This window comes from Pseudomonas luteola NBRC 103146 (genome assembly GCF_002091675.1).
GTDB classification, from domain to species: domain Bacteria; phylum Pseudomonadota; class Gammaproteobacteria; order Pseudomonadales; family Pseudomonadaceae; genus Chryseomonas; species Chryseomonas luteola.
This window is the reverse complement of the sequence record NZ_BDAE01000019.1, coordinates 55,615-96,186: the sequence shown is the minus strand read 5'-3', so window position 1 is coordinate 96,186 and position 40,572 is coordinate 55,615. Positions and strand designations below refer to the sequence as shown.

The window sequence follows — 40,572 nt, the reverse complement described above, 5'->3', positions numbered from 1 at the left end:
TTTTGGCCGGACTGAAAAATCTTCTTTTGTCTTAGCTGAGTGGCGATGAATGGTAAGCGAAGCACAAGCAGCAGGCCTCCTATCGAGGCGTATATCAGCCACTCGCGGATATCCGAGCGAGTTATCCAGAACATGTGCAGCAAGGCCATAACCAATGCTATATAAATGAGGCGATGCAGCCGCTTCCACTGCTTGCCTAATTTACGCATGCTGTAACGGTTCGAGGTCAGAGCTAGAGGAAGCAGCCCCAGCACGGCAATGAACCCTACAATCACATAGGGACGCTTCTGCAATTCAATACCCAAGCGGGAAAAATCCCAGCCTAATACAAAGGCCAGGTAAGAGCAGAAATGAAGCGCTGCATAGGTGAATGTCCACAAGCCTAACTGGCGGCGAACCAATGCCCATCCTTTCCAGCTCGTCATTTTCTGCAAGGGCGTCAAGCTGAGCGTTATCAGTAAGAGTACTAGCGCCCCCAGGCCAAGCCTATCAATGATTACTTTACCAGGGTCAGGACCCAAGGCAGAACTCCATGCCTCGTACAGCCAAACACCAAGCACCGAAAACGCACTGATAAAAACGACCAATCGCCATACTTGCAACATCATTAATACTGCGTCCTTAGGTCCATTCCGGCGTATAGGCCAGCAACCTCCTCTGCATAACCGTTAAACATCTGTGTTTCTTTAATATTAGGACTAAATAGACCGCTAGGAAGCCGTCGCTCTTTAGCCTGACTCCAACGGGGATGATCGACCTGCGGATTGACGTTGGCGTAAAAGCCATACTCATTTGGCGCCATGCTTTGCCAGGTTGTCTGCGGTTGATCACTCACCAAGCTGATGCGAACAATCGACTTGATACTTTTGAATCCATACTTCCACGGCACAACTAATCTAATGGGTGCGCCGTTCTGATTAGGCAGTACTCGCCCATACATGCCTACCGCCAATATAGCCAATGGATGCATGGCCTCATCCATACGCAGACCTTCTCGATAAGGCCAATCCAGTAGAGAGAAACTGGAACGCTGCCCTGGCATATGCTGGGGATCATTCAATGTTTCAAAACGAACGTACTTGGCATTAGCTGTTGGCTGGAACTGTTTAATGACATCTGCCAGTGGAATACCCAGCCACGGGATAACCATGGACCAGGCTTCGACACAACGCAGGCGGTATATCCTTTCTTCCAACTGCTGAGGCCGGATAATGTCCTCCAGCGAGTAGGTACCTGGCTTACCAACCTCTCCGTCTACCTTGACTGTCCAAGGCTCGATCACCATCTGCCCTGCATTGGCATAGGGATCCCCTTTATCAGGGCCGAACTCATAAAAGTTATTGTATTGCGTGGCGTCTTTGAAAGGCGTTATAGACTCACCTTTTACATCTACCGCTTTCCAATGAATAGCAGACTGTTTCTCGGCAAACCAATCAGGCGCTTTGCCTGGCTCCACATCTGAATAAACAGATCCGTCAGCAAGCGCCCAGCCGGGCAGCACCGTAGCAGTGACAGCAGCACTGGCTGCACCCATGAATTGACGGCGAGACAAATAGATATTTTCTGGAGTGATTTCAGATGGCTTGCAGGCAGAACGCGGAGGGACGTTGATCAGCATGGCAATCTCCACAGCGACTACTGTCGATACGTAGTCTCACTGTGGAGATAATCAGGGAATTAATCAATGCATGCGGTCGCGATGATGGCGGAAGCGCATTAATGCCTTGACGGGACCTGACACAGCATAAGCAAGGAAACCCAGCAGCAGGACACGTGGCGGATCAGTAAAGATAATGGCGAAGATCAGGACAGCGATGAGGATGCCCACGAACGGAACACGCCCTTTCATATCCAGGGTCTTGAAGCTCCAGTACTTGAAATTACTAACCATGAGCATTCCTGCAGCAGCAACCATGAACGCGACTAGGAATGAGAGTTTGGAACCCTGAATACCAAAGTCGCTAAAGCACCATACTGTTCCAGCAACTAGCGCAGCGGCGGACGGACTGGCCAATCCAATGAAGTAACGCTTATCGACGGAGCCGATCTGAGTGTTGAAACGCGCCAGTCGAAGTGCTGCACCTGCCACATAGATAAAGGCCACAGCCCAACCTACATTGCCTAGACTGATCAGAGCCCATTCAAATGCAAGAATGGCCGGCGCCACACCAAAGGCCACCATGTCGGACAGCGAATCGTACTGTTCCCCAAAAGCACTCTGGGTATTGGTCAAGCGTGCAACACGACCATCCAGTCCATCAAGGATCATGGCGATAAAAATGGCTGCCGCTGCTGCTGCAAACCCTACAGCAGCCTCTTCCGACTGCCCTTGGATAAACGCAGTCTGTGCCGCAATGGACTTGATGATTGAATAAAGTCCTGCAAAAAGCGCGGCTGTCGTGAAGAGGTTCGGAAGTAAATATACGCCTCGACGGCGAATCTTTCGTCCCTGGGCATCGTGTGTTTCTTCGAAATGCTCATCGACGGGAATAATGCTTTCAGTGCTTGAGGAAGCTGTTTCGTTAGCTTCGTCGGGACGCTCGCTCATGAAAATTCCTTGCATAGGACTTGAAGTCTTGGATGATCCCCTCCTCTCAGGGTTCATCCTTAACACGTTACAGCTTTTATATCAGAAGACGAGCTGAAACGAAAAAACGCGGCCGTGGCCGCGTTTTTCCGAAACTGAGATCAACAGGACCTTTAATGGCCCTAATGATTAGTTTTTGCTCTTATCGACGATCTTGTTAGCAGCAATCCAAGGCATCATGGCGCGCAGTTTTTCACCGATCTGCTCGATACCGTGCGCCGCATTATTGCGACGATATGCCGTCATGGATGGGTAGTTGCTTGCGCCTTCGCTGATAAACATCTTGGCATATTCGCCATCCTGAATACGCTTGAGCGCATTGCGCATAGCTTGGCGAGATTCGGCGTTGATAATTTCAGGACCTGTCACGTACTCGCCATACTCCGCATTGTTGGAGATGGAGTAGTTCATGTTGGCGATACCGCCTTCATACATAAGATCCACGATCAGCTTCAGCTCGTGCAGGCACTCGAAGTAGGCCATCTCAGGAGCGTAGCCCGCTTCAACCAGTGTTTCGAAACCTGCTTTAACCAACTCAACGGTACCACCGCACAGGACAGCCTGCTCACCGAACAGGTCGGTCTCGGTCTCGTCCTTGAATGTGGTTTCGATGATACCGGTACGGCCACCACCCACGCCGCAAGCGTAGGACAGCGCTACGTTCTTGGCATTGCCGGAGGCATCCTGGTAAACGGCGATCAGGTCAGGAATACCGCCGCCCTTGACGAATTCGGAGCGAACAGTATGACCCGGAGCCTTGGGTGCAATCATGATGACGTCCAGATCCGCTCGCGGCACAACCTGGTTGTAATGGATTGCAAAGCCGTGAGCGAACGCCAGGGTAGCGCCCTGCTTCAGGTTAGGCTCGATTTCATTCTTGTACAGCTGAGCCTGAAATTCGTCAGGCGTCAGAATCATGATGACATCGGAAGAGCTAACGGCTTCTGGAACGCTTTTGACAGCCAGTCCAGCCGCTTCGGCCTTCTTGGCAGAGGCAGAGCCCGGGCGCAGCGCGACGACAACGTCTACGCCTGAGTCTTTCAGGTTGTTTGCATGAGCGTGGCCCTGAGAGCCATAGCCGATAATGGCGACTTTCTTGCCCTGAATGATGGAAAGATCACAATCTTTATCGTAATAAACGCGCATGAAATTCTCCTTAGAATTAGCCGCGTGGCTTTATCAAATTTAAATGCTCAGAGCCTTGTCGCCACGGGAAATCCCTGTGACACCACTGCGTACGACTTCCAGAATAGACGTCGTACCGATCGCCTGGATAAAGCTGTCGAGTTTTTCACTCGTACCAGCCAGCTGAATCGTATAGACGCTACTCGTTACATCCACTATCTGTCCACGGAAGATATCCGTGGTGCGTTTGACTTCATCGCGTTGAGCTCCGGTCGCCTTGACTTTGATCAGCAGAAGCTCACGCTCAATGTGGGAGCCCTCGGACAGATTCACCAGCTTTACAACCTCGATCAGCTTATTGAGGTTCTTGGTAATCTGCTCGATGGTTTCATCGTGCCCCACGGTTGTCAGCGTCAGACGCGAGAGCGTTGGGTCTTCTGTCGGAGCAACGGTCAGGCTTTCGATGTTGTAGTTGCGCTGCGAGAACAGGCCGACCACACGGGACAATGCGCCTGGCTCGTTTTCTAGCAGAAGGGAAATGATGTGCCGCATGATTAAGTCCGCTCCGTCTTGCTCAGCCACATTTCGCGCATCGACCCATCTTTAATCTGCATCGGATAGACGTGCTCGCTGGTATCGACCTGAATATCCAGGAAGACCAGACGGTCCTTCATGGCAAAGGCCTCTTCCATCATGGGCTTGAGATCAGCCAGACGCGTGATGCGCATACCGGCATGCCCGTATGCCTCAGCCACCTTGACGAAGTCAGGGAGCGATTCCATATAGGAATGCGAGTAACGGCTGTTGTACTGCATGTCTTGCCACTGGCGAACCATGCCCAGGGCCTGGTTGTTCAGCGTAATGATCTTGACGGGAAGGTCATACTGCAGACAGGTGGACAGCTCCTGAATATTCATCTGGATACTGCCCTCGCCTGTTACACAAGCGACGTCGACGTCGGGGAAGTTCAGCTTGACGCCCATCGCGGCTGGCAGGCCGAACCCCATGGTGCCCAGGCCACCGGAGTTGATCCAGCGGTTTGGCTTGTCATACAGATAGTACTGTGCAGCGAACATCTGATGCTGACCTACGTCAGAAGTGATGAACGCATCTCCATGGGTTACTTCGTAAAGCGTCTCGATCACCGTCTGCGGCTTGATGATGCTTCCATCCCCCTTGTCATAGGGGAACAGGCCGCCCTGCGAGCTGCGCCATTCCTCAATCTGCTTCCACCAATTGGCCTGAGCTTCTGCCGCAGGTTTCTCGCCAATTTCCTTGAGGATGGCAACCATTTCCGTCAGAACGCTATCGACAGGCCCAACAATCGGAACATCCGCCTTGATCATTTTAGAAATGGAGGCAGGATCGATATCGACGTGAATGATCTTGGCATTGGGGCAGAAACGTTTGGCGCCATTGATGACGCGATCATCAAAGCGGGCACCTACTGCCAGGATGACATCGCTATGGTGCATTGCCAGGTTGGCTGTGTAACTGCCGTGCATACCTAGCATACCCAGGAACTGACGATCACTGCCTGGAAAACCGCCCAGCCCCATCAACGTGTTGGTAACTGGCAGGTTGAGCATCTTGGCAAGCTCGGTCAGCTGGGCTGCACCGTTCCCCATGATGACGCCGCCGCCCGAATACAGGATAGGCCGCTTGGCCGCCAACAGCATTTCAGCGGCCTTGCGAATCTGTCCTGAATGGCCACGAACAGCCGGATTATAGGAACGCAGCTTGACCTTTTTGGGGTATACGTATTCGAACTTCTCCGTGGGGCTGGTCATATCCTTCGGGATATCAACCACAACCGGCCCGGGACGACCCGACTCCGCCAGATAGAAGGCCTTTTTCATGACCTCTGGAATTTCGGAGGGGTGCTTGATCATGAAGCTGTGTTTAACGATAGGCCGGGAAATCCCCACCATGTCGACTTCCTGGAACGCATCGGAGCCGATCATGTTGCTGCCAACCTGCCCAGACAGGATCACCATCGGAATGGAATCCATATACGCCGTAGCGATACCTGTAATGGCGTTAGTGGCACCGGGGCCTGACGTTACCAGAACGACGCCAGCCTTTCCGGTCGCACGCGCATAGCCGTCTGCCATATGCGTGGCTGACTGCTCATGGCGAACAAGAATATGGGTTACTTCTTTTTCTTTAAAGAGGGCATCGTAGATGTGCAGCAGGGCACCACCAGGATACCCATAAATGTATTTAACGCCTTCGTCACGCAAAAAACGGACGACCATTTCAGCGCCGGATAAGAGCTCCACGTTTCACCTCTCAACGCAATACGAGCGCCCACGAGTGGGCTTTCGGGGTTCGATCGACTGCAAGGCAGAGCATGGGCGACGGTGATCGCCGACGGAACAGCTGCCAAGAAAGCCGTGTTGGAAGAGCTCTAGAGTTACCGAGTTCCTCCACCCAGCGCGAGGTAACGCGTTACGGGTATGACTGCGGCGGCGCGGGTAGGCACCTCATGGTCTGCCGAGAAGCTAGCTTTGGGCCGGCTTTCTACAGCGAACTTTGGATTCTTCGCGTTCAGCCGGTGCAAGTCAAGCCGTCTATGCACTTAATTTATGCACAGATCGAAGTCTCATTTTTTAAAGGCAAGTTTCGCTATAGTAGAGCGCTCTAACCCTTACGCTAAAGGATTCAACATGTGGCGTACGTTTTTAGCCATTAGCAGTGCCTTTGTCTTGATGGGCTCCGTTCACGCCGCTCAGGTCTACAAGTGGGTCGATGCCCAAGGCGTCACCCACTTCAGCGCGCAACCGCCTGCTGACCGCAGTGCAGATGAAATGAAGGTAAAACCGGCACCCAGTCTTTCAGGCCAGGCCAACACACCGGGAGCCAGGAATGGTACGGGCGACGCCGTGAACAATGCAGAACAGCGCTCTATCGAGCAGAAGGTTCAGCAAGACGTCAGAGAACAAGAAAAGAAGCGTGAGGAGTACTGCAAGGCTGCGCGAACCAACCTGGCACAGCTGCGCAGTAATCCTCGGGTCATGGTCGAAGAAGGTCGGGGTCAAATGAGACGGCTTACCGAGGAAGAACGCCAGCAGCGTATCAGCGAAGCCGAATTCTCGATCAATCAGAACTGCAATTAAGCCTTAGCGATGTTCGATCAGACGATCGAACTCGCCCAGCGCCTCCAAGAGCGTTGCCACGTTGCGCATGTCGTTTTGATAGACCACTTCCGCCATAGGGCGGATGCCTGAGCGTCCAGGCAACCCGCTGTCCGACTCAATGATGACCTTCATCCGTGGTAGAAAAATCCACTGAAGCCATTGCGCAAAGCTCAACGTGTCTACACAGAACGGCTCTTGGCTGGCCAGGTCCTGATCGCTGGGCGGCACGCTTTCCCACCACCCCAGCACACGCAACTCTCGCTCGATCAGAAGCAATTGCTCCGCCAGATCAGACAGGCGAGCATCCATCAGGCACCCACCTTGGCACGCTGACGTGCTGTAGCCGCACCCGCGGCATCGCCTTGGCGTTCGCGCGATTGAGCGATCAATTCCCACAGACTGGCTTGCAGGGCAGGACGGCCATTGGCGTACGTCAGTCCACGTCGAGCCAGCTGCTCAGCCTGCGCGGCATCGCCTTGGGCCAGGCGGACTTCAGCCAGCCTATATAGCACTTGCGGCTCGCGAGGCGCGATGCGCATGGCACGCTCCAGGCTTGAGGACGCTCCGTTAAGGTCGCCGCCGCCCTGCTGTTGCTGTGCTGTTGTCAGCAAGGCCAATACGGGACCATCGAGCTGCTCATCGGCCGACAGCGCACTGCTACGGCCGGAAGGAATTCCCGTAGGCGCGCTGGGTGCCGGCTGGGGCGCTGAGTAGCTGTCATACCCCTGAGCAGCTGGCGCACCGGTAGAGGGTCCCACCGTTATAGGCCCCGTCGAAATAGGCGCTGTAGCCGGAGCTGCCGCAAAGGTCTGGATGGGCGCCGGATTATCACCGGGCACCATCACCGTTACACCGCCATCCTGCTGCTGTGGCGCCTGGGCAGCCATAGGCGGCGGTGAATTAGTCGGCATGCGACCGTCACTACGCGCCAGCTCCTGATTGGAAACAGGCGTGCTTGAGTCCACAACCGGAATAGCACCTTGCTGTGGCGTGGCACAACCTGCCAGAACTACCGTAGCGGCCAATGCCGCCCATACCGCTTTAGTCACGTTCTACCCTCTTAATTCAACCAACCGCGGACCCAGTCCATGACAGAGTCGGAAGGGTTCTGTCCACCACATGCCGGCCCAGGGGGCGGCTCACTTCCCTGAATATAGGGCATTTGGACCGCGCCGGGGCAACTTGGATCGGTCCCCTGCCCTGTGGCCGGATTAACCCATGCCTGAACAACATTATCGGGCAGCGGAAGGTCCAGCGAGGTTGGCTTGGCACGCTTCATGAACCCGGTCCATACCTGCAGGGCTCCTGTCGCGCCGGTCAACGGCGTCTTGCCATTGTCATCACGACCCAGCCAGACCACGGCAAGCAAGTCCTGACTGAAGCCCGAGAACCAACTGTCTCGTGAATCGTTGGTCGTACCGGTCTTGCCCGCCAGATTCAAGGATGAAGGCAGCTGGTTATAGACCGAGCGAGCAGTACCCTCGCGCACGACACGCTGCATCGCGTATTGGGTCAGATAAATAGCGCCCGGATCGAAACGCTGTTGAATCTGGAACGGATAACGCTTGAGCGGCTCACCGTCAGATGCCAGAACGCTACGAATACTACGCAGCGGTGTATTGAACCCGCCATTGGCCAGCGTCTGATACATGGTGGCGACTTCCATGGGAGTCAACGCACCAGCACCCAGAAGCGTTGAAGGATAAGGCGGCAACGAGCGACTCACCCCCAGACGCTCGATGGTCTTGAGCACCTCAGGCACGCCCAGATCCAGGCCCAGCCGGGCAGTAGACAGGTTGTAGGAGTGAGCTAGTCCCTGATACAAGAAAATCGTTCCGTGGGAATCACGTTCGTAATTCTGCGGACGCCAAACCTGACCATCACCGGTCTTAACGGAGAACGGCTCGTCCTTGATGAACGTGGTCAGGGTGTACTGACTCGGCCTTTCCAGTGCTGTCAGGTATACCGCAGGCTTGATGATGGAGCCGACCTGCCGAACTGCATCCAGTGCCCGGTTATAGCCGGCAAAGCGAGGATCACGCCCGCCCAGCAATGCCTGAACTTCACCGGTTTCAGGGTTGGTGACCACCATGGCCGCCTCAATGCCTTCCACACCCTTGCGGCCGTCGAGGCGCTTCAAGGCCTCGGCCATGGAGGTCTCGGCCTTGAGCTGAAGAATTGGATCGAAGCTGGTGAAAATACGCAGCCCTTCACCAGTCAAATCTTCTTCCCGGTAGTCTTGTTGGAGCTGACGCTTAACCAGATCGATGAAGGCGGGATAGGAGCTGTTTGTCAGCGAGCCTGCCTTGCTGATTCCCAAGGGCCGCTGCTTGGCCGCTTCCGCATCTTCCTTTGTGACTGCACCCTGTTCGGCCATCAGGTCGATGACCAGGTTACGACGAGCCAGGGCACGCTCCGGATAACGCCGCGGGTTGTAGTAGGAAGGTCCTTTTACCATTCCTACCAGCAGAGCGACCTGGTGCAGTTTGAGCTCGGACAACGGCTGGCTAAAGAAATACTGACTGGCCAAACCGAAACCATGAATGGCGCGGGTGCCATCCTGCCCCAGGAAAACTTCATTGAGGTAGGCCTGAAGGATTTCGTTCTTGTCGTAATGCAGCTCCAGCAATACCGCCATCAGGGCTTCGGTAAGCTTACGCGTCAGACTGCGCTCACTGGTGAGGTAGAAGTTCTTGACCAACTGCTGAGTCAGCGTACTGCCGCCCTGACGCAACTGCCCTGTGGTGACGTTGATCCAGGCTGCTCGCCCAATCGACTTCAGCGAAACACCATGGTGATCCCAGAACTCACGGTCTTCGACCGAGACCAGTCCATTGATAAGTGCAGGCGGAACCTGATCCAGCTTAACGAGGATTCGGTCTTCGTTGTGGGCAGGGTATATTCCGCCGATCAACAGAGGCTCAAGACGCGCCACGGCCAGATCCGAGCCGTCCTTGCTACTCAGCCCCGAGACAAAATCGCCAGAGAAGTTCACCTTGATCGAGCGAGGAGGTTCCTCACCCTCGTAAAACTGAAAGCCTCGGGTATCCAGCTCGACGCTGGAGCCTGCTACCGAGACGTCACCCGGCCCCTGAATGGCTTTTTCACGGCGATAGCCTAGTGCATCAAGCTCGGTCAGGAAGTCATCCTTGCTGAGCTTAAGCCCTGTAAACAGCTCAAGCGGCCGTGCATATACCTTGGCAGGAACCATCCAGCGCTTGCCGGAAAATTTCTCCTGCACGATAGCGTCGAGATAAATGGAAAATCCCGCAAGGACGACCAAGCCCACCAGGCCTAATTTAAGAGCCCAGCCGGACAGGGAGCGCCAGTTGAAGAATTGGCGGGACGGTTTTTTTGAGCGAGAGGATCGGGTGCGTTTCATGGCGGCGCATTATACGCACTTTGCTTCTAGCGGGCAGACGCCAGCCAGCGGTTTGCAGGGTCACTCACAGCAGCCATAATGGCGATCACTTTTTCATGGCTACGCTAAGGACCGCTTGTGAGTCAGACCCTGATCGCTGCGCTGCAGAACCCGGCCCTCTATCCGCACCCGGTTACCGCGTTCAATGTTATCGAGACGCATATTTCCTGGGTTGTTCTGACAGGGGAGTATGCCTACAAGATCAAGAAGCCGGTGAACTTCGGCTTTCTTGACTTTACTGACCTGAAAGCCAGAGAGCATTTCTGTAGCGAGGAACTACGCCTCAACCAACGCCTGACTAAAGGACTGTATCTGGATGTCGTTCCCATTACAGGCCGTCCGGAGGCACCCCAGATAAGTGGCGAAGGTCCGGTTATTGAATATGCCATCAAGATGCGCGAGTTTCCTCAGAGTCAGCTATTAAGCGAGATTGAAAAGCGCGGCGAACTCACCGAGCAGCATATTGATGCACTGGCCGAGCAGATTGCGCGCTTCCATTTGAGCGCACCGGTTGTCGATGCTTCAAACGAACTGGGGTCGCCCGATGCGGTGATGGCACCTGTGCGTCAGAACTTCGAGCAGATCCGCCCGATGCTTGAGCATGCACAAGACCTTGCCCAACTGGATCACCTGGAGGCCTGGGCAGAGGAACATTTTGCCCGGCTGCATCCCCTGTTCGAGCGGCGCAAGGCGGAGGGTTTCATTCGTGAATGCCATGGCGACATCTACCTTGCCAATGTGACCCAACTGGACGGACAGGTCGTACTCTTTGACTGCATCGAGTTCAACGAGCCTTTCCGTATGACGGATGTGATTGCCGATACCGCCTTCCTGGCGATGGACCTGGAAGACCGCAAGCACAAGACGCTAGCCCGCCGCTTCATCAATGCCTATTTCGAGATGACCGGCGATTATGACGGGCTGCATGTTCTGCCGTTCTATAAGGCTTACCGGGCCATGGTTCGGGCCAAGGTCAACCTCTTCCAGTACGGACAGACCTCCGATCCGGCTCAAAAGGCTGAAATCCTGGCACGCTACCGCAATTATGCGTCTCTGGCAGAAAGTTACTGCGCCATTCCGTACTGCCTGCTGGCCATTACCCATGGCGTATCCGCTGTAGGCAAAAGCAGCGCAGCGCTCAAACTGGTGGAGGCACTGGGCGCGATTCGTATTCGCTCGGATGTCGAGCGCAAGCGGTTGATTCAAGACGCTACGCCTGACGTGCTGTATAGCGCTGAGTCCGGGAAGGCAACCTATGATCGCCTGCATCACCTAGCGGCAGATATCCTTCAGGCCGGCTATCCGGTAGTACTGGATGCAACCTATCTGAAACAGGCCCAGCGCGAAGCAGCTGCTCAGGTGGCAGAAACGGCAGCCGTCCCCTTCCTGATTATCGACTGCCACGCCCCGGATACCGTGATTGCCCAGTGGCTTGCCGAGCGCCAGGCTGAAGGCCGTGACCCGTCTGATGCAACCCTGGCGGTCGTCCAGGCTCAGCAGCAAGGCCGTGAAGCGCTGACAGAGCAGGAATTGATCCGAACACGGCATGTTGACATGACCGATCCGACCAACCTGGATGCGCTCGTCAAGGCCATGCAAGACAAGCTACCGGTCAACTAACTGCAGGCTCCACACATCGTTTCCTCCTCCAGCGCCCGGAGAGACCGCTACACTGAAGAGGTACTCAGGCGAGTGCATTCAGTGAGCACTAGGCAAAACGGGCCTGGAGGGCACGATGAGTAATGACTTACTGTTGTTGAAGAATCTCGGCAAGACGTCAGTACTTTGGTTACATGCGGTAGGTATCCGTACGGTAGACGAGTTGCGCAATCGGGGCTCGGCGGGAGCTTACATGGCGGTATGTGCACGCGGTTTTCGTACATCGAAAGTTCTGCTTTATGCCCTGGAGGGCGCTCTGCTCAACATTCACTGGAATGAACTGACACCTCAACACAAGCAGGCCCTACTCGCTCAGGCCAGAGCCTTGGCTCAGGAACACGAGATAGCTCACAAGCTCCGCTGATGAGGATTTACGCCGTCCACCGGCTTGCTTATTGTGCGAGCTATTTCACACCTCTGATATAAAGGATTCAGGGCCATGTATCTCCTTGGCGAGCAGCCTACCTATGCCGACCAGCTGATCAGCCGTCTACAGGGTATTCCGGCGCAGTTGCTCGAAGGACTTTCCCCTTCAGGCGAGCCTATTTCTGTTTACTGCCTGTATGGCTTGAGCGAGCTCGAGCCAGCCAACCATCTTTTTTTGATACAGAAAGGCATGGTGCATGCCTTAGTGGAGGGGCGTCCCCTGTTTTATTTGCAGGAAGGCGACCTGGTTGGCATGAGACAAGGGCTGGACCTTCCCGAGTGCACCTATAAAAGCGACGAGCCCGTCACGCTCATTCCCTACCGGCGCTCGGATGTATTTCGCCATATCCACAGCAGCGAACAGCGCCAGGAGCTGCTGCTTCAATACCTTATTGGTCAAAACGCGCTGCTTTCCGATGCACTGGTGCGACTCAAGCCCCAGGAAGTACGCCCCAGCACAGGCTTCAAGCAATTTGCCATAGGCGAAGAGTTGATCCGTCAGGGGGATGAGGCTGACCACGTCTTCATTATTATCGAAGGCCACGCCGAGGCGCGGGTCAATGATCAGAAGGTAGGCGATGTGTGCAAAGACGAAATCTTTGGCGCCATGGCGGTTTTCACCCAGGAGAAACGCAGTGCGACTGTAGTAGCGACCGAGCCCTGCACAGTGATGATCATTCCCAAGGATCAGTTTTTAAGCCTGATGTACAGCACGCCCCGTATCGCTCACAACCTTATTGAGAATATGGCTCGCCGCATCGATCTGCTTAACAAGGAAGTCACGCAGTTGCGCCAGCAGCTCAAATCATAAGCCTGCTTCCTATTTGAGAATAAGAAATATTCTCGAATAGCTTGACACAGAAATGAGAATAGCTATTATTTGAATCAGCTGGTCGCGAGACTGGCTCTGATAACTGAGAGACTAGCAGGTCGGCCTTTCAGGTTATCTCCTCATCAGGCTAATCACGGTTTCGACCCGGCTCTGCCGGGTCTTTTTTTTGTCTGGAGAAAAGCGACTGCTCTAAGTGCGTAACTGGTTATCCAGCCTTCAGATGTACTCGTGAATCAGTCTGCCGGGCACAGGGCTCTCCATTCCCAAGCGGTAGGCACGCTTGATCGAGACAGCTGCTTCCTGGGCTTTGTCCTTATTGGCAGCATGAACCCAGCAGAGAGGTTTCTGCTCGTCTACGGCCTCGCCTACAAAAGCCAGCTCACTTAAACCAACCGACAGATCGATTTGATCGGCTGGGTGCTGACGACCGCCACCCAGGACTACAACAGCCAGGCCTACCGAACGTGTATCGATGGACACCACACGTCCCGGTCGTTCGCTGAAAACAGGCATGACGACAGGCGCTTGCTGTAGATACCGCTCCGGTGCTTTGGTCAGGTTAACCGGGCCGCCCAGCGCGGCCACCATACGAGCGAAACACTCTAGGGCGGAACCGTCTCTCCAGACCCCGAGCAATTGTTCATGGGCCTGGACTGTTGTATTGGCCTGCCCTGCCAAAACCAGGGCCTGTGCAGCCAAGGCCATTGTTACCTCCCAAAGTCGCTGACTACGGATCTCGCCTTTGAGAAGCGCGATAGCCTCAGCCACTTCCAGCGAGTTTCCCGCACTGCGTGCCAGCGGCTGGTTCATATCGGTAACCAATGCCCGCGTTTTGACACCTGCCCCGTTGGCTACCGCGACAATGCTCTGTGCTAGCGCTTGCGCCTGGCTAGTCTCTGCCATGAAGGCACCGTTACCCGTCTTGACGTCCATGACCAGAACATCCAGTCCTGCCGCCAGCTTCTTGGCCAGAATCGACCCGGTAATAAGATCAATGGACTCAACCGTACCGGTCACATCGCGAATGGCATAAAGCCGTTTATCCGCCGGTGCCAGGTCAGCGGTCTGCCCAATGATGGCACAGCCCACTTCAGCCACGACTCGCCTCAACTGCTCAGGTGATGGCTGGCAGTTATAACCGGGAATACTGTCCAGCTTGTCCAGCGTACCGCCGGTATGGCCCAAGCCGCGACCTGAGATCATCGGCACGTAACAGCCACAAGCTGCCAGCAATGGCGCAAGAACGAGGCTTACCACATCACCCACACCGCCGGTGGAGTGCTTGTCGACTACAGGACCGGGCAGGCTCCAGGAGAGCGTTTGTCCCGAATCGCGCATGGCAGTCGTAAGGGAAATGCGTTCATCGACTGTCATGCCTTTGAGAAAAACAGCCATGGCGAATGCCGCGATCTGGCCTTCGCTGAGGGTTCCGTCCGTTATTCCTGCAACGAAATGCTTGATATCCGAGCGCTCCAGTACCAAGCCGTCACGCTTGCGACGAATCACTTCCTGAGCCAACCACATCCTGGCAGTCCTCCGGGCTAATCCACCATCACGAGGTAGGCGCAGCATATAACTGCCGCGCCGCCTGGTTCATATCGAGATGAAAAATCCCACAATCGCTGCGCTCATGAAGTTAGAGAGCGTCCCGCCAATCATGGCGCGCAGTCCAAGCCGTGCCAGCTCAGAGCGGCGTTGCGGAGCAATGGAACTCAAGCCACCCAATTGAATGGCAATGGATGCCAAATTGGCGAAGCCGCACAAAGCAAAAGTCACAATGATTTGTGTATGGGTAGACAAGACCTGCACGCCTGCAGCAGCCGCCTTGGCAGGATCCATATAGTTGGCAAGATCCACATAGGCCACGAACTCATTCAGAACAATTTTCTGGCCAATGAAACCGCCTGCCTGAACCGCTTCATTCCACGGCACGCCGAGGAGAAATGCGACAGGCGCCAGCAGATAACCCAAAATTAGCTGCATCGTAATCTGCGGATAACCCAGCCAACTGCCAGCCCAGCCGAGCAATCCGTTAAGCATGGCAATGAGTGCAATGAACGACAGCAGCATTGCGCCTACGGCCACGGCAAGCTTCAAACCCGCCTGAGCGCCTTCTGCGGCGGCATCAATGACATTGGCTGGCCGGTTCTCGCCCTGCCCCAGATTACCCACAATGGTTTCGTCCCGGGTCGCCTCGGTTTCAGGCTCCATCAGCTTGGCCATAAGCAAGCCTCCCGGTGCAGCCATGAAGCTGGCAGCGATCAGATATTTGAGATCAACACCCAGCCCGGCATAGCCCAGCAATACCGATCCGGCAACGGCTGCAAACCCGCCAACCATCACTGCAAATAACTCTGACCGGGTCATATCGGCGATAAATGGCCGAACGACAAGCGGTACCTCAGACTGACCAATAAAGATGGCCGACGTTACTGCCATCGATTCAATCCGGCTGGTCCCCAGCATCAGCCTCAAGCCCCCTCCGATCAGCCGAATGATCCAGCCCATGATGCCTAGGTAGTAGAGTACGGAAATAAAGCTTCCAAAGAAGACAATGACCGGCAGTACTTTGATGGCAAATACAAAGCCGCCATTGCCGAACACCTCGAACATGCGTGCACTGCTCAAACCGCCAAAGAGAAACTCGATGCCCTTGTCCGCATAGAGCTGTAGCGACGAGACGCCACTGGAGATCGATGCCAACACGGTCTGGCCCCAGGGGATGTAGAGTGCAAAGGCCCCCAGCGCGACCTGAATGCCAAAGGCACAGAGAACCGTACGCGGCCGGATAGCGCGGCGATGGCTGGATAGCACGACGGCAATAGCGACGAGCACAGCCATCCCGACAAGACTGATCATGGTGTTGTCTCCGAACACAATAGGACCTCAAGCGCCGACTCGAACGCCGGCAAGCCTTCGGTGACGTTAGAAAGAATCAAAGGCGCCCGGAAGCAATTCCTTGAGTGTCCAGACCTTGGTGGCCGACGCGTCGCTACCCTGGCAGATGATCACTGCATCAGGCGCCATAAGTTCGAGCAGGACCTGACGACAGGCACCGCACGGGCTGATCAGAGGAACCTTGGGAGCATAAACGGCAATTGCCTTGAAGCTGCGTGGAGCAAATCCCTGACTGATGGCCGAAAACAATGCGCTACGCTCGGCACAGTTGGTGAGGCCGTAGGAAATATTTTCGACGTTTACGCCATGAATTACGCGCCCGTCCTCGGTCAACAGTGCAGCGCCCACTGGAAACTGAGAATACGGTGAGTAAGTTTGGTCAGCAGCCAGCTTGGCTTCTTCCAACAATTGTTCATGCTCAGTGGCGGCATGCTCGCTCATAAAAGGTCCTCGCAGATAAAAGGCCGGCACTTTAAACGTTCCAGCCTCGTTTTATGAATCAGAATTGATAACCCACGCCGAAGTAATAGCCCCAACCGTTCGAGCGAGCCCTGAAGGGGCCATCACCAAAATTCAGTTCGGTGCCATCCTTCCATTGTCCGCCATTATGGAAATAGCGCCCTACTGCCATCAGGCGCAGGTGCGTAAAGGAATACAAAACGACGTTGGTAGCGACGGTCGCGTTGGCGGTACGAGCAGGGCCTGCCTTGTCGTGCAGATCCGAGCCGAAGTCAACGTTGGTAAAGCCGACATATGTTAGGGACGCTCCGTTGTCGAACGTCCCCAAGGGTAGAATGTACTTTAGCTGCGCCCGGTAGCCATCCCAGGAGTTTTCATTGGCAGCGCCATAATTTTCCCACTGACGACGCACATACAGGTTAGCGGAGAGGTTGAGACGCGTCCCCGTCTCGATATCCGTTCCCAGGCCGCTATAAAGCGTGTTGCCCCGGTTCTCGCGGTTATGGCCGTGATCATAAATCCAGTCAAACGCAACATAGAACTCCTTGAAAGGGCCGAACCCCAGCTTGCGACCCAGCAGCTCATCGATGGATACCCGCGGCTCATGCTCCATGAACACGGGAGAGCCTTTATCCCATACGCCGCTGTCGTGACTGTTACCAATCCCCAATACCTTGGGAATATCGACATACCCATAGAGCTCGAAAGGCCCTTTACGCCCGAAATATTCATATTCGAGATAGATATCATCGACGGGACGTGGACCGAAGCTGATGTCCTTGCTACCGATCAGTGTCACGTTCTGGTTATACCAGGAGGACAGATAGGTTCCTTTCTCCGGCGGAGCGACTTCGTAGCTGAGGTCCTCGCCCTGGGCACTCTCCTCTCCTTGCGCAGGTGGCGTCGCTCCAAACACGGGCATGCCAATGCCTGCAGTCAGCGAGACACCTAACAAGACCTTTTGAGTCCGCTTGGTCATAGGTAAACAGGTAAAGAAACGAGAAATAACCGCGTACTCCAATGTTGCACTCCTTCAAAGGGTTACATCACCGCCAGATTAGGCACAGCAGAAGGCCATAGGCTTTACCCTGTGCGGAGTAACCGCATTACAAAAAGGTTACGTATTGATACGTTTGTAAAGTGGGAGGGAGCGTAAGCACGGGATATGCCAAACCTGACTCGCTGAACAGGATTCAGGCAAGAGCCGCTGCCGGCCCGCATTTTCTCCATGCACACCGGAATCAGTCGGCCTCACATTACTGAATCCATTAGTCGCTGCACCGTCATGACTCATTCGTGCCCAGTGAAGGGCACAACGGCGTGGTCGTGCTCATCCCACCGAGAGTTACATCACGACCTTAAGCCGACGAGTCACCTGTATGGCCTGTGGCGTAATATCAGCACCGTAAGCCAGAATCTCGACTCCGGCCTCCAGCGCCTCTCGCAATGCACGTCCGTAGGCAGGATCGATATCATCGGCAGGACGAACCGCCTCGATACCTGTGAGATTGACGCAATACAACAGCACCGCACGCGCGCCCTCACGCGCCAGCGCCGACAATTCACGTAGATGCTTGGCTCCCCGAACCGTAACGGCGTCTGGGAAAGCTGCCACACAGTCCATGTTGTAGCCGAGCGTTACGCTCTTCACCTCGACAAAAACCTCTCCTGAGGGATACGTCAAACGAAAATCCGCCCGGCTATTTTCAGCGCCATAAGCCACCTCACGACGCAACGCGCTAAAGCCGGCAAGTTCTGGAATTGCCCCAGCCAATAGCGCTTCCTCCACCAACCGGTTCGCTCTGCTGGTATTGATGCAGGCGAGCCGCCCGTGAGGCGTCTCTACAAGCTCCCATGTCCCAGGAAGCTTGCGCTTGGGATCATTGGAACGGCTGAACCAGACACGAGCACCCTCTGCCTGACAATTGAGCATTGATCCCGTATTCGGGCAATGAATCGTCAGGGTCTCGCCCGTCACCGTCTCGATATCAGCCAAAAAACGTTTATAACGCCGGATCAAAAGCCCCTCTTCCAGAGGTGGATCAAACTGCATGGACTACTTCCGCTTCGATGATCAGGGACGCCAGGTTTTGAGGCCGCGAGCAATGCGTGTGACGGCCTCCTCCAACCGCGGCAGGCTTTGGGTATAGGCAAAGCGGACATGCTGACCGGCACGGTAGCGTCCGAAGTCGAGCCCCGGAGTAAAGGCTACATGCTCGGTCTCGATGAAGTGCTGGCAAAAAGCATACGCATCACCGCCAAAGGCAGACATATCGGCGTAGAGGTAAAACGCGCCTTCCGGCTCGACCTCAACTTTAAAGCCCAGCGCCCGCAAGGCTGGCAGCAGGAAGTCGCGACGCTGCTGAAACGCTGTACGCCGGGCCTCGAAAATCTCGATCGCGTCTGGCTTGAAACAGGCCAAGGCCGCATGCTGAGCAATCGTGGGTGCGCTGATATAAAGATTTTGTGCCAGCTTCTCGAGCTCTGGAATAGCCTCCGACGGTGCGACAAGCCAGCCCAGGCGCCAGCCGGTCATTCCAAAGTATTTGGAAAAACTGTTCAGAACGAAGGCCTCGTCATCGACTTCCAACACGCTTGCCGCGTCCAACCCATAGGTCAGACCATGGTAGATCTCATCCACTACCAGATGACCGCCTCGCGTGGATAGACTCCTGGAGAGCGCCTCCAACTCATCCCTGTGCAGGACCGTTCCCGTGGGATTGGCAGGCGATGCTACTAGAGCACCTACGCTGTCTTGCGTCCAATGGGCGTCGACGAGCTCGGGCGTCAACTGGTAGCGCGTCTGCGGACCAGCCGGGACCAACTGGGCCGCCCCTTCGATCAGGCGCAGGAAATGGCGATTACAGGGATAACCGGGATCAGCCATCAGCCAGTGCTTGCCCGGGTCGACCAGAAGCGCACTGGTTAGCAGAAGTGCGCCTGAGCCTCCGGGCGTAATCATAATGCGTTCGGGATCAATATTGACGGCATAGCGCTTGGCATAGAATTCGGCAATGGCTTCGCGCAGCTCAGGCAGACCTCGCGCAGCGGTGTAACGGGTATTACCATTCGCCAGCGCCGCCTGACCAGCCTGGACGATGGGTTCTGCTGTCGTGAAATCCGGCTCGCCGATCTCCAGATGAATGACATCATGTCCAGCGGCCTGTAACTGATTGGCACGAGCCAGCAGGGCCATGACATGGAAGGGCTCAATGGCACGGCTACGCGCACTAAATGATTTGGTCATGGTCTATCCGAACTTGTTAAAGAGAGGGGATTCTAACCAAGGCTATAAAGACGGCACCAATACATATAATTCGAGCAAGACCCACAAGATATGCCTTGGGGCTTGATAACAAGGACTTCAGGTAGTAGCGCCGCACCAAGGCTTCTGGTAAGTTCGCCCGCTTGCATCCGCGGGGGCCTCTTGCCCAGTAGACGTATCCAGCCTGCGGACAGGATTAGCGAAAGTGAGAGGGTCATCCATGGCGACCGACGAAAAACAGCAAAACACCCCTTTGACCCGTGGCTTCGAACCTTATCAGGAGGAGTCTGGCGAGGAGTACATGAGTGAGCGCATGCGCGCCCATTTCACTAACATCCTGAATAAATGGAAGCAGGAACTGCGGGAAGAAGTAGACCGCACTGTAAGTCACATGAAGGAAGATGCCGGCAGCCATGCCGACCCGGCCGACCGTGCGACCCAGGAAGAAGAGTTCAGCTTCGAGCTACGTACCCGTGATCGTGAGCGCAAGCTGATCAAGAAGATCGACGAGACGCTTCAGCTGATCGAAGACAACGAATACGGCTGGTGCGACTCTTGCGGTATCGAAATCGGTATCCGCCGCCTTGAAGCCCGTCCGACTGCCAGTCTGTGCATCGACTGCAAGACACTGGCGGAAATCAAGGAAAAGCAGATCGGTTCCTGATCGATCAAGGGGCGCTCAGGCGCCCCGCTTGCTTTTTAACGATTGTCATTTCCCACCATGACGACCTCATCCTATATAGGCCGGTTTGCCCCGACACCTAGCGGTTACCTGCATTTCGGGTCACTGGTTGCAGCCGTTGCGTCTTATCTGGACGCCCGTGCCGCAGGAGGACGCTGGCTTGTACGCATGGAGGATCTCGATCCGCCTCGTGAGGTTCCAGGCGCCCAAACAGCCATTCTCGACACGCTGGAACGCTATGGCTTCGAATGGGATGGCGCCGTAGAGCGGCAAAGTGATCGTCATGATGCCTATGAGGCTACCGTAGCGCGCCTGCTGCATAGCGGCCTGGCCTATGCCTGTACCTGCTCGCGCAAACAGCTGGAAGGCTATGGGGGACTCTATCCAGGGCACTGCCGTAATGCTCGGCACCCCTACGAAAATGCAGCCATACGCATTCGTGTGCCTGAACTGACGTACACGTTTACCGACAGGGTCCAAGGTGAATTCCGCCAGCATCTTGGCCGGGAGGTGGGTGATTTTGTCATTCGCAGGCGTGATGGCTTGTTTGCGTATCAGCTCGCCGTGGTACTGGATGATGCCTGGCAGGGCATTACCGATATCGTCCGAGGTGCAGACCTTCTCGACTCCACGCCGCGTCAGCTCTATCTGCAGGAACTGCTAGGCTTTCCCCAGCCTCGCTACCTGCACGTCCCGCTGATCATTCAGCCTGACGGACACAAGCTGGGCAAATCGTACCGCTCCCCGCCTCTTCCGCACGATCAAGCCGGACCGCTACTGCTCAGAGCCCTGCGTGCGCTAGGCCAGCAGCCATCCTCCGAGCTCCATGGCGCCAATGCTCGAGAGATTCTGGCCTGGGGTATACAATCCTGGCAGCCTGCCCGGATACCACATACCCATACACTTGCCGAAGCTGAACTCCGGTAACAACGCAGATTGTCTCAAAACGGATAAGGCAGACCTGCGCTAACGGATGCAGGCTCCCCCATCCATCGGCTACCATCCAGCCAAGGCCTATTTGAGAATGCAGTATGTATATCTACCGGTTGGTCCTGCTCCTGGTTGTGGGCATCTACCTGTTTTCCCCTGCCATCATGGATTGGTGGATCGACCCGACTGGTGCCTGGTATCGCCCTTACCTGCTCTGGCTGATTCTGATCGTGGTTACTTTTATTCTTCAGAGCCAACGCGATGCCGATGAGCTTTAGTATTTCCCAACTGCTTGCCATCAGCGCAGGTTATCTGCTGATTTTCTTTGGCGTAGCCTGGATGACCGAGCGAGGCTGGGTCCCCCGCCGCCTGGTCAGACATCCGATCATCTATACCCTGTCCTTGGGCGTCTACACCAGCGCCTGGGCCTTTTACGGAACGGTTGGCCTGGCTTATGACTATGGGTACGGCTTTCTTTCCTATTATCTGGGTCTATGTGGCGCATTTCTGCTGGCACCTGTGCTGCTCTACCCCATTCTGCGGCTGACCCGTGTCTATCAGTTGTCCTCACTGGCAGATCTTTTCGCCTTTCGCTTTCGAAGTACCTGGGCAGGCGCACTCACGGCCCTGCTGATGGTGGTTGCCGTTCTGCCATTATTGGCCCTTCAGATCCAGGCGGTCGCTACCAGCACCGGCATTCTGATCAGCGCACCGGCACAGGACGGCCCGGCACTGGCCTTCTGCTTTCTGATTACGCTGTTCGCCATGCTGTTTGGCGCGCGACAGATTACCGCTCGCGAACGTCATGAAGGACTCGTGGTAGCGATTGCTTTCGAATCGCTGGTCAAGCTCATCGCGCTAGGTGCTGTTGGCCTGGTAACGCTCTATACCGTGTTCGATGGTCCCTCTGGGCTTGAAACCTGGCTGACCCAGAATCAGACAGCACTTTCCACACTGCATACACCCTTGCAGGAAGGCCCCTGGCGGATCCTGCTCCTTGTCTTTTTTGCGGCGGCCATCGTGATGCCACACATGTATCACATGGCGTTCACGGAAAATCTGAGCCCCCGTGCCCTTGTCAGCGCCAGCTGGGGCCTTCCGTTATTCCTGTTATTGATGAGCCTGGCTATTCCACCGATTCTCTGGGGCGGTCTTGCTCTTGGAGCGCCCACGAGCCCGGAATATTTCACATTGGGTGTGGGCATGGCGCTGGATAAACCGCTGCTGGCGCTGGTAGCGTTTGTAGGAGGCCTGTCCGCCGCCAGCGGCGTGATCATCGTGATGACCATGGCCTTGTCTGGCATGGTGCTCAACCACCTGGTGCTGCCCCTGTATCAGCCACCTACCGACGGCAATATCTATCGCTGGTTACGCTGGACGCGCCGCGGATTGATTGCAGCCATCATCATGGCCGCCTATGGGTTTTACCGCCTGATCGGTAATCATAGCGACCTGTCGAGTCTTGGCATTGTTGCCTTTGTGGCCACGGTGCAGTTTCTACCAGGCGCATTATCCGTTCTCTACTGGCAGACCGCCAATCACCGCGGCTTCATCGCAGGCCTTCTGACCGGCATGGGCCTGTGGACGCTGACCATGCTGCTGCCGGCGCTTGGCTTCATGAAAGGCTTCGAAGTCGGTCCTTTCTCCTACTACATCGATGCCACCAACTGGCACTTGGCAGCCCTGGCGTCACTGGCCGCTAACGTTCTGGTGTTTGCACTGGTCTCTCTGTTCACCGAAGCCAGCGATGAGGAAAAAAGCGCGGCGGAAGCCTGTGCGGTAGACAATGTCAGACGGCCCCAGCGACGGGAGCTGATTGCCGCCTCGCCCCAGGAGTTCGCTACTCAGCTGGCCAAGCCCCTGGGTGCCAAGACCGCCCAGAAGGAAGTAGAGCGCGCCCTCAGCGATCTGCTGCTTCCCTTCGATGAGCGCCGCCCGTACGCGCTACGTCGGCTCAGAGACCGTATCGAGGCCAACCTGTCAGGCCTGATGGGGCCACGGGTCGCCCAGGATATCGTCGAAACGTTCCTGCCTTACAAGGAAGGCAGCGAGGCCTATGTCACCGAAGACATCCATTTTATTGAAAGCCGTCTGGAAGATTATCAGTCCCGTCTTACAGGTCTTGCAGCCGAACTGGACGCATTGCGTCGTTACCACCGGCAAACCCTGCAGGAACTGCCCATGGGTGTTTGCGCGCTAGCCCAGGACTGCGAGATCCTAATGTGGAACCGGGCCATGGAGCGGCTGACAAACATCGACTCAGTGCAAGTTGTAGGCTCGCGCCTTTCGGCACTACCTGAGCCCTGGAAAGCCCTGTTCGAACGCTTTCTCCGCTCTCCCGACCAGCATCTATACAAACAGCGCCTGGCACTCGACAGCAACCAGCGCTGGCTCAATTTGCACAAGGCGGCCATCGACGAGCCTCTTGCCCCCGGTAACAGCGGCAACGTTCTGGTCGTGGAAGACATCAGTGAGACCCAACTGCTTGAGGATCGACTGATTCACTCCGAGCGCCTCGCCTCTATTGGCCGCCTCGCAGCAGGAGTCGCCCACGAGATTGGTAATCCGGTTACCGGTATTGCCTGCCTGGCACAGATCCTTCAGGAAGAACGCGAAGCGGATGCAGAAATTCAGGAGATTAGCGGACAGATCGTCGAGCAGACACGCCGCATCACCCGCATCGTTCAATCACTGATGAGCTTTGCCCATGCCGGTGGTCGGCAACATGACCCAGAGCCGGTCAGACTGTTAGATACTGCACAAGAAGCCATCTCGCTGTTGTCGCTTAACCGCCGCAGCGTCGATGTCGAGTTCCAGAACCTGTGCGATCCGGAGCACTGGGTCAAAGGCGACCCACAACGGCTTGCTCAGGTATTGATCAATCTATTGTCCAATGCTCGCGATGCCTCGCCACCCACCGGCACGATCAAGGTGCGTAGCGAAGCCCGTGGGCAGACGGTAACGCTTATCGTCGAGGACGAAGGCTCCGGCATCCCAAAAGCCATAATCAGCCGTCTTTTCGAGCCCTTCTTTACAACCAAAGACCCTGGTAAAGGGACGGGACTTGGCCTTGCTCTGGTCTATTCCATCGTGGAAGAGCATTATGGAGACATAATGATCGACAGCCCGATCGACCTTGTGCAAGGCCGCGGTACGCGTATACGTGTGAATTTGCCGCGTCATTTTGAACAACCTGATCGAGCCGTAACCGGAACGTAGAGCGGAAACGAGATGCGCCACTGCCTGGCGCCTCCGCTCTGCCACCGTCGAGAGAGCCCAATATGGCACATATTTTGATCGTCGAAGACGAAACCATCATTCGCTCGGCCCTGCGCCGATTGCTCGAGCGCAATCAGTTTCAGGTCAGCGAGGCTGGCTCTGTGCAGGAAGCGCAGGATCGTTACGACATTCCATCGTTCGACCTGATTATCAGTGACCTGCGCCTGCCCGGTGCCCCTGGTACTGAGCTGATCGACCTGGCTGCAGGCAAGCCGGTGCTGATCATGACCAGCTATGCCAGCCTGCGCTCTGCCGTAGACTCCATGAAGCAAGGCGCTGTCGACTACATCGCCAAGCCATTCGACCATGACGAGATGTTGCAGGCGGTTGCGCGCATTCTCATCGAGCGCGAACAGGCCCCGCAGCAGACACCGCCGGAGCGTCCAGCCACTCGCGGCGAAGCACTGCCAGTCCACGACAGCGACATTGGTATCATCGGCAGTTGTGCTCCCATGCAGGATCTGTATGGGAAGATTCGCAAGGTTGCCCCTACTGATTCCACCGTGCTCATTCAGGGGGAGTCCGGTACGGGCAAGGAGCTGGTGGCTCGTGCACTTCATAACCTGTCACGCCGGGTAAAAGCGCCTCTGATTTCCGTGAACTGCGCTGCCATTCCCGAAACGTTGATCGAGTCCGAACTGTTCGGCCATGAGAAAGGTGCCTTTACAGGTGCTAGCGCAAGCCGCACCGGTCTGGTCGAGGCAGCTGATGGCGGTACGCTCTTTTTGGACGAAATCGGCGAGCTGCCGCTGGAAGCTCAGGCACGCCTGCTGCGTGTCTTGCAGGAGGGCGAGATTCGCCGCGTCGGCTCGGTGCAGTCGCAAAAGGTCAATGTCCGCCTGATTGCAGCCACTCACCGTGATTTGAAGACGTTGGCCAAGACCGGGCAATTCCGGGAAGACCTCTATTATCGTCTGAATGTTATTTCCCTGCGCCTTCCGCCGTTGCGTGAGCGAAGCAATGACGTGCTGGAAATCGCCCGCGTATTTCTGGCACGCCAGTCCAACCGCATGGGTCGTGAGGCCATGCATTTCAGCCAGGAAGCTGAACTCGCCATTCGCCATTACAGCTGGCCGGGTAACGTTCGGGAGCTGGAGAATGCAATCGAACGAGCCGTCATTCTCAGCGAGAAGAACGAAATCGAGCCGGACCTGCTCGGCATCGATATTGAACTGGAAGATCTGGACCTTTCCGAACACTTCCTGGATCCACTCGAGACGCCTCTGGGCTCCTCCAATGTCAGCCATGAGCCTACGGAAGACCTTTCCCTGGAGGATTACTTCCAGCACTTCGTACTTGAACACCAGGACCACATGACCGAGACCGAATTAGCCCGCAAGCTTGGCATAAGTCGCAAGTGCTTATGGGAGCGACGTCAACGGCTTGGTATTCCGCGCCGAAAAACGGGCGCTACCAGCACCGACCTGTCCTGATAGACAGAAAACGCATCGTTACCGATGCGTTTTTTTTGCGGGTAACACAGGGCCATCATTTCAGAATGTGTTACCGCCGTAACATCAGGCGAGGTTAACGGTAACGAATTTCTCATGTTGCCCGCCTCAAAAAACACTACATATTTTCATAACTCTTTGTTTTAAAACGATTTTCAAAAGTTGGCACAGCATCTGCTTTATATCTGGCACAACAAAAATAAAAAATCAGTAAAACCCCTAATAAAAATAAGACGTAACGACTCCAGCACAATAAGAACAAGCAGGCGGAGGCGTAGCTAACTGATCATTTTGGAGAAGAGTCGATTGCGGAGCATTTGCCCCGTACCAGGCCGAGAACAATAAAACTGCCCTGAGGCAGCACCTGCACTGGATAGATCAATTGTGATCATGACGACATCAGCGTCCAAAGTAATCCGTTTGCTCTTGGCCCCGAATTTGGGAGCCCTCCTGGCGGCAGGTATCCGACCAGGACGGACCAGACAAGAAAAACAACAGGTTCGATATAACAATAAAAACAAAGCACGTACCAATTTGGGGGGGAGCTTCGGCTCCCCCAGTGCCTTAAGCTTCACGCCAGCCATCATTCAAGATCCCCTCCTATAATGCTAGAATCCGCCATAACCGCGGGTTTCCGCTCGCTCCGCCGACCTCAAGAACAGTGCTATCAATGCTGAAAAAGCTGATCCAGTCCCTGCGTTCGCCATTACGTCGCGCACCCAGTAAGCCTGAACTACCTATCGTGATTCCTCGTAGCCAGCACGCGCTGGAGCGTGAACAGATTAGTCGCCATGCCCTGAGCGTTGTGGATCGGCTGGAGAAGGCTGGCTACCAGGCCTATCTGGTCGGTGGTTGCGTAAGAGATCTGATGCTGGGCGTTGAGCCGAAGGATTTCGACGTCGCGACCAACGCAACGCCTGAGCAGGTACGCGCTGAATTTCGCAATGCACGCGTCATTGGACGTCGCTTCAAGCTGGTCCACGTACATTTTGGCCGAGAGATCATTGAAGTGGCGACTTTCCGCGCCAATCACCCCGAAGAAGAAGAGGATGAAGACTCCGTTCACTCCGCCCGCCACGAAAGTGGACGCATCCTTCGTGACAACATCTATGGCAATCAGGAGCAGGATGCACAGCGGCGTGACTTCACGATCAATGCCCTGTACTACGAAGCTACCCAGGAACGTATCTTCGATTATGCCAATGGCGCCTCGGATATTCGTAATCGCCTGATTCGCCTGATTGGAGATCCCGAGCAGCGCTACCAGGAAGATCCAGTGCGCATGCTGCGAGCCGTACGCTTCGCGGCTAAGCTGGGCTTCGAGATCGAAGAGCAGACAGCAGCACCTATTCGCCGCCTGGCACACCTGTTAAGGGATATCCCAGCCTCCCGTCTGTTCGATGAAGTGCTCAAGTTGTTCCTGAGCGGTAACGCAGAGCGCACCTATGAGCTGCTGGTCACCTATGATCTCTTTGCCCCTCTGTTCCCGGCAACAGCTGAAGCGCTCGAAAAGAACCCTGAATACACAGGCCGTCTCATCAAGCAGGCGTTGGCCAATACGGACGCACGTATTCGTGAAGGCAAGCCGGTAACACCCGCCTTCCTGTTTGCAGCGCTGCTCTGGCCTGCCCTTCCCGCCCGCGTGGATTACCATCAGGAAAAGGGGCTGCCACCGATTCCAGCCATGCAGGAAGCGGCTCACGACATTACGCTTGAACAGTGTCGCCGGATCGCCATTCCCAAGCGCTTTACTATTCCCATGCGCGAGATCTGGGACATGCAGGAACGCTTGCCTCGTCGTCAGGGCAAACGCGCCGATATGCTCTTGGAAAACCCCCGCTTCCGGGCAGGCTATGACTTCCTTCTGTTGCGTGAGAGCGCCGGCGAGCGTACCGGTAACCTGGGTCAATGGTGGACGCGTTATCAGGAAGTCAGCGACAGTCAACGTCGAGAGATGATTCGTGAATTGAGTCAGGAAGACGGCAAGGGCGCGGTCCGCAAGCGCCGCCGTGGCGGTGGGTCACGCAAGCGTCGCACACCTGGCACCGACAAACCTACCCCGTCAGCGGAGTAATCGATGGAGCGTGTTTACATCGGGCTCGGCAGTAATCTGGCGGAGCCCCGTACCCAGCTTGAATCAGCGCTGGCGGCGTTGAGTACACTTCCGCAAAGCCGACTTGTCTCCCGATCCTCCTTTTATGGAAGCGACCCATTGGGTCCGGCTGATCAGCCCCGCTATGTAAATGCTGTCGCAGCGCTTGATACCGCTCTGGAACCACTTGCGCTGCTGGATGAGCTGCAAGCCATCGAGCAACAGCAGGGTCGAGTCCGCAAGGATGAGCGCTGGGGCCCCAGAACACTAGACCTTGATATCCTGCTATTCGGCAGCCACACGATCAATGAGCCCCGCCTGACCGTACCGCACTATCATATGCATGCCCGGGCGTTCGTTCTCTACCCTCTGGCCGAAATTGCCTCGGATGAGTTGCGCCTGCCCGATGGCAGCCTGTTGCAGGCTCTGCTGGACCAGTGCCCGTTCGTGGGCCTGGAGCGACTGGAATAAGGGACTTGCAAGTCATAGTGTTACCGTAACGTTCCGGTAACACATCGTGATTGACTTCCCCTGAACTCGCCGAGACTATAGGCACCCACTTGCCTGGCCATCCCTTTGTTACTGCCTACAGACAGGCTGTGTCCTCTGCAGAATTGGCAGGCAAGCGATGAGATCTGTAGTTCGCTACAGCCATCAACCAGAATAAAAAGATACGACTGTATGTCCCCAGCCATTCAGGACACAGCCTGAAGAGGAAGTTTGATATGCCTGAGGTTACCCTCACCACTTTGCAGGCGCTGAAACAGCGTGGTGAAAAAATCACCATGCTGACCTGCTATGACGCGACCTTTGCCCATACGGCTAGCCAGGCGGGCGTCGAAATACTGCTGGTAGGCGACTCCCTGGGCATGGTCCTTCAGGGCCACGACAGCACCCTGCCTGTTACCACGGCCGATATGGCCTATCACACGGCCTGTGTAAAACGCGGCAATCGTGGCGCACTTATCGTGGCCGATATGTCCTTTATGGCTTACTCGACACTGGAGCAGACCTTCCAGAATGCTGGCGCACTGATGCAGGCCGGCGCGCACATGATCAAGCTGGAAGGCGCTGCCTGGCTGGCAGAGCCTATTCGCCAGCTGGCTGAACGGGGCGTTCCGGTCTGCGCGCACCTGGGCCTTACGCCTCAGTCAGTAAATGTGTTTGGTGGCTTCAAGGTACAAGGGCGTGATGAGGCTCGCGCCCAGCAGCTGCGTGAAGATGCCAAGGCGCTTGAGGCAGCCGGAGCTGCCATGATTGTGCTTGAGTGTGTCCCCAGCCCGCTGGCGGCCGACATCACACGCGCTGCCAACATACCGGTCATCGGTATCGGTGCTGGCGCGGACACGGATGGGCAGGTACTGGTCATGCACGACATGCTAGGCCTTGCTCTGACAGGCCGCTCACCCAAGTTCGTGAAGAATTTCATGGCCGGCCAGAGCAGTATCCAGGAAGCCTTCACAGCCTATGTTCAGGCTGTCAAGAGCGGCACCTTTCCCGCACCAGAACACGGATTTTCGGCATGATTACCGTACACACTATCAGCGAGCTGCGAAACGCAGTCGCCGAGGCCCGCCGCTCAGGCAAGCGCATCGGTTTTGTTCCTACCATGGGCAATCTGCATGCAGGCCATGTCGCCCTGGTTGATACAGCGCGGGCCCATAGCGATTTCGTGGTTGCCAGTATTTTCGTCAATCCGCTGCAGTTCGGTCCCACCGAAGACTTGGACAAATACCCGAGAACGCTTGCCGCTGACCAGGAGAAACTGGCAGCGGCCGGCTGCGCAGTTCTGTTTGCACCTGCCGTATCGGAGATGTATCCCGAAGGGATGGACCACCAGACGCGGGTCAGCGTCCCGGTCGTTTCAGAAGGCCTGTGTGGCGCCAGCCGCCCCGGTCATTTCGAAGGCGTCGCCACGGTTGTCAGCAAGCTGTTCAACATGGTCCAGCCTGATGTCGCTGTGTTTGGTGAAAAGGACTACCAGCAGCTCGCTGTTATCCGCAAGATGGTCAATGACCTGAACATGCCTATCGAGATCATAGGTCAGCCTACCGTTCGAGACACCGATGGGCTGGCACTATCATCACGTAACGGCTACCTCAATGGCGAACAGCGCGCCACGGCCCCTTGCCTGTACAGCCTGCTGAAACAAGTGGCCGAGCGTATCCAGGCAGGTCGCCGCGATTACCCTGCCCTGCTCGACGAGGCCAGACAGCAGCTTGAAGCGGATGGCCTGCGAGTGGATTATCTGGAGCTTCGTCAGCAAGGCACATTGCGCCCGGCGGCAGAAGCCGATCGGCAACTGGTAATACTATTGGCCGTCTATGTTGGAAACACGCGGTTGATTGATAATTTGTCACTCGAGCTTGATATCTAATCAGCAGGATGAGCACCGCTTCGCTAAAGCCCGGAACACCCCGGGCTTTTTCGTGTCTGACGGCCATCATTAGCTTGACTGACGCGCTCTATCTGGCGTGCTATAGCCGGGCGTGCCACAAGCTTTATCCCAAGATGTAGTGCACAACGTACGACAATACCTACAGAAGGAAGCGAATCCCAATGGAGTATTACAAACAGCCTATCAACGTTACCGAGTTGAAGTCTTGGCAGGCACTGACAGAACATCGTCAGGAGATGCAGTCCTTCACTATGCGTAATGCGTTCGCGGCGGACCCAGGACGCTTCAAGCAATTTTCATTGAGCGCCTGCGGGCTGTTTCTGGACTACTCCAAGAACCTGCTAACTCAGCAGACTCGCGACCTGCTGATCAACCTGGCACGTGAAGCAAACCTTGAAGGCGCGATCAAGGCGTTATTGTCAGGCAAGCCCGTCAATTCCTCGGAAAATCGTCCTGCACTCCATACAGCCCTGCGCCGCCCGCTAGGCGACAAGGTGATGGTGAACGGGCAGGATGTCATGCCGGAGGTACATCGCGTACTGGGCCGCATGACCGACCTGGTCAACCGTATCCATAACCGCCTCTGGCGAGGACACACAGGCAAGCCGATCACAGATGTCGTCAATATCGGAATCGGCGGCTCCTTCCTCGGGCCCCAGCAGGTTGCCGAGGCACTCACGCCTTACGCACAGTCGCAGGTCCGCTGCCATTACCTCGCAAACATCGATGGCAGCGAATTCCATGAACTGGTGACCGGCTTGGAAGCCGAAACGACCTTATTCATCGTTTCCTCCAAATCCTTCGGTACCCTGGAAACCCTGAAAAACGCCCAGGCTGCACGTGCGTGGTGCCTTGGCCAGGGCTGCGCCGAGCAGGATCTGCATAAGCATTTCATTGCGGTCTCCAGTAACGTGAAGACAGCCGTTGAGTTCGGGATCAGCGAAGAAAACATTTTCCCGATGTGGGATTGGGTCGGCGGCCGTTACTCGCTGTGGTCGGCAATCGGCCTGCCTGTTGCCATTGCCATCGGTGTATCCAATTTCAAGGAATTGCTGGCTGGCGCCTATGCTATGGACCAGCACTTCCTGAACACGCCCTTCGAAAGCAACCTGCCCGTGCTGCTGGGCCTGCTGGGTGTGTGGTATGGCAACTTCTGGGATGCTCAGAGTCACGCTGTACTGACCTACGATTACTATCTGCGCGACTTCACTAAGCATTTGCAGCAGCTGGATATGGAGTCCAATGGCAAGCGTGTTCGCCAGGACGGTACTCCTGTCGCCACGGCAACCGGCCCGGTCATCTGGGGTGGCGTAGGCACCAATGGGCAACACGCGTATCACCAGCTGATGCACCAGGGCACCCCGATGATTCCATGCGATTTCATCGTGCCGGCCTCCAGCCATCATCCCATTGCTGACCATCACCCCTGGTTATATGCCAATTGCCTCTCCCAGAGCCAGGCCCTTATGCGCGGCAAGACGCTTGAAGAAGCGGAAGCCGAACTGCGCGCTAAGGGCCTGCCTGATGAGCAAGTAGCATTCCTGGCTCCGCACAAGGTCATCCCGGGCAACCGCCCCAGCAATACGCTGGTATTCGAGCGCGTAACCCCGAGCAGCCTAGGCGCCCTGGTGGCGCTCTATGAGCACAAGGTATTCGTACAAAGCGTGATCTGGGGTATCAATGCCTTTGACCAGTGGGGCGTAGAGCTGGGTAAAGAGCTGGGTAACAGCGTCTATCAGCATTTGGTTGGTAATGGAGAAGAGGCTGCGGAAGATGCCTCGACTCAAGGTCTGATCGAGTACTTCCGCCAGCACCATCGCGGCTGACCAATCCGCTCCGCTCAAAACGCCGCTCTTGCGGCGTTTTTTTATTTTCACCTACGACTTTCGGCCAGAAATACACACACTCTATCGCCTGGCTGAACCCCATCGCCCAAATAGCGCCTAATGTGGATGGAAGCGGAGAACAACCACAACAGGAGCCCGCCATGTCGGAACACCATCGCTACCCCGTGCCCGAAGCAGTGCAAAAGCAAGCCCTTCTGGATAAAGAAGGCTATGAGCGTCTCTATCGCCAGTCCATTGAAGACCCTGAGCGCTTTTGGGGTGAGCAGGCCAAAGCCATGCTTGACTGGTTCAAACCGTGGGATGAAGTTCACCATAGCGATCTGGCCAAGGGTGAAGCCTCATGGTTCAAGGGTGGTCAACTGAATGTGTCCTACAACTGTGTCGACCGCCATCTGGACAAGCGTGCGGACCAGGTCGCCATTATCTGGGAAGGCGACAATCCCTCCGATTCCCAGAAAATCACCTACCGTGAGTTGCACCAGAATGTTTGCAGGCTGGCTAACGTTCTGAAGGCGCATGGCGTCAAGAAAGGCGACCGTGTGTGCCTGTATCTCCCCATGATTCCCGAAGCGGCCTATGCCATGCTGGCCTGCTCCCGGCTGGGTGCGGTCCACTCTGTGGTGTTTGGCGGTTTTTCTCCCGATGCCCTGCGCGACCGTATCCTGGATGCCGATTGCCGTACCGTCATTACCGCCGATGAAGGGACCCGCGGCGGCAAATGTGTCCCGCTCAAAAACAATGTGGATAAGGCCTTAGCCTCATGCCCGAATGTTTCCAATGTGATCGTAGTACAGCGCACCAAGGGCAATATTGCATGGACCGAAGGTCGGGACGTTTGGTACCACGACGCCGTGCAAAACGTCAGTGATGAATGTCCAGCCGAACCGGTGGATGCGGAAGATCCGCTCTTCATCCTCTACACCTCGGGCTCGACCGGTAAACCCAAAGGGGTATTACATACCACCGGGGGTTACCTGCTGGGCTCTGCAATGACCTTCAAGTATGTATTCGATTATCACGAAGGTGAGATCTTCTGGTGCACCGCGGACGTCGGCTGGGTAACCGGCCACAGTTACATCGTCTATGGTCCCTTGACCAATGGGGCAACAACGCTGATGTACGAAGGCATGCCCAGTTATCCGGATGCCTCACGCTTCTGGCAGGTCGTGGATAAGCATCAGGTTAACATCTTCTATACAGCCCCCACCGCCATTCGGGCACTAATGCGTGAGGGAGACGCCCATGTGCACAAAAGCTCCCGCGCCAGCCTCCGCTTGCTGGGTAGTGTAGGCGAGCCCATTAACCCTGAAGCGTGGGAATGGTACTACCGCGTCGTAGGTGAGAAGCGCTGCCCTATTGTCGACACATGGTGGCAGACCGAAACAGGCAGCATCCTGATCGCACCGCTCCCTGGCGCAACGGACCTCAAGCCCGGCTCGGCTACACGCCCCTTCTTTGGCGTTCAGCCTGTTCTTCTGGACGACAAGGGCAAGGAGATCGAAGGTCCTGCCGCAGGTGTTCTGGCTATCAAGGCCAGCTGGCCCAGCCAGATCCGAAGCATCTATGGCGATCATCAACGTATGATCGATACCTACTTCAAGGCCTACCCCGGCTACTATTTCACCGGTGACGGTGCCCGCCGTGATGAAGATGGATATTACTGGATTACCGGCCGCGTGGATGACGTAATCAACGTATCCGGCCACCGGATCGGCACGGCAGAAGTGGAAAGCGTGCTGGCTTTGCATGACGAAGTAGCCGAGGCCGCTGTAGTAGGCTGCCCCCATGATGTGAAAGGCCAGTGCGTCTATGCATTTGTCACCCCAATGGGCGGTGTGCAACCCACGGATGAGCTGAAAAAGCGCCTGCTGGCTCAGGTCAGTTCCGAGATTGGCAGCTTTGCAAAGCCGGACTTCCTCCAGTGGGCGCCGCGGCTACCCAAGACACGCTCTGGCAAGATCATGCGACGTATCCTGCGCAAGATTGCCTGTGATGAGCTGGACACTCTGGGCGATACCTCCACCCTGGCTGATCCTTCCGTCGTGCAGGAGCTGATTGAGCATCGGCAGAATCTTGCAGCCAAAAAGTGAGTAAAACCGCCGCCGCCGGGCATAGCGTTGGATGTCTGGCGGCTCGTTATCCATTAAGCTTTACGTGAGGAAGCATCATTTGGGGCTGTAATGGAAATCCTGCGACGCCGTATTGAAAGTCAGGTCATGAGCCTTACCGGGCTAAGCCTGGGCGGAGTCGATTACGAGAACCCACCTGGGGACCCTGGCCTGTTCGGACCTGACTCCGCCTGCTGGAAGGTACACAGTGACTTTACCTGCATGATGATCGGCGGGGTCGCCGCCCTGCTTCTGCAAATGCTGCATCCCTTGGCACTGGCAGGTGTCTGGGATCACTCCCGCTTTCGAGAAGATATGCTGGGCCGATTACGGCGTACGGGCCAATTCATTGCCGCCACTACCTTTGGCAACCAGGCCGACGCACAACGGTTGATCGAAAAAGTCCGGATGATTCATGGCCATATCAAAGGAGTTGCCCTGGATGGACGCCCTTACGCAGCCGATGATCCTGATCTTTTAACGTGGGTACATGTCGCGGAGGTGAGCAGCTTCCTGAAAGCCTACCTTCGCTATTTCAATCCCCACTTTTCCCTTGCGGAGCAGGACCGTTATTACCGAGAAGTTCCCCTGATTGCCAGGCAACTGGGCGCTCAGCAAGTCCCCGCATCACGGATAGAAATCGAACATTACCTCAATACGATGCGCCCAGAGCTGGTCTGCGATGAACGTACGCGTGAGATTACACAGATCCTGCTCTCAGCCCCAGCCCCCAGTGCGCTGGCCAAGCCATTCGGTTCACTGATCATGAGAGCAGGGATTGATCTGCTACCCGAATGGGCCGCTCAGCAACTGGATATCCTGCCCGGCCATGCGGAGCGGCATCTGGTAAGGGCCGGCGTCAACCGTACAGCTCCCCTGTTACGCTGGGCGGTTCGCAACGGCTCTTCACATCGGGCACGCCGCCGCATGGGTCAGCCCACCAAGCCCTGATCGGTCGCACGGCCGCCCACAATAATCTGTATTCTGTACGCCTTTATTGCTCTTCGCTTCAAGGCCTGCCCATGCAAACCCTTTTCTCCGCTCTGGACTCAGCATTGTCCCGCCGTGAGTCGCTCCTGGCACGACTCCATACCCAGGGTACGGACTGCTATCGACTGTTTCATGGATCACAGGAGGGAGCAGCAGGACTTACGCTCGACCGGTACGGCCCACAATTACTGATTCAGAGCTTTCACGCCCCTGTCGAAAATGACGTGATCCTTGCACTGCATCAGCAGGTTCAGCGTTTTTTGGGCCAGGAATTATTTCTCGTCTATAACGACCGGTCGCAAGGCAATTCCCGGATTGATCGCAGCAGCACCGCCCATACAACCGAACCAGATGCACTGGAGGCCACCACCGCTCACGAATGGGACTTGACCTATCGTGTGCGGGGCCGCCATGCCGGCCAAGACCCGTTACTCTTTCTTGACCTGCGTAACGCGCGAGGCTGGGTCAAGCAGAACAGCCAGGACAAGTCAGTCCTGAATCTCTTTGCCTATACCTGCGGTGTAGGACTCTGCGCTGCGGCTGGTGGAGCGCAGGAGGTCTGGAATCTGGACTTCGCTACGCGCAATCTGGCTGTAGGTCAGGAAAACGGTACTCTCAATCCTTCATTGCCGCCCATGCAGTTCGTTCAGTCGGACTATTTCCCCGCTATTCGCCAGCTAGCCGGCTTACCTATCACTCATCGTCGAGGCCAGCGCTTGCCCAGTTATCCTCGCCTGGACCCAAAGCAATTCGACCTTGTGTTTCTTGATCCACCGGCTTGGGCCAAAAGTGCCTTTGGAACGGTAGACCTTCAGCGTGACTATCAAAGCCTGCTCAAACCAGCGCTCCTAGCTACTGCCGAAAACGGCACCCTGGTGTGCTGTAACAACCTGGCCAAAGTCTCCATGGCAGAATGGCGCGAGTCTATTCTGCGCTGCGCCAGCAAACAGGGAAGACCGGTACGTGACTGTCAGGTTATCGCGCCAGACGAGGACTTCCCGTCCTTTGACGGCCAACCGCCCCTTAAGATCTTGATTTTACAGTTGTAACGATCACGCTTTGCGCATGCTGCCGTTGGCACCACAGCGGCACGTGCGATACTGGAGAGCACTCTTGATGGATAGACGCCATGCCCAAAGCATTGAAACGCGCCGCCATTGTGTTGTCGCTCCTCCTGCTGTATTGCCTGCTTGGTTTTCTGATTCTCCCGCGCGTTGCGTTGCACGTTGCAAACCAACAGTTGACGCGTTACACCACGCAGCCTGCTCAGATCGATAAGATCAGCCTTAATCCCTTCACATTTGAAGTAGAACTGAAAGGGTTTCGCATTGGCTCTCCCGAACACCCCGTCTTGGCAGCCAAGCGCCTCTATGCTGACCTTGAGCTGAACAGCTTATGGCGAAGGGAAGCACATCTGGCGCGTCTGGAGCTGGAAGAGCCCGTTGTCGACGTTACGCTCGAGAAAGACGGTACGCTAAATCTTACCGAGCTGTTTAAAACGCCTGAGAGTTCTGACCCTCAAGACAAGCCTACGGCAAATGCAACCGAGCCACCCTTTCCCTTGACCATCGATGCTCTTGTCCTTCAGAGGGCCCAAGTGCATTACCGAGATCAACAGCTCAAACAGCCCGTCGAAGTCAGTTTCAACCCCATTGATCTGACCCTGGAAAACATCGGCACCCGCACAGAAAATCCAGGCCGCTACAGCCTGAATGCCCAAGCAGGCCAGGATGGGGCACTCACAAGCGAAGGAACGCTCCACTTGGTCCCCTTCACCCTTAATGGCTCCCTGGAGCTCAAGGAGGCTGCGCTGGCCCCCTGGTGGACCTACGTCAGCGAAGCACTACCGCTTTCACTCGATAAGGGTCGGTTGAATGGGCATGCTCAGTACCACCTCGAAACAGGAAATACCTTTCAACTACAACTGTCCAAGACCAGCCTGAGCCTTGATGAGTTTTCCAGCAAAGCAGTCAATGCCACGCCACAGATACATCTAAACCACCTCGCTATTGCCGATGCCACACTGGACCTGACCAAACGCCAGATCCATCTGGGAAAGCTCGAGACCCGAAACTTGGAGGCCTGGGTATCTCGGGATCGGGACGGTCAGCTGGATTGGGCCAAGCTGTTCACCTTCCCAGAGCAACCCGAGGCATTGCCCGACACACCGAATTGGCAGATCAGCATTGGCAAGACTGACCTACAAGGCGGCCGCCTTCATCTAAAAGACCTGGCCGCTTCAGCACCTGTAGATCTGGACATAAAGGACATCAACCTGGCGTTGTCCAACCTTGATCTGGCAGGCCAAATGCCGACCACGGTCAACCTCAACGCTCAAGTTGGTCTACATGGGCAGCTTGAGGTTAGCGGTGAGCTGACATTGAATCCTGTGACCGCTCGCCTGCATATCGTGAATAATGATATCGACCTGCGTCTGGCCCAAGCCTATATTGCCCCCTATATCCGCCTTGAAGTGCGGAGCGGCATGCTGGCAAGCGACATCAATCTCTCCCTTCATGATACAGCGCCTCTTGCCTTGTCCGTGACCGGGCAGGCCCAGCTCACCCAGCTGCATACTCTAGATACCCAGCGCCAGCGTGACTTCCTGCGCTGGCAAACGCTTACGCTAAAAGGTATCAGCTACGAGCATGGCCAGCGTCTCGCCATTGATGACATTACCCTGCTGCGCCCCTATGCCCGTCTTATTATCAACGAAGACCTGACCACTAACTTTCGTCAGCTGCTGATTCCTCAACCCAAAGACGAAGCACCTGACGACACCACTCCGCTAACCCTGCACATCGGCGGTATTCATGTCGTTAACGGCTCGGCCAATTTTGCAGACTATAGCCTTACGCCCAGCTTCATAACGGCTATTCAGGAGCTGAACGGTCAGATCGGCACGCTGGATACAAAGGCCTCCGATCCGGCGGAAATAAGCCTGACCGGCAAGGTGGATCGCTTTGCACCCGTCAATATCAAAGGTCGTCTGAACCCACTGGATCCGCTCAACAAACTCAACGTGACAGCGGCATTCCGTCATGTTGAACTTACAACCCTCACGCCCTATTCCGGAAAATTCGCCGGCTATGCCATCCGCAAAGGGCGCCTGGACCTGGATCTCAACTACCGGATCGACAACAGCAAGCTGGATGCTCAAAACCATCTGGTATTGGATCAACTTGAGCTAGGTGAACGGATTGACAGCCCTGATGCCGTCGACCTGCCTGTCAGGCTTGCGGTTGCGCTACTCAAGGACTCCCACGGCAGAATTGACCTGACTCTCCCTGTCGCGGGTAACCTCAACGACCCTAACTTCAGCGTGGCGCCCATCATCTGGCAAACGATGCGCAACGTCATTGCAAGGGCCGTCCAATCGCCCTTCAAGATGCTGGCAGGCCTGGCAGGTCGAGCAGAAACGGATCTCAACGAGATACCCTTTGAAGCGGCCTCGGTCAACTTGACGGGTGAGGCGCGTCAGTCGCTCGATACGCTGGCCCAGGCGCTAAAAAGGCGTCCGCAGCTGCAACTGGATGTAGAAGGCCGTAGCGCGGTTGAGATCGACGGCCCTTCACTTTCTGCGCAGCGCTTGGAGCGCGAATTCCAGACACAGTACTACAATTTGCTGCAGCGGCGAGGCGGCAAGGTTCCCGCAGATGCCACCCAGCTTGCCGTACCGGAAGATATGCGACCTGCCTTGCTAGAAGGGATTTACCGTACCCGCCTTAAACAACAGCCGCCTGCCGAGTGGACACACCTGAGCGATACCGAGCGGCAGCAGCGTCTGAGTGCCGCCATTCTTGACTCATGGAAAACGAGTGATCTGCTTCTGCGACGACTGGCACAGGCGCGTGCTCAAAACATCAAGCAATACCTCGTAGAAAAGACCGGGCTTGAGGAAGGGCGTATTTATTTAATTGATGTCAATACAAGCCAGCAAGGCAATAATGGGCGTATCGCGGCACAACTTCATCTTGGCAGTAGCTAGGACAGCAGATGAGATACACCACAACCGCCATAGCCCTATTACTAGCGCTCTCCGCCTCGGTGGCGCTAGGTGACACGCTCCGCTGCGGCAGTAACTTGGTTAACCGGGGCGACCGTACGTTTGAGGTACAACGGAAATGCGGCGAACCTGCGCATCGAGATTTTATAGGCTACACGCAGGGTGACTATGGTCGTAGGGAATCGACACGGGAAGAATGGGTTTACGGTCCCTGGAATGGTGGAATCTACATTTTGACATTTGAAGCCAACCGACTTGTCAGCATCGAATTCACACGTGATTAGAGCCTGTTCATGCCCTTTAATGCTCTTCGAGTCTCTGTACTGCTCATCCTCTCTACCATAGTGTGGCCTGCTCATGCCGAGTCCTTACGATGCGGTAGTCAGCTGGTCAATACAGATGACCATATCAGCGAAATTTACCGTAAATGTGGAAGGCCCGGCAGCCGTGCTAACTTGGGTTACATTGAGATCGTAGACAGTTACAGAAGACGCAGCGACGTTAAAGTCGAAGAATGGGTGTATGGCCCATGGAACGGCATGTATCACTATTTGACGTTTCGCGGCGACCGGCTGTTCAAGATTGAAAGCAAGCGCGGCCAGTAATTAGGCCACGTTAAGGCGAAGCTTGAGCTCTAAAAGGTGATCATGGCACAGCTTGGCTTTTTGTAGCTGCTCCTGAACCAGCGGCTTGGCTTCCAGTTCGGGCATATCGTGTATGGCCTGTTCCAGCAGGTGGAGAAGCTGGTCCTCAGACTCCTCTAATACTTGAATATAGGTGGTATCCCCCGCTTCTGCCAGAGCAGCTCTGGTCTGTTCATAAAGCACTTTGAAAGAGCTTACAAAAAGACTGTCATTAGCAGGCTGCCTGCCATGCAAGGATGTCTGGCTACTTAACAGGATAACCAGACCCGCTTTCATCTGAGCCATCTCAGAGAACAACGCTTTGAGCTGGGGACTGCTCACTGCATTGATCGC

The 40,572-nt window shown here is 55.7% G+C and carries 36 protein-coding genes (1 of these 36 only partly in view); 20 read left to right on the top strand and 16 right to left on the bottom strand.

The features are described 5' to 3' along the window. The 6 genes from msrQ to PLU01S_RS18650 all read right to left on the bottom strand — a co-directional run. The coding region (gene msrQ / locus PLU01S_RS18675) for a protein-methionine-sulfoxide reductase heme-binding subunit MsrQ (RefSeq protein ID WP_084339934.1) at window positions 1-608 on the bottom strand (608 nt) is incomplete at its 3' end. Beyond that, window positions 608-1,618 (bottom strand): protein-methionine-sulfoxide reductase catalytic subunit MsrP, encoded by a 1,011-nt coding sequence (gene msrP, locus PLU01S_RS18670; RefSeq protein ID WP_074829415.1) that lies wholly within the window; start codon window positions 1,616-1,618, stop codon window positions 608-610. The genes msrP and msrQ, both read right to left, overlap by 1 nt. A gap of 63 nt (window positions 1,619-1,681) precedes the next feature. Further along, entirely contained in the window at window positions 1,682-2,548 is an 867-nt protein-coding gene (gene pssA, locus PLU01S_RS18665; protein ID WP_074829418.1) for a CDP-diacylglycerol--serine O-phosphatidyltransferase, read from the bottom strand. 168 nt (window positions 2,549-2,716) lie between these two features. After that, window positions 2,717-3,733: a ketol-acid reductoisomerase gene (gene ilvC, locus PLU01S_RS18660; RefSeq protein WP_010796850.1), complete on the bottom strand. Its 1,017-nt coding sequence runs from the start codon at window positions 3,731-3,733 to the stop codon at window positions 2,717-2,719. Between the two features lie 39 nt (window positions 3,734-3,772). Beyond that, window positions 3,773-4,264, bottom strand: a complete 492-nt coding sequence (gene ilvN, locus PLU01S_RS18655; protein WP_010796849.1) for an acetolactate synthase small subunit — start codon at window positions 4,262-4,264, stop codon at window positions 3,773-3,775. Between the two features lie 2 nt (window positions 4,265-4,266). After that, a complete protein-coding gene (locus PLU01S_RS18650) occupies window positions 4,267-5,994 on the bottom strand; it encodes an acetolactate synthase 3 large subunit (RefSeq protein ID WP_010796848.1) in 1,728 nt (575 codons plus the stop codon). A 387-nt stretch (window positions 5,995-6,381) separates the two neighbouring features. On the opposite strand from PLU01S_RS18650, the gene PLU01S_RS18645 reads away from it, so the two are divergent. Then, the gene (locus PLU01S_RS18645; protein ID WP_074829421.1) at window positions 6,382-6,831 is read left to right on the top strand and encodes a DUF4124 domain-containing protein; all 450 of its coding nucleotides are present in this window, start codon (window positions 6,382-6,384) and stop codon (window positions 6,829-6,831) included. A gap of 3 nt (window positions 6,832-6,834) precedes the next feature. On the opposite strand, the gene PLU01S_RS18640 is transcribed toward PLU01S_RS18645, so the two are convergent. Genes PLU01S_RS18640 through mrcB form a run of 3 tightly spaced genes read right to left on the bottom strand, consistent with a single transcriptional unit; the run spans window position 6,835 to window position 10,234 of the window. Further along, entirely contained in the window at window positions 6,835-7,161 is a 327-nt protein-coding gene (locus PLU01S_RS18640) for a YqcC family protein (protein ID WP_010796845.1), read from the bottom strand. Next, complete coding sequence (locus PLU01S_RS18635; RefSeq protein WP_074829423.1) at window positions 7,161-7,901, bottom strand: tetratricopeptide repeat protein; 741 nt, start codon at window positions 7,899-7,901, stop codon at window positions 7,161-7,163. Before PLU01S_RS18635 ends, PLU01S_RS18640 begins: the two co-directional genes overlap by 1 nt. Window positions 7,902-7,912: 11 nt before the next feature. Then, window positions 7,913-10,234, bottom strand: coding sequence for a penicillin-binding protein 1B (gene mrcB / locus PLU01S_RS18630; protein ID WP_083397985.1), 2,322 nt, complete (start codon window positions 10,232-10,234; stop codon window positions 7,913-7,915). 117 nt (window positions 10,235-10,351) lie between these two features. Between mrcB and PLU01S_RS18625 the strand changes: the two genes are divergently transcribed. From PLU01S_RS18625 to PLU01S_RS18615, 3 genes are all read left to right on the top strand, one after another. Continuing rightward, window positions 10,352-11,893: a bifunctional aminoglycoside phosphotransferase/ATP-binding protein gene (locus PLU01S_RS18625; RefSeq protein WP_010796842.1), complete on the top strand. Its 1,542-nt coding sequence runs from the start codon at window positions 10,352-10,354 to the stop codon at window positions 11,891-11,893. Window positions 11,894-12,008: 115 nt separating this feature from the next. Beyond that, complete coding sequence (locus PLU01S_RS18620; protein ID WP_010796841.1) at window positions 12,009-12,296, top strand: TfoX/Sxy family protein; 288 nt, start codon at window positions 12,009-12,011, stop codon at window positions 12,294-12,296. A 75-nt stretch (window positions 12,297-12,371) separates the two neighbouring features. Continuing rightward, the gene (locus PLU01S_RS18615) at window positions 12,372-13,169 is read left to right on the top strand and encodes a Crp/Fnr family transcriptional regulator (RefSeq protein WP_010796840.1); all 798 of its coding nucleotides are present in this window, start codon (window positions 12,372-12,374) and stop codon (window positions 13,167-13,169) included. Window positions 13,170-13,406: 237 nt separating this feature from the next. Here the strand turns inward: PLU01S_RS18615 and deoA are convergent, their stop codons facing one another. The 6 genes from deoA to PLU01S_RS18585 form a co-directional block, all read right to left on the bottom strand. After that, window positions 13,407-14,714 (bottom strand): thymidine phosphorylase, encoded by a 1,308-nt coding sequence (gene deoA / locus PLU01S_RS18610; RefSeq protein WP_074829426.1) that lies wholly within the window; start codon window positions 14,712-14,714, stop codon window positions 13,407-13,409. Between the two features lie 69 nt (window positions 14,715-14,783). Then, the gene (locus PLU01S_RS18605) at window positions 14,784-16,049 is read right to left on the bottom strand and encodes a NupC/NupG family nucleoside CNT transporter (RefSeq protein ID WP_010796838.1); all 1,266 of its coding nucleotides are present in this window, start codon (window positions 16,047-16,049) and stop codon (window positions 14,784-14,786) included. 66 nt (window positions 16,050-16,115) lie between these two features. Continuing rightward, the gene (locus tag PLU01S_RS18600; RefSeq protein WP_074829428.1) at window positions 16,116-16,529 is read right to left on the bottom strand and encodes a cytidine deaminase; all 414 of its coding nucleotides are present in this window, start codon (window positions 16,527-16,529) and stop codon (window positions 16,116-16,118) included. Window positions 16,530-16,587: 58 nt separating this feature from the next. After that, on the bottom strand, window positions 16,588-17,526 hold the full coding sequence (locus PLU01S_RS18595) for a nucleoside-specific channel-forming protein Tsx (RefSeq protein WP_139208921.1): 939 nt from the start codon (window positions 17,524-17,526) through the stop codon (window positions 16,588-16,590). Window positions 17,527-17,892: 366 nt separating this feature from the next. After that, on the bottom strand, window positions 17,893-18,600 hold the full coding sequence (gene sfsA / locus PLU01S_RS18590) for a DNA/RNA nuclease SfsA (protein ID WP_074829430.1): 708 nt from the start codon (window positions 18,598-18,600) through the stop codon (window positions 17,893-17,895). Window positions 18,601-18,621: 21 nt separating this feature from the next. Then, a complete protein-coding gene (locus PLU01S_RS18585; protein WP_010796834.1) occupies window positions 18,622-19,794 on the bottom strand; it encodes a pyridoxal phosphate-dependent aminotransferase in 1,173 nt (390 codons plus the stop codon). Window positions 19,795-20,032: 238 nt separating this feature from the next. Between PLU01S_RS18585 and dksA the strand changes: the two genes are divergently transcribed. The 16 genes from dksA (at window position 20,033) to PLU01S_RS18505 (ending at window position 40,200) form a co-directional block, all read left to right on the top strand. Then, entirely contained in the window at window positions 20,033-20,476 is a 444-nt protein-coding gene (gene dksA / locus PLU01S_RS18580) for an RNA polymerase-binding protein DksA (protein ID WP_010796833.1), read from the top strand. 57 nt (window positions 20,477-20,533) lie between these two features. Then, window positions 20,534-21,421 (top strand): tRNA glutamyl-Q(34) synthetase GluQRS, encoded by an 888-nt coding sequence (gene gluQRS, locus PLU01S_RS18575; protein WP_074829433.1) that lies wholly within the window; start codon window positions 20,534-20,536, stop codon window positions 21,419-21,421. 104 nt (window positions 21,422-21,525) lie between these two features. Next, the gene (locus tag PLU01S_RS25430; protein ID WP_010796831.1) at window positions 21,526-21,702 is read left to right on the top strand and encodes a hypothetical protein; all 177 of its coding nucleotides are present in this window, start codon (window positions 21,526-21,528) and stop codon (window positions 21,700-21,702) included. After that, on the top strand, window positions 21,686-24,643 hold the full coding sequence (locus PLU01S_RS18570) for a sensor histidine kinase (protein ID WP_074829436.1): 2,958 nt from the start codon (window positions 21,686-21,688) through the stop codon (window positions 24,641-24,643). The genes PLU01S_RS25430 and PLU01S_RS18570 overlap by 17 nt, the downstream gene beginning before the upstream one ends. Before the next feature lie 62 nt (window positions 24,644-24,705). Continuing rightward, the gene (locus PLU01S_RS18565; RefSeq protein WP_019367421.1) at window positions 24,706-26,136 is read left to right on the top strand and encodes a sigma-54-dependent transcriptional regulator; all 1,431 of its coding nucleotides are present in this window, start codon (window positions 24,706-24,708) and stop codon (window positions 26,134-26,136) included. A 688-nt stretch (window positions 26,137-26,824) separates the two neighbouring features. Beyond that, window positions 26,825-28,228: a polynucleotide adenylyltransferase PcnB gene (locus tag PLU01S_RS18555; RefSeq protein WP_010796827.1), complete on the top strand. Its 1,404-nt coding sequence runs from the start codon at window positions 26,825-26,827 to the stop codon at window positions 28,226-28,228. Window positions 28,229-28,231: 3 nt separating this feature from the next. Then, window positions 28,232-28,717, top strand: a complete 486-nt coding sequence (gene folK, locus PLU01S_RS18550; protein ID WP_010796826.1) for a 2-amino-4-hydroxy-6-hydroxymethyldihydropteridine diphosphokinase — start codon at window positions 28,232-28,234, stop codon at window positions 28,715-28,717. A gap of 254 nt (window positions 28,718-28,971) precedes the next feature. After that, the gene (panB, locus tag PLU01S_RS18545) at window positions 28,972-29,772 is read left to right on the top strand and encodes a 3-methyl-2-oxobutanoate hydroxymethyltransferase (protein ID WP_019367423.1); all 801 of its coding nucleotides are present in this window, start codon (window positions 28,972-28,974) and stop codon (window positions 29,770-29,772) included. Continuing rightward, entirely contained in the window at window positions 29,769-30,623 is an 855-nt protein-coding gene (gene panC / locus PLU01S_RS18540) for a pantoate--beta-alanine ligase (RefSeq protein ID WP_074829440.1), read from the top strand. The genes panB and panC overlap by 4 nt, the downstream gene beginning before the upstream one ends. A 182-nt stretch (window positions 30,624-30,805) precedes the next feature. Beyond that, window positions 30,806-32,470: a glucose-6-phosphate isomerase gene (gene pgi / locus PLU01S_RS18535; protein WP_074829443.1), complete on the top strand. Its 1,665-nt coding sequence runs from the start codon at window positions 30,806-30,808 to the stop codon at window positions 32,468-32,470. 161 nt (window positions 32,471-32,631) lie between these two features. Then, window positions 32,632-34,581, top strand: coding sequence for an acetate--CoA ligase (acs, locus tag PLU01S_RS18530; RefSeq protein ID WP_074829445.1), 1,950 nt, complete (start codon window positions 32,632-32,634; stop codon window positions 34,579-34,581). A gap of 90 nt (window positions 34,582-34,671) precedes the next feature. After that, window positions 34,672-35,550 carry an oxygenase MpaB family protein gene (locus PLU01S_RS18525; RefSeq protein ID WP_074829448.1) on the top strand — a complete coding sequence of 293 codons (879 nt, stop codon included), beginning with the start codon at window positions 34,672-34,674 and terminating at the stop codon, window positions 35,548-35,550. 71 nt (window positions 35,551-35,621) lie between these two features. Further along, window positions 35,622-36,638 (top strand): class I SAM-dependent rRNA methyltransferase, encoded by a 1,017-nt coding sequence (locus PLU01S_RS18520; RefSeq protein ID WP_074829452.1) that lies wholly within the window; start codon window positions 35,622-35,624, stop codon window positions 36,636-36,638. An 80-nt stretch (window positions 36,639-36,718) separates the two neighbouring features. Next, on the top strand, window positions 36,719-39,577 hold the full coding sequence (locus PLU01S_RS18515) for a DUF748 domain-containing protein (protein ID WP_074829454.1): 2,859 nt from the start codon (window positions 36,719-36,721) through the stop codon (window positions 39,575-39,577). A gap of 8 nt (window positions 39,578-39,585) precedes the next feature. Further along, the gene (locus PLU01S_RS18510; protein ID WP_074829457.1) at window positions 39,586-39,879 is read left to right on the top strand and encodes a DUF2845 domain-containing protein; all 294 of its coding nucleotides are present in this window, start codon (window positions 39,586-39,588) and stop codon (window positions 39,877-39,879) included. A 9-nt stretch (window positions 39,880-39,888) separates the two neighbouring features. Continuing rightward, window positions 39,889-40,200, top strand: coding sequence for a DUF2845 domain-containing protein (locus tag PLU01S_RS18505; RefSeq protein ID WP_074829460.1), 312 nt, complete (start codon window positions 39,889-39,891; stop codon window positions 40,198-40,200). On the opposite strand, the gene PLU01S_RS18500 is transcribed toward PLU01S_RS18505, so the two are convergent. Beyond that, window positions 40,201-40,572, bottom strand: partial view of a PA2169 family four-helix-bundle protein gene (locus PLU01S_RS18500; protein WP_010796816.1) — the 3' portion only. The gene runs 72 nt beyond the window's last position; only the last 372 of its 444 coding nucleotides appear in the window; the start codon falls outside the window, past its right edge; it ends in the stop codon at window positions 40,201-40,203. It lies immediately after the preceding gene.

What these genes read in the sequence shown, in the direction of transcription:
- PLU01S_RS18515 (WP_074829454.1), top strand. Translation starts at nt 36,719, where the DNA reads ATGCCCAAAGCATTGAAACGCGCCGCCATTGTGTTGTCGCTCCTCCTG.
- panB (WP_019367423.1), top strand. Translation starts at nt 28,972, where the DNA reads ATGCCTGAGGTTACCCTCACCACTTTGCAGGCGCTGAAACAGCGTGGT.
- PLU01S_RS18565 (WP_019367421.1), top strand. Translation starts at nt 24,706, where the DNA reads ATGGCACATATTTTGATCGTCGAAGACGAAACCATCATTCGCTCGGCC.
- pgi (WP_074829443.1), top strand. Translation starts at nt 30,806, where the DNA reads ATGGAGTATTACAAACAGCCTATCAACGTTACCGAGTTGAAGTCTTGG.
- msrP (WP_074829415.1), bottom strand. Translation starts at nt 1,618, where the DNA reads ATGCTGATCAACGTCCCTCCGCGTTCTGCCTGCAAGCCATCTGAAATC.
- pssA (WP_074829418.1), bottom strand. Translation starts at nt 2,548, where the DNA reads ATGAGCGAGCGTCCCGACGAAGCTAACGAAACAGCTTCCTCAAGCACT.
- ilvC (WP_010796850.1), bottom strand. Translation starts at nt 3,733, where the DNA reads ATGCGCGTTTATTACGATAAAGATTGTGATCTTTCCATCATTCAGGGC.
- folK (WP_010796826.1), top strand. Translation starts at nt 28,232, where the DNA reads ATGGAGCGTGTTTACATCGGGCTCGGCAGTAATCTGGCGGAGCCCCGT.
- mrcB (WP_083397985.1), bottom strand. Translation starts at nt 10,234, where the DNA reads ATGAAACGCACCCGATCCTCTCGCTCAAAAAAACCGTCCCGCCAATTC.
- PLU01S_RS18615 (WP_010796840.1), top strand. Translation starts at nt 12,372, where the DNA reads ATGTATCTCCTTGGCGAGCAGCCTACCTATGCCGACCAGCTGATCAGC.
- PLU01S_RS25430 (WP_010796831.1), top strand. Translation starts at nt 21,526, where the DNA reads ATGTATATCTACCGGTTGGTCCTGCTCCTGGTTGTGGGCATCTACCTG.
- sfsA (WP_074829430.1), bottom strand. Translation starts at nt 18,600, where the DNA reads ATGCAGTTTGATCCACCTCTGGAAGAGGGGCTTTTGATCCGGCGTTAT.
- PLU01S_RS18645 (WP_074829421.1), top strand. Translation starts at nt 6,382, where the DNA reads ATGTGGCGTACGTTTTTAGCCATTAGCAGTGCCTTTGTCTTGATGGGC.
- PLU01S_RS18605 (WP_010796838.1), bottom strand. Translation starts at nt 16,049, where the DNA reads ATGATCAGTCTTGTCGGGATGGCTGTGCTCGTCGCTATTGCCGTCGTG.
- PLU01S_RS18510 (WP_074829457.1), top strand. Translation starts at nt 39,586, where the DNA reads ATGAGATACACCACAACCGCCATAGCCCTATTACTAGCGCTCTCCGCC.
- PLU01S_RS18555 (WP_010796827.1), top strand. Translation starts at nt 26,825, where the DNA reads ATGCTGAAAAAGCTGATCCAGTCCCTGCGTTCGCCATTACGTCGCGCA.
- acs (WP_074829445.1), top strand. Translation starts at nt 32,632, where the DNA reads ATGTCGGAACACCATCGCTACCCCGTGCCCGAAGCAGTGCAAAAGCAA.
- PLU01S_RS18620 (WP_010796841.1), top strand. Translation starts at nt 12,009, where the DNA reads ATGAGTAATGACTTACTGTTGTTGAAGAATCTCGGCAAGACGTCAGTA.
- deoA (WP_074829426.1), bottom strand. Translation starts at nt 14,714, where the DNA reads ATGTGGTTGGCTCAGGAAGTGATTCGTCGCAAGCGTGACGGCTTGGTA.
- PLU01S_RS18600 (WP_074829428.1), bottom strand. Translation starts at nt 16,529, where the DNA reads ATGAGCGAGCATGCCGCCACTGAGCATGAACAATTGTTGGAAGAAGCC.
- PLU01S_RS18525 (WP_074829448.1), top strand. Translation starts at nt 34,672, where the DNA reads ATGGAAATCCTGCGACGCCGTATTGAAAGTCAGGTCATGAGCCTTACC.
- PLU01S_RS18505 (WP_074829460.1), top strand. Translation starts at nt 39,889, where the DNA reads ATGCCCTTTAATGCTCTTCGAGTCTCTGTACTGCTCATCCTCTCTACC.
- PLU01S_RS18585 (WP_010796834.1), bottom strand. Translation starts at nt 19,794, where the DNA reads ATGACCAAATCATTTAGTGCGCGTAGCCGTGCCATTGAGCCCTTCCAT.
- ilvN (WP_010796849.1), bottom strand. Translation starts at nt 4,264, where the DNA reads ATGCGGCACATCATTTCCCTTCTGCTAGAAAACGAGCCAGGCGCATTG.
- PLU01S_RS18595 (WP_139208921.1), bottom strand. Translation starts at nt 17,526, where the DNA reads ATGACCAAGCGGACTCAAAAGGTCTTGTTAGGTGTCTCGCTGACTGCA.
- panC (WP_074829440.1), top strand. Translation starts at nt 29,769, where the DNA reads ATGATTACCGTACACACTATCAGCGAGCTGCGAAACGCAGTCGCCGAG.
- PLU01S_RS18640 (WP_010796845.1), bottom strand. Translation starts at nt 7,161, where the DNA reads ATGGATGCTCGCCTGTCTGATCTGGCGGAGCAATTGCTTCTGATCGAG.
- gluQRS (WP_074829433.1), top strand. Translation starts at nt 20,534, where the DNA reads ATGACGACCTCATCCTATATAGGCCGGTTTGCCCCGACACCTAGCGGT.
- PLU01S_RS18520 (WP_074829452.1), top strand. Translation starts at nt 35,622, where the DNA reads ATGCAAACCCTTTTCTCCGCTCTGGACTCAGCATTGTCCCGCCGTGAG.
- PLU01S_RS18570 (WP_074829436.1), top strand. Translation starts at nt 21,686, where the DNA reads ATGCCGATGAGCTTTAGTATTTCCCAACTGCTTGCCATCAGCGCAGGT.
- dksA (WP_010796833.1), top strand. Translation starts at nt 20,033, where the DNA reads ATGGCGACCGACGAAAAACAGCAAAACACCCCTTTGACCCGTGGCTTC.